46 protein-coding genes and 1 riboswitch are annotated in these 48076 nt (G+C 74.0%); of the genes, 24 read left to right on the forward strand and 22 right to left on the reverse strand.

Going from position 1 to position 48076, the window contains the following annotated elements; genetic code table 11:
* Positions 1-180: 180 nt before the first annotated feature.
* The 5 genes from F9B16_RS20430 to F9B16_RS20445 all read right to left on the reverse strand — a co-directional run bounded on the left by F9B16_RS20430 (position 181) and on the right by F9B16_RS20445 (position 4052).
* Positions 181-882 (reverse strand): TetR/AcrR family transcriptional regulator, encoded by a 702-nt coding sequence (locus F9B16_RS20430; RefSeq protein ID WP_151541703.1) that lies wholly within the window; start codon positions 880-882, stop codon positions 181-183.
* Between the two features lie 155 nt (positions 883-1037).
* The gene (locus F9B16_RS20435; protein ID WP_151541704.1) at positions 1038-2387 is read right to left on the reverse strand and encodes a dicarboxylate/amino acid:cation symporter; all 1350 of its coding nucleotides are present in this window, start codon (positions 2385-2387) and stop codon (positions 1038-1040) included.
* Between the two features lie 67 nt (positions 2388-2454).
* The gene (locus F9B16_RS54145; RefSeq protein WP_360747061.1) at positions 2455-2541 is read right to left on the reverse strand and encodes a putative leader peptide; all 87 of its coding nucleotides are present in this window, start codon (positions 2539-2541) and stop codon (positions 2455-2457) included.
* Positions 2542-2599: 58 nt separating this feature from the next.
* Positions 2600-2806, reverse strand: coding sequence for a hypothetical protein (locus F9B16_RS20440; RefSeq protein ID WP_151541705.1), 207 nt, complete (start codon positions 2804-2806; stop codon positions 2600-2602).
* Positions 2799-4052, reverse strand: coding sequence for a PspC domain-containing protein (locus F9B16_RS20445; protein WP_192808891.1), 1254 nt, complete (start codon positions 4050-4052; stop codon positions 2799-2801). The genes F9B16_RS20440 and F9B16_RS20445 overlap by 8 nt, the downstream gene beginning before the upstream one ends.
* Before the next feature lie 202 nt (positions 4053-4254).
* Here F9B16_RS20445 and F9B16_RS20450 point away from each other — a divergent pair, with 202 nt between their 5' ends.
* Positions 4255-5433: an ATP-binding protein gene (locus F9B16_RS20450; protein ID WP_404800510.1), complete on the forward strand. Its 1179-nt coding sequence runs from the start codon at positions 4255-4257 to the stop codon at positions 5431-5433.
* Between the two features lie 55 nt (positions 5434-5488).
* Positions 5489-6118 carry a LuxR C-terminal-related transcriptional regulator gene (locus F9B16_RS20455; protein WP_225991805.1) on the forward strand — a complete coding sequence of 210 codons (630 nt, stop codon included), beginning with the start codon at positions 5489-5491 and terminating at the stop codon, positions 6116-6118.
* Positions 6119-6243: 125 nt separating this feature from the next.
* On the opposite strand, the gene F9B16_RS20460 is transcribed toward F9B16_RS20455, so the two are convergent.
* Both F9B16_RS20460 and F9B16_RS20465 read right to left on the reverse strand, forming a co-directional pair.
* On the reverse strand, positions 6244-6678 hold the full coding sequence (locus tag F9B16_RS20460; protein ID WP_151541708.1) for an acyl-CoA thioesterase: 435 nt from the start codon (positions 6676-6678) through the stop codon (positions 6244-6246).
* Entirely contained in the window at positions 6675-6998 is a 324-nt protein-coding gene (locus F9B16_RS20465) for a hypothetical protein (RefSeq protein WP_151541709.1), read from the reverse strand. Before F9B16_RS20465 ends, F9B16_RS20460 begins: the two co-directional genes overlap by 4 nt.
* Positions 6999-7151: 153 nt before the next feature.
* Between F9B16_RS20465 and F9B16_RS20470 the strand changes: the two genes are divergently transcribed.
* The gene (locus F9B16_RS20470) at positions 7152-7919 is read left to right on the forward strand and encodes a DUF4190 domain-containing protein (protein WP_151541710.1); all 768 of its coding nucleotides are present in this window, start codon (positions 7152-7154) and stop codon (positions 7917-7919) included.
* Between the two features lie 79 nt (positions 7920-7998).
* On the opposite strand, the gene F9B16_RS20475 is transcribed toward F9B16_RS20470, so the two are convergent.
* The 5 genes from F9B16_RS20475 to F9B16_RS20495 all read right to left on the reverse strand — a co-directional run bounded on the left by F9B16_RS20475 (position 7999) and on the right by F9B16_RS20495 (position 12651).
* Positions 7999-9171 carry an FAD-dependent monooxygenase gene (locus F9B16_RS20475; protein ID WP_151541711.1) on the reverse strand — a complete coding sequence of 391 codons (1173 nt, stop codon included), beginning with the start codon at positions 9169-9171 and terminating at the stop codon, positions 7999-8001.
* A gap of 107 nt (positions 9172-9278) precedes the next feature.
* A complete protein-coding gene (locus tag F9B16_RS20480) occupies positions 9279-10178 on the reverse strand; it encodes a serine hydrolase (protein WP_151541712.1) in 900 nt (299 codons plus the stop codon).
* A gap of 182 nt (positions 10179-10360) precedes the next feature.
* Positions 10361-10750: an SRPBCC family protein gene (locus tag F9B16_RS20485; protein ID WP_151541713.1), complete on the reverse strand. Its 390-nt coding sequence runs from the start codon at positions 10748-10750 to the stop codon at positions 10361-10363.
* Positions 10751-10865: 115 nt separating this feature from the next.
* The gene (locus F9B16_RS20490; protein ID WP_225991806.1) at positions 10866-11549 is read right to left on the reverse strand and encodes a PIG-L deacetylase family protein; all 684 of its coding nucleotides are present in this window, start codon (positions 11547-11549) and stop codon (positions 10866-10868) included.
* A 136-nt stretch (positions 11550-11685) separates the two neighbouring features.
* Positions 11686-12651: a nucleoside hydrolase gene (locus F9B16_RS20495; protein ID WP_225991800.1), complete on the reverse strand. Its 966-nt coding sequence runs from the start codon at positions 12649-12651 to the stop codon at positions 11686-11688.
* 106 nt (positions 12652-12757) lie between these two features.
* Here F9B16_RS20495 and dhaK point away from each other — a divergent pair, with 106 nt between their 5' ends.
* Genes dhaK through dhaM form a run of 3 tightly spaced genes read left to right on the forward strand, consistent with a single transcriptional unit; the run spans position 12758 to position 14798 of the window.
* Positions 12758-13753 (forward strand): dihydroxyacetone kinase subunit DhaK, encoded by a 996-nt coding sequence (gene dhaK / locus F9B16_RS20500; protein WP_151541715.1) that lies wholly within the window; start codon positions 12758-12760, stop codon positions 13751-13753.
* Positions 13750-14412, forward strand: coding sequence for a dihydroxyacetone kinase subunit DhaL (gene dhaL / locus F9B16_RS20505; protein ID WP_225991801.1), 663 nt, complete (start codon positions 13750-13752; stop codon positions 14410-14412). The genes dhaK and dhaL overlap by 4 nt, the downstream gene beginning before the upstream one ends.
* A 2-nt stretch (positions 14413-14414) precedes the next feature.
* Positions 14415-14798 (forward strand): dihydroxyacetone kinase phosphoryl donor subunit DhaM, encoded by a 384-nt coding sequence (dhaM, locus tag F9B16_RS20510; RefSeq protein ID WP_151541716.1) that lies wholly within the window; start codon positions 14415-14417, stop codon positions 14796-14798.
* On the opposite strand, the gene F9B16_RS20515 is transcribed toward dhaM, so the two are convergent.
* Positions 14799-15122 carry a protealysin inhibitor emfourin gene (locus F9B16_RS20515; protein ID WP_151541717.1) on the reverse strand — a complete coding sequence of 108 codons (324 nt, stop codon included), beginning with the start codon at positions 15120-15122 and terminating at the stop codon, positions 14799-14801.
* Between the two features lie 34 nt (positions 15123-15156).
* Positions 15157-16623, reverse strand: a complete 1467-nt coding sequence (locus F9B16_RS20520) for a gluzincin family metallopeptidase (protein ID WP_151541718.1) — start codon at positions 16621-16623, stop codon at positions 15157-15159.
* A gap of 289 nt (positions 16624-16912) precedes the next feature.
* Between F9B16_RS20520 and pcrA the strand changes: the two genes are divergently transcribed.
* A complete protein-coding gene (pcrA, locus tag F9B16_RS20525) occupies positions 16913-19174 on the forward strand; it encodes a DNA helicase PcrA (protein WP_192808892.1) in 2262 nt (753 codons plus the stop codon).
* On the opposite strand, the gene F9B16_RS20530 is transcribed toward pcrA, so the two are convergent.
* The gene (locus tag F9B16_RS20530; RefSeq protein ID WP_151541743.1) at positions 19131-20150 is read right to left on the reverse strand and encodes an Lrp/AsnC family transcriptional regulator; all 1020 of its coding nucleotides are present in this window, start codon (positions 20148-20150) and stop codon (positions 19131-19133) included. The genes pcrA and F9B16_RS20530 overlap by 44 nt on opposite strands.
* 116 nt (positions 20151-20266) lie before the next feature.
* On the opposite strand from F9B16_RS20530, the gene F9B16_RS20535 reads away from it, so the two are divergent.
* Entirely contained in the window at positions 20267-21643 is a 1377-nt protein-coding gene (locus F9B16_RS20535; protein WP_151541719.1) for an MFS transporter, read from the forward strand.
* On the opposite strand, the gene F9B16_RS20540 is transcribed toward F9B16_RS20535, so the two are convergent.
* Complete coding sequence (locus F9B16_RS20540; protein WP_151541720.1) at positions 21630-22070, reverse strand: hypothetical protein; 441 nt, start codon at positions 22068-22070, stop codon at positions 21630-21632. The genes F9B16_RS20535 and F9B16_RS20540 overlap by 14 nt on opposite strands.
* Before the next feature lie 174 nt (positions 22071-22244).
* On the opposite strand from F9B16_RS20540, the gene F9B16_RS20545 reads away from it, so the two are divergent.
* From F9B16_RS20545 to F9B16_RS20555, 3 genes are all read left to right on the forward strand, one after another.
* The gene (locus tag F9B16_RS20545; protein WP_151541721.1) at positions 22245-23441 is read left to right on the forward strand and encodes an amidohydrolase family protein; all 1197 of its coding nucleotides are present in this window, start codon (positions 22245-22247) and stop codon (positions 23439-23441) included.
* Between the two features lie 123 nt (positions 23442-23564).
* On the forward strand, positions 23565-24107 hold the full coding sequence (locus F9B16_RS20550) for a GNAT family N-acetyltransferase (RefSeq protein WP_151541722.1): 543 nt from the start codon (positions 23565-23567) through the stop codon (positions 24105-24107).
* Positions 24108-24174: 67 nt separating this feature from the next.
* The gene (locus tag F9B16_RS20555; protein ID WP_151541723.1) at positions 24175-24942 is read left to right on the forward strand and encodes a sulfite exporter TauE/SafE family protein; all 768 of its coding nucleotides are present in this window, start codon (positions 24175-24177) and stop codon (positions 24940-24942) included.
* A 13-nt stretch (positions 24943-24955) separates the two neighbouring features.
* Here F9B16_RS20555 and F9B16_RS20560 read toward each other — a convergent pair whose 3' ends face one another.
* Positions 24956-26446 (reverse strand): glycoside hydrolase family 15 protein, encoded by a 1491-nt coding sequence (locus tag F9B16_RS20560; RefSeq protein ID WP_225991802.1) that lies wholly within the window; start codon positions 26444-26446, stop codon positions 24956-24958.
* 267 nt (positions 26447-26713) lie between these two features.
* On the opposite strand from F9B16_RS20560, the gene sucC reads away from it, so the two are divergent.
* The 3 genes from sucC (at position 26714) to F9B16_RS20575 (ending at position 30764) form a co-directional block, all read left to right on the forward strand.
* The gene (sucC, locus tag F9B16_RS20565) at positions 26714-27892 is read left to right on the forward strand and encodes an ADP-forming succinate--CoA ligase subunit beta (RefSeq protein ID WP_151541724.1); all 1179 of its coding nucleotides are present in this window, start codon (positions 26714-26716) and stop codon (positions 27890-27892) included.
* Positions 27893-27894: 2 nt separating this feature from the next.
* A complete protein-coding gene (gene sucD, locus F9B16_RS20570) occupies positions 27895-28782 on the forward strand; it encodes a succinate--CoA ligase subunit alpha (protein ID WP_151541725.1) in 888 nt (295 codons plus the stop codon).
* 257 nt (positions 28783-29039) lie between these two features.
* Positions 29040-30764: a cell division protein PerM gene (locus F9B16_RS20575; RefSeq protein ID WP_225991803.1), complete on the forward strand. Its 1725-nt coding sequence runs from the start codon at positions 29040-29042 to the stop codon at positions 30762-30764.
* A 22-nt stretch (positions 30765-30786) separates the two neighbouring features.
* Here F9B16_RS20575 and F9B16_RS20580 read toward each other — a convergent pair whose 3' ends face one another.
* On the reverse strand, positions 30787-31272 hold the full coding sequence (locus F9B16_RS20580) for a DUF4190 domain-containing protein (RefSeq protein WP_151541726.1): 486 nt from the start codon (positions 31270-31272) through the stop codon (positions 30787-30789).
* Positions 31273-31378: 106 nt separating this feature from the next.
* On the opposite strand from F9B16_RS20580, the gene purN reads away from it, so the two are divergent.
* From purN to F9B16_RS50995, 3 genes are all read left to right on the forward strand, one after another.
* Complete coding sequence (gene purN, locus F9B16_RS20585) at positions 31379-32083, forward strand: phosphoribosylglycinamide formyltransferase (protein ID WP_151541746.1); 705 nt, start codon at positions 31379-31381, stop codon at positions 32081-32083.
* Positions 32080-33645 (forward strand): bifunctional phosphoribosylaminoimidazolecarboxamide formyltransferase/IMP cyclohydrolase, encoded by a 1566-nt coding sequence (gene purH / locus F9B16_RS20590; protein WP_225991804.1) that lies wholly within the window; start codon positions 32080-32082, stop codon positions 33643-33645. The genes purN and purH overlap by 4 nt, the downstream gene beginning before the upstream one ends.
* Positions 33646-33879: 234 nt before the next feature.
* On the forward strand, positions 33880-34056 hold the full coding sequence (locus tag F9B16_RS50995) for a hypothetical protein (RefSeq protein ID WP_192808894.1): 177 nt from the start codon (positions 33880-33882) through the stop codon (positions 34054-34056).
* A 30-nt stretch (positions 34057-34086) separates the two neighbouring features.
* Here the strand turns inward: F9B16_RS50995 and F9B16_RS20595 are convergent, their stop codons facing one another.
* Complete coding sequence (locus F9B16_RS20595) at positions 34087-34680, reverse strand: GNAT family N-acetyltransferase (protein WP_151541728.1); 594 nt, start codon at positions 34678-34680, stop codon at positions 34087-34089.
* A 94-nt stretch (positions 34681-34774) separates the two neighbouring features.
* A riboswitch (ZMP/ZTP riboswitch) is annotated at positions 34775-34860 on the forward strand.
* Between the two features lie 46 nt (positions 34861-34906).
* On the opposite strand from F9B16_RS20595, the gene F9B16_RS20600 reads away from it, so the two are divergent.
* Positions 34907-35755: a bifunctional methylenetetrahydrofolate dehydrogenase/methenyltetrahydrofolate cyclohydrolase gene (locus F9B16_RS20600; protein ID WP_151541729.1), complete on the forward strand. Its 849-nt coding sequence runs from the start codon at positions 34907-34909 to the stop codon at positions 35753-35755.
* A 298-nt stretch (positions 35756-36053) separates the two neighbouring features.
* On the opposite strand, the gene F9B16_RS20605 is transcribed toward F9B16_RS20600, so the two are convergent.
* Positions 36054-36794 (reverse strand): FHA domain-containing protein, encoded by a 741-nt coding sequence (locus F9B16_RS20605; RefSeq protein ID WP_151541730.1) that lies wholly within the window; start codon positions 36792-36794, stop codon positions 36054-36056.
* A gap of 282 nt (positions 36795-37076) precedes the next feature.
* Here F9B16_RS20605 and F9B16_RS20610 point away from each other — a divergent pair, with 282 nt between their 5' ends.
* From F9B16_RS20610 to F9B16_RS20630, 5 genes are all read left to right on the forward strand, one after another.
* Positions 37077-37505, forward strand: coding sequence for a DUF3017 domain-containing protein (locus F9B16_RS20610; RefSeq protein ID WP_151541731.1), 429 nt, complete (start codon positions 37077-37079; stop codon positions 37503-37505).
* Between the two features lie 139 nt (positions 37506-37644).
* Entirely contained in the window at positions 37645-38862 is a 1218-nt protein-coding gene (locus F9B16_RS20615) for an NADP-dependent isocitrate dehydrogenase (RefSeq protein WP_151541732.1), read from the forward strand.
* 376 nt (positions 38863-39238) lie between these two features.
* Complete coding sequence (locus F9B16_RS20620) at positions 39239-40228, forward strand: malate dehydrogenase (RefSeq protein ID WP_151541733.1); 990 nt, start codon at positions 39239-39241, stop codon at positions 40226-40228.
* A 134-nt stretch (positions 40229-40362) separates the two neighbouring features.
* Positions 40363-42132: an HSP90 family protein gene (locus tag F9B16_RS20625; protein ID WP_151541734.1), complete on the forward strand. Its 1770-nt coding sequence runs from the start codon at positions 40363-40365 to the stop codon at positions 42130-42132.
* On the forward strand, positions 42129-44849 hold the full coding sequence (locus tag F9B16_RS20630; protein ID WP_151541735.1) for a hypothetical protein: 2721 nt from the start codon (positions 42129-42131) through the stop codon (positions 44847-44849). Before F9B16_RS20625 ends, F9B16_RS20630 begins: the two co-directional genes overlap by 4 nt.
* A gap of 7 nt (positions 44850-44856) precedes the next feature.
* Here the strand turns inward: F9B16_RS20630 and galK are convergent, their stop codons facing one another.
* Together galK and galE are read right to left on the reverse strand one after the other, a co-directional pair.
* Positions 44857-46002, reverse strand: a complete 1146-nt coding sequence (gene galK, locus F9B16_RS20635) for a galactokinase (protein WP_151541736.1) — start codon at positions 46000-46002, stop codon at positions 44857-44859.
* A complete protein-coding gene (gene galE / locus F9B16_RS20640) occupies positions 45999-46952 on the reverse strand; it encodes a UDP-glucose 4-epimerase GalE (RefSeq protein WP_151541737.1) in 954 nt (317 codons plus the stop codon). The genes galK and galE overlap by 4 nt, the downstream gene beginning before the upstream one ends.
* A gap of 186 nt (positions 46953-47138) precedes the next feature.
* Between galE and F9B16_RS20645 the strand changes: the two genes are divergently transcribed.
* The coding region (locus tag F9B16_RS20645) for a hemolysin family protein (protein ID WP_151541738.1) at positions 47139-48076 on the forward strand (938 nt) is incomplete at its 3' end.

The following is a 48076-nucleotide window of genomic DNA, read 5'->3' on the forward strand; positions in this document are numbered from 1 at the left end:
ATGCCCGGGCGCGTCGGCCCATGCCCGGGCGCGTCGGCCCATGCCCGGGCGCGTCGGCCCATGCCCGGGCGCGTCGGCCCATGCCCGGGCGCGTCGGCCCATGCCCGGGCGCGTCGGCCCATGCCCGCGCGCGTCGGCCCATGCCCGCGCGCCTGCTGGGCTGCGCGGGGAGCGGCCGGGTCAGGGGTCGCCGGTCAGGTACGGGGAGGCCGCCTCGCGGCCGATCAGCGGGAGCAGCACGAAATAGGTCAGGGCCGGCAGCAGCGACGGCAGCTCCTCCGCCTCGCCCGTCTCCATCTGCACGTGGATCGCGCTGTAGATCCCGCCGACGATCGCGTCGATCACCGCGACCGGGACCGGCGGCAGCGACGGGTCCTCGAAGAACCCGCGGAACCGGGCGAGGTTGTCGATCCGCGCCTGCCGCACCTGCGGCCCCGCGGCGTTCACCTCCACCAGCGACGCCCGCGCGAACCGCGGCTCCGCCGCGAGGATCGCGAGCATCCGGCGCAGCGCCGCCCGGATCCCGTCCGGCCACGACGGCGCCGCCTCGTACGCCTCCGCCATCCGCCGCAGCAGGATGTCCATGCCGCGCTGGTAGGCGGCCAGGAAGCAGTCGTCCAGATCGGTGAAGTGCGTGTAGAACGTCTTCTTCGTGACGCCCGCGCCCTCGGTCACCCGCCCGATCGTCGTGTGCGCGAACCCGCGCTCCGACACCACCTGCACGAACGCGTCGATGAGCCGCTCGCGCTGGATGCCCGCGACCGTCTCGGGCGACAGCCCGTGCCGCCCCGGCTTGATCGCGCGGCCGGGATCCAGGGCGGACCGCGAGCCCGGCAGCACGTCCGTGCCGCCGGCCTCCGGGACACCGGGCTGCCCTGCCATCACACCTCGATCCCCGATCACCTGCCGTTGGGATCACATTACTTCGCGTCCCCGCCGGACGGGGATGTCCGGGCGGTGCGGCACGGGTCACACGAACGACGCCCGCGCCGAACAGGGCGCGGGCGTCGTCCTCGTGGAGATCGGCTTGGCGGGGATCAGGCCGGAACGGGCTCCGGCGCCCGGTCGCGGGCCGGCGCCTCGCCGGTGCCGCCGCTCTCGCCGGCCTCGTCCGGGGTGGACGGGCTCGACGTCAGCTCCTTCGGCGGCCCGTTGAACACCGCCTCGTCCAGCAGCCCCTCCGACCGCGCGACCAGCACCGGGACGGTCAGCTGGCCGGTGACGTTCAGCGCCGTCCGGGCCATGTCGATGACCTTGTCGATCGCGATCAGGTAGCCGACGGCCTGCAGCGGCAGCCCCACCGTGGTGAGGGTCAGCGTGAGCGCGACCAGCGCCGGGCCGGGCGTGCCGCCGGTGCCGAGCTGCCCGATCACCGCGGCGAGCGCGATGAGCGCGTAGTCGGCGATGCCGAGGTGCACGCCGGTGTACTGGGCGACGAACACCGCCGCGACCGCCGGGTAGATCGCGCCGCAGCCGTCGAACTTGATCGTCGCGCCGAGCGGCTGCGCGAAGCTCGCGTACTCGCGCTGGACGCCGTTGCGCTCGATCGACACCCGCTGCGCGATCGGCAGCGTCGCCAGCGAGGACGACGACACGAACCCGAACTGGATCGCGGGCCAGGAGTTGCGCAGGAACTTCAGCGGGCTCACCCGGCCGAACGCGCGCAGCAGCACCGGGTACCCGACCAGCAGCATGATCGCGACGGCCAGGTAGATCGCGCCGGTGAACTTCGCCAGCGGCGCGAGCGAGCTCGGCCCGTAGGTCGCGACGACCGACCCGATCAGGAAGAACGACCCGATCGGGGTGAGCCGCACGACCCACCAGACGACCTTCTGCATGACGACGTACAGGTCGTCGATGAGGCTCGTCAGCCGCTCGCCGCGCGGCCCGATCGCGACCAGCGCCGCGCCGAACAGCACCGCGAACGTGACGACGCCGAGCACGTTGCCGTCCGCCATCGCCTTGACGATGTTGGACGGGAACAGGTTGTGGAGCACCTGCGTCCAGGTGACGGGGTCGGTCGCCGCGGACTCGCTGGCGAGCTTCCCGAGCCCCTGGCCCGGCTTGATCAGCAGCGCGACGGTCAGCCCGATCGCGGTCGCGATCGCCGAGGTCACCACGAACCAGCCGAGGGTCTTCGCGGTGAGCCGGGCGACGCTGCCGACGTTGCGGAGCCGGCCGACGCTCACCACGATCGCGGCGAACACCAGCGGCACGACGACGACCTTCAGCAGGCTGACGTAGACGTCGCCGAACGGGTCGAGCCAGTCGGCGGCGGTCTTCTCCCCGCCGCCGAAGTTGTTGATCAGGGCGCCGGCGGCGACGCCGAGCACCAGCGACAGCACGATCTGCTGCCAGAACTGCCATTTCCAGACACGGAGGTTCATCGAGGGGTTCTCCAGGGCAGCCGGGAACCGGCTGTGAAAAGGGGACGGGCTGTGGGCGCGAGAGGCTTCAGCGGCTACACAGCACGCTGGCGAGGCGGCACAGGTCCACGTGCAGCCGTGCCACGAGCAGGACGCTCTTCCCGGAGAACTTCACGAATCCTTCGAACAGCGGCCCCCGGACCGGATGTTCCCAGGTCCGGGGGTGACTCCTGTCACCTCAGCCGTCTGCGCCTCGACCGGGTCAGCACCCGGACGGTCCCGACGACGCCGAGCCCGATGAGCACCACCGGGACCATCACCGCGACCTCGACGGCGTGGCCGCCGGACAGCCCGTCGGCGAGGAAGATCCCCGCGAGCAGGAGGAAGAAGATCCCGGTCACCGGCCCCGCCGGGTCGAACCTGTACGGCCGCTCAGACACGGTGCACGTCCACGTCCCCGACCTTGCCGCGGATGCGCAGGTCGATCTCGGGCGGGTTCTTCACGGCCGCTCCCTCGGGCTCCAGCACGCGGATCACCTTGGCGTTCGGGCCGCTGGTCGTGCGGTGCTCGATGCGCAGGTCGCCGAGCGCGATCCGGGCGTCGAGCCGGACGCGGACGCCCTGCGGCACCTTGACCTCCATCCCGCCGAGGCCGACCCGCGCGTCGACCGAGACGTGCTGGCCGGTCGCGAGCGGCAGGGCGGTCAGGTCCAGGGTGCCCTGCCCGACGCCGATCCGGTACTCCTGGTGCGTGCTGGTCGCGTTCATCGGCCGCCACTCCATGTCGCCGTACTTCAGGTTCTCCGGCAGGTGCGCCGCGACCGAGGTGGCCAGCAGCGACAGGGCGAGCAGGGTTCCCACGGCGGCGAGGCCGCGCGTCCGGAACCAGCCGCCGACGATCAGGCCCAGCCCGACGACCGCGAGCGCGGGCGCCATGACGATCAGGGCCGACTCGGGCGCCGGGTAGCCGCGGGCGACGGGGATCAGCGCGGCGCCGGTGGCCATGGCCGCCAGCAGCGTGATCGTCGCCGCGGGCGACTTCGGGCGCTCGCGCCGCCGCTCCGGCGGGGGCGCGTCCTCCCACGGCTCCACGGGCGGTTCCGCGGATGGTTCCGCGGTACGGGCCCGGCCGTAGGTGGCGAGGTCGATCATTCCTTCGGGGAGGCCGCCGCCCGTCCAGGCCGGCGCCTCCTTCTCCAGCGAGACGCTCTTGCCTGCCGTCCATTCGGGGGACGGGCCCGGCGGGTGACCGGCGAACCGTTCGGGGATGGCCCGGGCCGCGCCGACGAGGTCGACGCCCCGCGCGTGGGCGACCAGCATGACCAGCCCGAACACGACCAGCACCGCGATCGAGTCCGTCGAGACGCCGCCGAACAGGCTGAGCGCGACGCCGACGCACAGCAGCGCGCCGAGCGCCGACAGCACCGCAGGCGCGTCGAACCACCGCCGGAACAGCCGTTCCGCGGCCGACGACTCGCCGGGGCTCGCCGGCATCAGCAGCGCGGCGACGATGTAGAGGAAGACGCCCTGCCCGTGCGCGAGGACCAGCAGCCCGAACCCCACGCGGAAGACGACGGGGTCGATGCCCGTGTACCGCCCGAGCCCGGTGCACACCCCGGCGATCACGCGCCGTTCCGGATCCCGCGCCAGCCGCCGGCGCTCGCCGGCGTTCCGCTCCTCAGCCATGTCCACCATCGTGGCCGCCCGGCACGCGGCGCGGTATCGGGGACGACCCTGACCGGACCCCGAGATCCCCCCGCCCCTCTGATCCCGGACCCTGAGGGAATTCGGGGTGCGGCCCTGATGCGGGCGGGCCCGGGGGCGTGTGACGATCGGTGACGTGGGAGTACGTGGCGAAGGCCCGCGGGACGCGGGGGCGGCGGGCGGGGTGACGGCCGCGCCGTCGGCCGTGCCCGAGGCGGCGCGGCTCGAACGGGTGCCGGACGGGCGGCTCGTCGCGGGCGTGGCGCGCGGGCTCGCCGCGCACCTGGGCGTCGACGTGCTGATCGTCCGGTCGGCGTTCGTCCTGCTGACGGTGGCGAGCGGGCTCGGGCTCGCCGCGTACGGCGCGTTCTGGATCCTGGTGCCCGCGCGGGAGGGCGCGGCCGGGCGGCGGGGCCGCGACTGGGGGCAGCTCGCCGTCTACGCGGTGGTCACGCTGGGGCTGGCCGCGCTGCCGTGGGGGGCGGCGGGCAAGGCCGGCGGGCTGATGCAGTGGGCGATCTGGCCGTTCGTGCTCGGCGGCGTCGGCGCCGCGATCCTGTGGCAGCAGGCCGACCGGGACCAGCGGCAGCGGTGGGTGCTGCCGCTGCGGCAGCGCTGGCTGCGCAGCCTGCTCGGGCTGCTGCTGGTCGTCGGCGGGATCGGCGGGTTCGTCGCGCAGCGGGTGGACGTGGGGCAGGCCCGGTCGGTCGTCATCGCGATGCTGATCATCCTGACCGGGGTGACGCTGATCGTGACGCCGTGGGTGGTGCGGCTCTGGCAGGACCTCGACACCGAGCGCGCCGAGCGCGTCCGGTCGCAGGAGCGGGCGGAGCTGGCGGCGCACATCCACGACTCGGTGCTGCACACGCTGACGCTGATCCAGCGGAACGCGCACGACGCGCGGGAGGTGCAGCGGCTCGCCCGGTCGCAGGAGCGGACGCTGCGGACGTGGCTCTACCAGCCGCGCTCGGACCCGGACCAGACGTTCGCCGCGGCGATCAAGGCGGTGGCGGGCGAGGTCGAGGACGACCACGGCGTGCCGATCGAGGTGGTGTGCGTCGGGGACACCGAGCTGGACGACCGGCTGGGCGCGGCGCTGCAGGCGGCGCGGGAGGCGATGGTGAACGCCGCGAAGTACGCGGAGTCGCCGTCGGTGTCGGTGTACGCGGAGGTGGAGGGGGAGAAGGTCGCGATCTTCGTGCGGGACCGGGGGAAGGGATTCGACCTGGATCAGGTCCCGGAGGACCGGATGGGCGTCCGGGGGTCCATCATCGGACGCATGGAGCGCAACGGCGGCAAGGCCACCGTCCGCACGGCCCCGGGGGAGGGCACCGAGGTGCGGCTGGAAATGGAGAAGGCATGAGCGGACCGCGGGGTGCGGGGGCCTTCCTCCCGCGAAGGAGCAGGGTGTGAGCGAGCTGAAGCGGGTCGTGCTGGTGGACGACCACCAGATGTTCCGGACCGGGGTGAAGGCGGAGCTCGGCGGCGGCGTCGAGATCGTCGGGGAGGCCGGCGACGTCGACGAGGCGGTCTCGGTGATCCGCGCGACGACTCCGGACGTGGTGCTGCTGGACGTACACCTGCCCGGCGGCGGCGGGATCGAGGTGCTGCGGCGGCTGGCCGGGGTGGTGCCGTCGCGGTTCCTGGCGCTGTCGGTGTCGGACGCGGCGGAGGACGTGATCGGGGTGGTGCGGGGCGGCGCGCGCGGCTACGTCACCAAGACGATCTCGGGGCCGGAGCTGACGGACGCGATCGGCCGGGTCGCGGAGGGCGACGCGGTGTTCTCGCCGCGCCTGGCGGGGTTCGTGCTGGACGCGTTCGCGGCGACGGACGTCCCGGCGGTGGACCCGGAGCTCGACCAGATCACGCAGCGGGAGCGGGACGTGCTGCGGCTGATCGCCCGCGGCTACGCCTACAAGGAGATCGCGAAGGAGCTGTTCATCTCGGTGAAGACGGTGGAGACGCACGTCAGCAGCGTGCTGCGCAAGCTCCAGCTGTCGAACCGGCACGAGCTGTCGCGCTGGGCGGCCGCCCGCCGCCTGGTGTAGCGCACGGCCTTCCGCCGGGCGGCCTTGCGGCGGGCGGCTTCCCGCCGGGGTGCCTCTCGGCGGGTGCCTCTGGGCGGGTGCCTCTGGGCGGGTGCCTCTCGGCGGGCGGCCTCTCGGCGGGGGCCTCAGTCCAGGCCGAGGAGTTCCGGCCTGCTCGCCCTCGCGCGCCAGGCTTCGCGGGGGTCGGCGACGAGGCGCCGCGCCTCGAGGTCGAGCAGGCCGCTTACGTGCGCGACTTCGGCGGCGACGGTGCCGTCCGCGCGGCGGAACGCGTGGCGGACGCGGTAGGTCTTGCCGCCGCCCCACTCCCATTCGCACGTCACGTCGACCTGGTCGCCGCCGCGCAGCTCGTGGTGGTACTTGATCACGGTCTCCAGGTTGACGGGCCCGAGGCCGCCGCGGACGAGGTCTTCGACGGACACCCCGGCGGCCTGCACGCAGGCGTAGCGCGCGTGGTCGGCGTACTGGACGTAGAACCCGCCGTTGAGGTGCAGTTGCGGGTCGATCTCGTAGACGCGGACGTCCATCCGGACGCTGAACGGTTCGGCGGTGACGGTCATTCGGGGTCCTCCTGTCCGGCCCGCCAGCTCAGCGAGAGCTCGGTGAGGTAGCGGCGGCCGTCGTCGCGGATCTCCAGCCAGTCGCCGCGGACCCAGCCGCCGGCGGCCTGCGGGGAGAAGCCGTGCTTGCGGAACAGCGCGCTGGCCTCGGCCCTGGTGAGGCCCTGCCGGCCCCACTCGGTGATGAGCGCGAGGTGGCGGCTCTCCTCCGGCGGTCCGGCGGGGTCGGCGGCGACGGCGTCGGCCAGGGCCGCGAACCCGGCGCTGATCTGGCGCAGCGCCGCGGCGATCCGCTCGGCGCGCGGGTCCGGTGGCTCCATGGTCATAGCTTAGCAATCGGTACCGATCGCTTTGCGATGGGAGGGCCGCTCACTCCGTGCTACGTCGCCGTAATGGGTGTGAGCAAAATGTAATGTCCGGAATGTCGGGCATCATGATCAAGTGGTGCGCGGGATGTGACAGGGTCGCCTCCCATGAGTTACCCACCTCCCGGGCCCGCGCAGCCGGGCCCCGACCCCGCGGCCCCCTACCCGCCGCCGCCCATGCCGTCCGGACCCGCCTACGGCTCCGGGCCGCCGCGGGACGACAAGACCAACGGCATGGCCATCGCCGCGTTCGTCACCGGACTGCTCGGCTGCTGCGGCATCGTCGGCGCCGTCCTCGGCTTCGTCTCGCTGCGCCAGATCGCCGACCGCGGCGGCAAGGGCCGCGGCCTCGCCATCGCCGGCATCGTGCTGTCCGCGCTGTGGATCGTCGGCGGGACGATCGGCTACCTCGTCATCCCCGGCTCGGACTCCTCGTCCTCCGCCACCGGCCCGGACGGCACGCCGAAGCCGAAGACGACCAGGCCGGAGAAGATCGACGCGTACACCATGAAGGTCGGCGACTGCATCAACGACCCGGTCTCGTCCGGCGCCCCGGCGGACGAGTCCGCCCCGCCGGTCGAGGTGGAGAGCGTCAAGAAGGTGCCCTGCACCGGCCCGCACGACGGCGAGGTGCTGGCCGTCTTCAAGCTGACGCAGACCGTGATGCCCACCGACCAGGAGATGAGCCGGCTCGCCTCCACCGGCTGCAAGCTGCGCATCCAGCGCAGGCTCGACCGCGACCCGGCCGCCGCGCACCTCGGCCGGTCGTTCTACTACCCGACCGCCGACTCGTGGCGGGACGGAGACCGCGCCGTGACCTGCCTGGCGGTGAACGCCGCCGAGGGCAAGAAGCTCACCCGCCCCATCCGCGGCTGATCTCCGGCGTCTCCGCTGGGCGGCCGGCCCGCCGCTCAGCCCGACCCCGGACCCCGTGCGATCGGCCCGACCGGAGCCCTCAGTAGTCGCGCAGCTTGTAGGACTCCGTGACGGCCGAGATGCCGTCCAGTTGCTCCTCGCCCGCCTCCGCCACGCCCATCTCGGCGGCGATCCGGTCGCGGTTCCGCTCGATGTTCCCGAGCGCGAGATCCTGGTTCGCCGTGACGAAGTCGCGCAGCTCCGCCTCGTAGGCGGCGAACGCGGCGCGGTGGTCGCCGCCGGCGGCCTTCAGCTCGCCCGCCAGGACGTACGCGCCGACCATCGCCATGCTGGTGCCCTGGCCGGACGCGGGGGAACCGCAGTACCCGGCGTCGCCGAGCAGCGCCACCCGTCCCGCCGACCAGGCGTCCATGCGGATCTGCGCCATCGCGTCGAAGTGGAAGTCCGGCGCGCCGCGCATCGTCTCCAGCAGCCGCGGGATCTCCCCGCCCGCGCCCGCGAAGCGGCTCGCGAGCAGCCGCTTCTGGTCCTTGACGTCGCGCGGGTCGTAGGCGACAGGGACGGGCGAGTCGAACCCCATGTAGACGCGGAGCTCGGCGTTGCCGCGGACGCTCATCGCCATCGCGCCCCACGCGTTCCCCGGCACCGGGAAGATCGTCTGCCAGCGGTCGAGGCCCAGCAGGTTCGGGGCCGTCCACACGCCGAGGTGGCTGCCGAGGTGGCGCAGGTAGGCCTCCTCGGGGCCGAACGCCAGCCGCCGCACGTTGGAGTGCAGCCCGTCGGCGCCGACGACCAGGTCGAACGTCCGGGTCGCGCCGCCGTGGAAGATCACCCGGACGCCGTCGCCGCGCTGCTCCAGCCCGGCGATCGCGTCGTCGAAGAGGTACTCGATCCGGTCCCCGCCCGCCCCGGCGATCAGCTCGGCGAGGTCGTCGCGGAGGATCTCGACATCGGGGCTCGCGAGGTCGCCGCCGCTGGCGGTGCGCTCGGTCGTGCGGAAGATCTCCTCGCCGTCCTGGCCGACGACCGACATGCCGCGCAGGTCGGTGCTCAGCCCGCGGACCGCGTCCAGGATCCCCATCCGGTCCGCGACGTCCAGCGCCGGCCCCCGCACGTCGATCGCCTGCCCGCCGGGACGCATCCCGGGCGCCCGCTCCACGACCGTCACCGCGAACCCGTACCGGTCGAGCCAGTACGCGAGGGCCGGGCCGGCGATGCTCGCACCGGAGATCAGGACGTTGCTGCTGCGCATGAGCCGCTCCTTCGGAAGTTCGTGCCGCCTTCCCGAAGGCTCACCGCACGCGCTGACAGAACGCTGACGCTCCGCTCACCGGCCTGACGTCCCGCTGAGAGCCGGGGTCAGCCCGCCTCGCGCCCGGCCTCGCGCAGGGCCGAGACCACCATGGACGAGACGTGCTCGACCGTCGCCACGCCCGCCGCCATCGTCGGGCTGTCGCCGCTGAACACCGCGACGACGAAGTCGTGGCCGCCGCCGGTGATCCGGCCGATGCTGTTGACCGCCCAGCCGTTGCCCTCGTACCGCAGCGGCACCCACCCGTTCTTGAGCGCGACCTTCTCGCCGGGACGCGCCGCCGCGCTGATCCCCCACGCCTGCGACGGCGTCACCGAGCCCATCAGCCCGAGGACGTACCGGCGGTTCGCCGCGGTGAGCGGGCCGCCGTCCGAGGCGAGCATCCGCACCAGCCGCACCTGGTCGGACGGGCTCGTCCACGACGACCCCCACGACACCGGATACGGCACGGTGTGCCCGAGGCCGAACGCCGCGTTGGCGTTCTGGAGCCCCGCGTCGCGGCCGATGTCCGCGTACAGCGCGTCCGCCGCGTCGTTGTCGCTCTTGCGGATCATCCGCCCGGCCAGCACCCGCTCCCCGTCCGACAGGCCGACGCCCTGCCGCTGGTGCTGCAGCAGCAGCGCCGCCAGGATGTCGACCTTGATGACGCTGGCGGTGACGAACCGGGACGTCTCGTTCACCCCGAACGCCGTGCCGCCGCGCAGGTCCGCCGCCATCACGCCCGCGTGCCCCGGCCGGTCCCGCAGGTAGGCCAGGACGTTGCCGCGCAGCCGGAGCGGATCGAACATCGGTGCCTTCGCGACCGTCACCACCCGTCCGCCGGAGGAGCCGTGCTCCGCCCGGTGGACGCCGCCGGGCGGGTGCCCGTGCGTCATCGTCCAGGTGATGCCCGTTCCGGCGGCCACGGCACCGATGGCGATGCCGAGCACGGTGACGCTGCGCCGCATGCGATCCCCCGATTCGCGCGACGGCGGCCCGTCCCCCGGGGGCCGCCATGATCACCACGGCTCCTACCCGCCGGAACGGGAAGATCACCTGCGCCCGGGACGGCCCCGCCAGCGCCGCGCCAGCGCCGCGCCTGCGCCCCGACCGCGCCGCGTCCGCGGCCTCGTCGGCGCCCGGCCCGCGGTCAGAACTCGACGGGCAGCCGGGCCGGGCAGCCCGGCTCGCAGCGCTCGGCGTGCCACGCGACGCGGCGCGCGAACGAGCCGAACCGGCGGCGCAGCATCGCCCGCTTCAGCGGCGCGGTGCCCGGGATCCGCCCGTCGAACGCCCCGCGCCAGCGGATCAGCGTGTTCACCCCGTGCGGCTCCAGCGTGATGTCGACGCGGTAGCCGCGCGGCAGCCCGGCGATGGCGACGTAGCCGCAGTGGCGCGGCGGGTCGTAGGCGACGACCTCGTGCCGGGCGCGGGCCCAGAAGGAGGCCCACTCGTCCCAGGAGTCCGCCACGAAGAGATGCTTGAAGATCACTTCTGGGGCGGCGTAGGTGGTGGCGGTGGCCTCGATCTCATGCGGCATGACATCCCCCCTGAGTCAGGACACAGCGGGTGTATGCCCGATTCAGGGAAGATAACGGCTGGTAACCCAATGAATTTGGAGCGTGACTGATCCGAGATTCGGCGCGGTCCGCCGGTCAGGCCGTGTCGACGACCTGGAAGCCCTCGGCCAGCCGCCCGTCCCCGAACCCGGCCGCCTTGGCGTTGGCCGACAGCCAGCCGCGCAGCATGTTCGGCAGCTCGTCGCCCATGTGGGAGGTCTGGCTCGCATGCGCGCGGAGCGCGTTCACCTTCCGGTCGAACTGGTCGGTGATGTCGACGTAGTGGTTCACCACCGGGCCGCCGCTCAGCCACACCTCGCGGGCCGTCCACGCCTCCAGGCCCTCATCGGCCAGCAGCTCCGGGAACGCGTAGGGGTTGCGCGCGTCCGGGTAGACCGCGTCCAGCGCCGCGCCGCCGACCGCGCGGTGGTCCGGGTGGCTCGGGTAGATGCGCTCGTAGTTGCGCTCCGGGCTCGGCATCAGCACCCGGTCGGGCCGCACCTGCCGGATCACGCGGGCGATGTCGCGGCGCAGCTCCAGCGTCGCCTCGACCCGCCCGTCCGGGTAGCCGAGGAACCGGACGTCGGTGACGCCGACGCACTTGGCCGCCGCGCGCTGCTCCTCGCGGCGCAGCGACGCCATCTCCTCCCGGGTGACGCCGTCGTCGAAACCGCCCGCGTCGCCGTCGGTGACCATCAGGTACACGACCTCGATGCCCTGGTCCGTCCAGCCCGCCACCGACCCGGCGCAGCCGAAGTCGACGTCGTCCGGATGCGCCATCACGGCGAGGATCCGCTGCAGCCCGCTGTCGTCCAGAACATTGGTCACGGCTTCAACCATAAAGTCTCCGAACGGATACGGGCACACCCAAGATCAGGGTTTCCGCGAACCCGCAGGCCGCCGCGGCGGCGGCCGGTCAGAGCGACAGCACGGCCGCGAGGAGGCGCTCCTGGAAGGCCCGCACGTCGCTGCCGACCGCCACCTTCACCGGCCGGCGGGTGTCGTCGGCGGGCAGGGACCGCGCGTCCCAGACGGTCGTGCCGCGCGTCAGCTCGCCGCGCAGCTCCACCCGCACCGGCCGCTGCACGTACTCGCCGAGACCGGGGTCGACCGCCAGCATCGCGGCGAGCGCGTCGTGGATGACGGCGCCCCGGCGCCGCAGCGTCGGCGTGTAGGCGTCGGCGTAGAACTCCAGGATCCGGGCGGCGAACCGCGCGACGGGGGAGTCGTGCGCCGCCAGCCGGTCGAGCCAGTCGTCGTGGACGGCGGTCGGGTGGGTCGCGTCCAGCGGCACCAGGACGACCGGCCAGTCCGCCGCGAACACCAGGTCGGCGGCCTCCGGGTCGTGCCAGATGTTCGCCTCGGCGTGCGTGGTGATGTTGCCGGGGTGGCCGAACGCGCCGCCCATCACGACCACCTCGCGGACCAGCGCCGGCAGCTCCTCGTCCAGCAGCAGCGCCGCGCCGAGGTTGGTCAGCGGGCCCGTCGCGAGCAGCGTCAGCTCGCCGGGCCGCTCCCGCGCCAGCCGGACGATCTGCGCGGCGGCCGGTTCGGCGACCGGGCGGCCCGCCGGGTCCGGCGGGTTCGTGTCGCCGAGGCCGTCGCGGCCGTGCCAGTCGAGCGCGTAGTGGACGTCTTGCGCCATCGGGCGGGCGGCGCCGACCGCGACCGGCACCCCCTTCTCGCCCGCCTCCATCCCGGCCGCCTCCAGCACGCGCAGCGTGTTGAGGGCCCCGGTCAGCGGGTCGATGTTGCCGTGCACCGTGCCGACCCCGGCGAGCTCGGCCTCGCCCGCGCGGACGAGGGAGGCGAGGTAGAGCAGGGTCAGCGCGTCGTCGATGCCGGTGTCGCAGTCGAACAGCAGAACGGGAGCTTTCGTCACCCGTGCAACCTATGCCGGGAGGGCCGCCGGCGGCATCCCGATAACCGGCACGTGAAGATCGTGATTGGGCCTGGGACGGGGCGCCGTGCCGGGGTAGAGCTGAGACATGCGCAAACTCATCAACGATCCGGAGAACGTGGTCGCCGACGCGCTGCGCGGCCTCGCCGCCGCGCATCCGTCGCTGCGGGTCGATCCCGAGAACGGCACGGTCGTGCGGGCGGACGCGCCGCGCGCCGGCCGGGTCGCCCTGGTGTCGGGGGGCGGCTCCGGGCACGAGCCGCTGCACGCCGGGTTCGTCGGCCACGGGATGCTCGACGCGGCCTGCTGCGGCCAGGTGTTCACCTCGCCCGTCCCGGACCAGATCATCGCCGCGACGATGGCGGTGAACGGCGGCGCGGGCGTGCTGCACATCGTGAAGAACTACACCGGCGACGTGCTGAACTTCCGGATGGCCGCGGAGCTGGCCGAGGACGAGGACATCGAGGTCGCGTCGGTGATCGTCAACGACGACGTCGCCGTGGAGGACAGCCTCTACACCGCCGGGCGGCGCGGCACCGGCGCCACCCTGTTCGCAGAGAAGATCGCGGGGGCGCTCGCGGAGGAGGGCGCCGACCTCGCGTCCGTCGCCGCCGTCGCCCGCGAGGTCAACGAGCGGAGCCGCTCGTTCGGCGTCGCGCTGTCGCCGTGCACGGTGCCCGCCGCCGGGGAGCCGACGTTCCAGCTCGAGGAGGGCGAGATGGAGCTCGGCATCGGCATCCACGGCGAGCCCGGCCGCGAACGCGTCCCGCTGGCGGACGCCGACGCGATCGTGGACGCGTCCCTCAGCGCGATCGACGCGGACATGCCGGTGTCGGGATCCGAGCTGCTCGTGCTGGTGAACGGGATGGGCGGCACCCCGCTGATGGAGCAGTACATCGCCTACGCGGCGACGGCCCGCTGGCTGGAGGGGCACGGCGCCACGGTCGCCCGCCCGCTGGTCGGCCCGTACGTCACGAGCCTGGAGATGGCCGGCAGCATGATCAGCGTGTGCCGGCTGACGCCCGACCTGACCCGCCTCTGGGACGCGCCCGTCGAGACGCCCGCGCTGCGGTGGGGCCGGTGACCGGGCAGGCGAGCGCGGGGCTGGACGCGCGGGGCGCGGCGGCGTGGATCCGCCGCGCCGCCGAGCTGGTGTCCGCCGAGGCCGAGCGGCTGACCAGGCTGGACGCGGCGATCGGCGACGGCGACCACGGCCACAACCTGCACCGCGGGTTCACCGCGGCCGTCGCCGCCCTCCCCGGCGACGCGGAGCTCGGCGAGACGCGGCCCGGCAAGGTGCTGATCGCCGCCGGGCGGGCCATCGTGTCCAAGACGGGCGGCGCGTCCGGCCCCCTCTACGGCACGGCGCTGCGCCGCGCCGGCAAGGCGCTCGGCGACGCGTCCGAGGCGGACGCCGCCGCGGTCGGCGCCGCGCTGAAGGCCGCGCTGGAGGGCGTCCAGGAGCTCGGCCAGGCGAACGAGGGGGACAAGACCATGGTCGACGCGCTGGCCCCGGCCGCCGCCGCCTACGCGGCCGCGCTCGACGGCGGCGCCGATCTCGCCGGCTCCACGCGCGCCGCGGCCGACGCCGCGGACGCGGGCGCCGCCGCGACCGTCCCGATGCAGGCGCGCAAGGGCCGCGCCAGCTACCTCGGCCCGCGCAGCACCGGCCACCTGGATCCCGGCGCCTCGTCCACCGCGCTCGTCCTGCGCGCGCTCGCCGACGTCACCGGACGGGAGTGACCGTGGTCGGGATCGTGATCATCTCGCACAGCCGGACGCTCGCCGAGGGCGTCGCGGAGGTGGCCCGCGCCATGGGCGTGGGGAAGGCCGTCGTCGAACCCGCCGGCGGCGACTCCGAGGGCGGCCTCGGCACAAGCATCGACCTGGTCGAGGACGCCGTGGCGCGGGCCGACGGCGGTGACGGCGTGCTGCTGCTCGCCGACATCGGCAGCTCCGTCCTGACCGCCAAGATGCTCATCGAGGACGCCGAGGGCGAGCGGATCCTGCTCGCCGACGCGCCGCTGGTCGAGGGCGCGGTCGCCGCCGCGTCCATGGCCGCCACGGGCGCCGACCTCCCCGCCGTGCACGCCGCCGCCGAGTCCGCCCGGGAGCACCGCAAGACCTGATCAGCCGGGATCGCCGGGTTCCGCGCCGCCGATTCCCGGGTCGTCGAGCAGGACGCCGATGGGGGACGGCTCGGACGGGTCGCCGCGCACCTCGTACACGCGGGGCGCCTCGGCGCCGCCGTCCGGGTCGTCCACCGTCACCCGGTACCCGGGCAGGTCCGCCCCGATCTCCCCGGTGTCCCCGCGGGCGTGCGCGGCGGCCAGCGCGTCGACCGCCCGCCGCACCCGCTCCGCCCGGCCGGCGGGGAGGCCGGACGTGTCGTAGCGCGCGACCACCACCGCGCGGCCGGTGAAGCCGCCCGTGCTCTCGACCGTCACGCGCATCGCCGTCCGGCCTCCCTCTCCCTGGTCCGGTCCCCTACTTGCTGAACGCGCGGCGCAGCTCGTCCAGTTCGTCGCGGAGGATGTCGTCGTCGTCCAGCGAGCCGCGCCTCGCCAGCTTCTCCGGCGCGACGACCTGGTACTCCGGCATCTGCATCGTGCCGCAGCACAGCGACCGGTCCTGCTCGGCCCGCAGGCTCGCCGAGTGCTCGTCGTGCGGCCCGACCTCCGTGACGTCCTGCCCGTCGCCGGTGTAGTCGGCGTCGGTCATCCGCATCTCGCCGCTCATCAGGTCGCGCAGCGGGGTCGCCGCCGTCGTGATCTCGCGGACCGCGAACCGGTTCCGGATGAACGTCCGGTAGATCGCCGGGTCGCCGCGGCCGGCCGAGATCTGCAGCATCTTGTTCGCGACGTCCACGTACAGCGCGCCCGTCGCCGGGGCCGCCACGATCGCGTCGAACAGCAGCTTGCAGAGCCCCTGCGCGACCTCCATGAGCAGGACGGTGAGGTCCTTGGTGCGGCGCTGCCGGGCCGTCTCGAACAGGTACACGTCGGCGAGGACGTCGTAGATCGCGCCGGTGAACACCTGCGAGATCGCGTGTACCTCGTTGCCGACCTGGCTGAGCTTGAGGTCGTTGTCGGCGTTGCGGAGCCCGGCGGGCATGCCGAGCGCCTTGCCGAACTCCTCCGCGAGCTCCGGCAGGAACGACCGGTCGTGCAGGTTCGCCTTGGTCAGGGAGACGAACGCCTCGGCCTGGTCCGGCTGCGCCAGCGCCAGGAAGATCGCGGTGAGGTCGCCGAACGACTCGTGCAGGCCGCCGGTCTGCGGCGGGTTCCCCGCCGACAGCCAGCCGGGCTTCAGCCCGTCCAGCACCGAGTGGCCGGTCTCGTGCGACACGATGTCGAGCGACCGGCACGTGTAGAGGACGCTCGACGGCGGCTGGCCCTGCGGCGTGAAGAACAGGAACTTCAGCGCCTTGGCCGTCCGGCTGTAGAACGCGTTGGCGCCCTCCCCGGCGTGCGGGAACACCGTGATGGGGTCGGTGTTGCCGCCCACGTTCCACGCGAACGGGATGGGGTTGCCGCCGTTGTGCCGCTCGTACATCGCGATCGTCTCGCGGACGACCGCGAAGGTGTGCGCGCAGTCGAACTGCGGCGAGTTGGGCGCGAACACGAAGTCGCCACTGGCGTTGCGGGCGACCGGTGTCGTGCCGGCCAGGTCCGTCCTGGCGCGGGCGTCGGCCGGGCCGTTCAGCACGACCGAGGGGACGAACGTGAGCCGGACGCCGAGGTCGGCGACCGACGGGTCCTGCTTGTAGACGAGAAAGCGGTGCCCGGTCGCGACCGGTACCGGGATCGGCACCGGACGCGGCGCCGGGACGGGGGCGGCGGCCGCCCCCTCGACGCGGAATCGCGGCGCCATCCGGCCCGTGAGGGCCTCGGGGACCTCCACGCCCCGGCGTCCGCTCTGCTGGATCTGGCGTTCCTCCTGGTGGATCGTCATCGATGCCACCTTCCGTCACCGTGCGCGAGCCCCCGATGGCCCTACGCGGCCGCGGGCGGTCGTGCGGCACCCCCGGCGGTCATCTGGCGGGAGTGCCGGCGGTGCCTCGTCGTTCGGGACCGCCCGCGCGGCCTACGCTCCGCCCGTCACAAGGTCGAGTCAACCCGGAAAGGCGACCGGTGAGGCCGGTGTCCTCATCCGGACTGGTGATCTCCGGGAGGCGCGGGCGACCCGCGCGCCGCGGCGCCGCCGCCGAAAACGTCGGCGCGGCGCCGTACACTCGCACGTGATGTCGAAGACCGAAGCTCACCCCTTGCTCGACGGCCTGAACGAGCAGCAGCGCGCCGCCGTCGTGCACTCCGGCGGCCCCCTGCTGATCGTCGCGGGCGCCGGGTCGGGGAAGACCCGCGTGCTCACCCACCGCATCGCCCACCTGCTGGGCGAGCGCGGCGCGCACCCCGGCCAGATCCTCGCGATCACCTTCACCAACAAGGCCGCCGCCGAGATGAAGGAGCGCGTCGACGCCCTCGTCGGGCCGCGGTCGCGGGCCATGTGGGTGATGACGTTCCACTCCGCCTGCGTGCGGATCCTGCGCCGGGAGGCCAAGCGGCTCGGCTTCCCCACGAGCTTCTCGATCTACGACCAGGCCGACGCGCAGCGGCTGATGGCGCTCGTCTGCCGCGAGCTGGACCTCGACCCCAAGCGGTACCCGCCGAAGTCGTTCAGCGCCCAGGTGTCGAACCTGAAGAACGAGCTGATCGACTACGAGACGTTCAAGAACCGCGCGTCCACGCACATGGAGCAGACGCTCGCCGAGGCGTACGAGATGTACCAGGCGCGGCTGCAGCAGGCCGGCGCGATGGACTTCGACGACCTGATCATGATGACGGTCAACCTGCTGCAGGTGTTCCCGGAGGCCGCCGAGCACTACCGGCGCCGGTTCCGGCACGTCCTCGTCGATGAGTACCAGGACACCAACCACGCGCAGTACGAGCTGGTCCGCGAGCTGACCGCGCCGGTCGAGGGCGTCGGCGCCGCGGAGCTGTGCGTCGTCGGCGACGCCGACCAGTCGATCTACGCGTTCCGCGGCGCGACGATCCGCAACATCCTGGAGTTCGAGCGCGACTACCCCGACGCGACCACGATCCTGCTGGAGCAGAACTACCGCTCCACGCAGACGATCCTGTCGGCGGCGAACGCGGTCATCGAGCGCAACGCCGACCGCAAGCCGAAGCGGCTCTGGTCCGACCAGGGCGAGGGCCACAAGATCACCGGCTATGTGGCCGACAACGAGCACGACGAGGCGGCGTTCGTCGCGCACGAGGTCGACCGGCTCACCGACGCGGGCGACGCCCGCCCCGGCGACGTTGCGGTCTTCTACCGCACCAACGCGCAGTCGCGTGTGTTCGAGGAAGTGTTCATCCGCGTCGGCCTGCCCTACAAGGTCGTCGGCGGCGTCCGCTTCTACGAGCGCAAGGAGATCCGCGACCTGCTCGCCTACCTGCGCGTCCTCGCCAACCCCGAGGACACCGTCTCGCTGCGCCGCATCCTGAACGTGCCGAAGCGCGGCATCGGCGACCGCGCGGAGGCGTGCGTCGAGGCGTACGCGTCGCGCGAGCGGATCTCGTTCTGGCAGGCGCTGCGCGTCCCGGAGGACGTGCCCGGCATGGCGACGCGGTCGATCAACTCCGTCCGCGAGTTCGTCCTGCTGCTGGACGAGCTGCGCGCCGCCGCCGAGTCGTCGACGCCGGCGGACCTGGTCGTCCAGATCCTCGACAGGTCCGGTTACCTCGCCGAGCTGCAGGCCTCCAAGGACCCGCAGGACGAGACCCGCGTGGAGAACCTCCGCGAGCTGGAGGCGGTCGCCCGCGAGTTCGAGGAGCGCCTCGACGGCGAGTCCGCCGAGGGCCGGCTGCCCGACTTCCTGGAGCAGGTGGCGCTGGTCGCCGACGCCGACTCGATCCCCGGCGGCGCGAAGGGCGGGCCGGTCCCGCCGGGCGAGCAGCCCGAGGAGACCGACCAGGGCGTCGTCACGCTGATGACCCTGCACACCGCGAAGGGCCTGGAGTTCCCGGTCGTGTTCCTCACCGGCATGGAGGACGGGGTCTTCCCGCACCTGCGCGCCATGAGCAACCCCAAGGAGCTCGAAGAGGAACGCCGGCTCGCGTACGTCGGCATCACGCGCGCGCGGCAGCGGCTCTACCTGTCCCGGGCGACGATGCGCAGCTCGTGGGGCGCGCCGCAGGTCAACCCGCCGTCCCGGTTCCTCGGCGAGGTCCCCGGCACCCTGATCGACTGGGAGCGGGAGGCGTCGTCCGCGTCGTCGTCGGCGATGTCGCGGATGGCGGCCCGGCCGGGCGTGAAGTCGCCGGGCAACCGGGAGGTCCCGGCCCTGTCGCCGGGAGACAAGGTCACCCACGACTCGTTCGGGCTCGGCACGGTCGTGTCGGTGGACGGTGCCGGCGACAAGGCCGCCGCCAGCGTCGACTTCGGCGGCGAGTACGGCGTCAAGCGCCTCGTCCTGCGGTTCGCGCCGGTGGAGAAGCTCTGACCGCACCGGCGCGCTTGAGGGTGCGCAGGACGGGCGCGGTCTCCAGCGTGCGGATGCCGTCCAGGGCGCCGAGCTCGCGGGTGAGGTAGCGGTGCAGGTCGGCGGGGCCGTCGCAGAGCGCCTGCGCGAGCAGGTTCGTGGGGCCGGTGGTCGCGGCGACGACGGCGAGCTCGTCGTGCCCGGCGATGGTGGTGGCGACGTCGTCGAGCCGGCCCGGGGCGACCGACATCCAGATCAGCGTCTGCGTGGTGCCGCCGAGCAGGGCGGAGTCGACCTCGACGTCGAAGAACAGCGTGCCGCGGGCGCGCAGGCCGGCGAGGCGGCGCGCGGCCGTCGCCTGTGACCAGCCGGTCGCGGCCGCGAGGTCGGTGTAGCCGGCGCGGCCGTCGTGCCGCAGGACGTCGAGGAGCGCGTGGTCCGCGCCGGTCAGCGGGCGCGGGTCGGCCGGGTCGGCCGGGTCGGTCGCGGGCGGTCTCAGCCGTTCCTGCTGCTCGGGGGAGAGCGCGCGGGTAATGCCGCGCCAGGCGGTCGGGCCGCCGAGGTAGGTGTGCAGCAGGCAGTGCGCCGAGACCGCGGTGATGCCCGCGCGGCGCGGGACGTCGTGCAGCAGCATGGCGTGCGGGGCGTCGGTGTCTCCCTTGTCTCCGGGGGAATCCGGGACGTGCACGATCGCGAAGATCTCCGTCCCGCCGGACGTCAGCTTCACCCAGGACGTGTCGGGCCGCGCGGCGAGCGAGTGCGCGAGCGTCCGCGTCGCCGCGGGCGTGCAGGTCAGCCGGACCGTCCAGTGCGTCCCGGGGCCGGTGTCGCGGTCCAGGACGCCGACTACGCGCAGGCCCGCCTCGGTGCGGAGCCGCCGGTAGCGGCGCGCCACGGTCTGCGTGGAGACACCGCAGACGTCCGCGATGCGGCTGAACGGGGCGCGCCCGTCGATGTGCAGCGCGTGGATGACGGCGCGGTCCAGCTCGTCCAGCATCACGATCCCTCATCTCCGGCGCTCGGATGGAAGATATCCGCTATTTCAGCGCCGTGGTTGGAACGCGGTGCGGCGCCGCTCCGAGGCTGGGGCACGGAACCGAAAGGAGACGTGCCATGCGGGTGCAGGAGGAGACGCGGACCCGGGCGGTCCACCGGTGGCGGTGGGCGGCCCTGGCCACGCTGCTGGCGGCGGAGGCGATGAACCTGCTCGACGCGACGATCGTGCAGGTCGCGGCGCCGGCGATCGGGCGGGACCTCGGCGGCGGCGAGTCCGGGATCCAGTGGTTCAGCGCCGCCTACACGCTGCCGTTCGCGGTGCTGCTGATCACCGGCGGGCGCCTCGGCGACATCGCCGGCCGGCGGCGGGTGTTCGCGCTCGGGGTCGCCGGGTTCGCGGCCGCGTCGGCGTGCTGCGCGCTGGCGCCGTCGGCGGGCGCGCTGATCGCGGCGCGGGCCGTGCAGGGCGCCGCCGCGGCGCTGATCGTCCCGCAGACGATCGGGCTGATCCGCGCGATGTTCGACGGGCCCGAGACGGCGAAGGCGTTCGGGAGCATCGGGCCGGTGATGGGGCTGTCGGCGGTCTGCGGGCCGGTGCTCGGCGCCGTCCTCGCCCACGCGGTGTCGTGGCGGGCGGCGTTCCTGGTGAACCTGCCCCTCGCCGCCGGGGTGCTCGCGACCGTGCCGCTGCTGCGCGAGGACCGGGCGGAGCGGCGGCCCCGCCTGGACGCCGCCGGCACGGCCCTCGCCACCGCCGGCGCGGCGCTGGTCGTGTATCCGCTGATCCAGGGCGATTCGGCGGGGTGGCCGGGGTGGACGTGGGCGATGCTCGCCGGCGGCGCCGCGGTGCTGGGAGTGTTCGCGCTGCACCAGCGTCGGGCCGCGGCCCCGCTCGTCGAGCCGAGCCTGTTCGCGGACCGCGGCTTCCCCGCCGCGCTGGCGACCTCGACGGTGTTCTTCGCGGTGATGAACGGGCTCATGGTCGTCGTCGTCCTGCAAGTCCAGATCGGGCTCGGACGGGACGTGCTGAACGCCGGGTTCACGCTGCTGCCCTGGTCGGCCGCGATGGCCGCGGCGTCCTGGCTCGCCGGGACCCGGCTCGTCCCGCGCTTCGGCCCGCGGCTGATGCCCGCCGGGCTCGCGGTCATGCTGGCCGGGGTCTGCGCGGCGATCCCCGTCTACCGCGCCTACCCGCACGCCTACCCGTGGCCGCTGCTCGGCGCGCTCGTCCTGGTGGGGGCGGGGAACGGGCTGTTCACGGTCCCGTTCTTCACGGCGGCGCTGGCACGCGTCCGGCCGCACGAGACGGGGTCGGCGGCGGGGCTGCTCAACGCCGTCCAGCAGTTCGGCGGGACGCTCGGCATCGCCGTCCTCGGCACCGCGTTCTTCCACGCGCTGCCGCACGGGTCCGCGGCCGCGGCCCAGATCGCGTTCGGGGCCGCGGCCGTCCTCCTCGTGCTGGCGCTGGGGACCGCGGCTCTCATGCGTCGATGACGGTCGCGCAGGTCTTCACGTAGATCAGGCGGCTGACGCCGGCCGTCGCCGCCATCGCCGCCACGAGGCCCACCCAGTTCAGTCCGGGTGCGGTCACCTTCTCGAACATGATGGAGAACGGGAGCACCGCGATGGCGAGGGCGACGGTGACGCCGAGCCACTGGACGCCGTGGCCGCCGTAGCTGTGCTCCCGCGTCCACACCCGGCCCTGGGGCGTCCACGAGCTGTTCTTGCGGAAGCCGACGAGGAACACCACCGCCGCGGCGACGATCTCGCCGGCCAGGACGCCCGCGGCGGGCGGTCCGAAGACGTCCTCGATCTCCAGCCAGGCGCCGGTCGCGATGCCGAGCGAGCCGCCGACGACCAGGGCGAGGAGGGGCAGCACCGAACCGACCCATCCGTGGCCGGTGGTCTTCGCGCGTCCCATGGCGTCCTCCTCCTGGTCTGATCAAGCCGGACGTCCGATCATGCCTACGGACCGTAACGATCAGGTCACGGCGGCAGTGGCCGCCGCCCTCATCCGGCCACGTTCCTGCGGGACCTATCCGCATTCGGGCTGGTCGGGCGATGATGGCGGCAGATACGGGAACGGGGGCATCCGATGCCGGTCGTACGGGCGGGACGCGCATTCGACGGGGTACGGCCGTTGCACGGCGGGGCCGCCGTCTTCGTCGAGAACGGCCGCATCCGCGGTGTGGAACCCGCCACGGCACCCGTCCCGGACGGCTGGGAGGTGGCCGACTTCCCTGACGGAACCGTCCTGCCCGGCCTGATCGACATGCACGTCCACCTGTGCGGTGACAGCCGGAACGGGGCGCTGGACCGGCTCGCCGGCTACACCGGCGCCGAACTGGACGCCGTCATCGACCAGGCCCTGCGCGACCAGGCGGCGGCCGGGGTGACGACGGTGCGGGACCTCGGCGACCGGCGCTGGACCGTGCTGGAGCGCCGGGACCGCGGACCGGAGCGGGGCGTCCCGGAGATCGTCGCCGCCGGGCCGCCGATCACCTCCCCGCAGGGCCACTGCTGGTCCATGGGCGGCGAGGCGTCCGGGCCGGACGGGCTGCGCGCCGCGGTGCGGGAGCGGGCCGACCGCGGCGCGGACGTCGTCAAGGTCATGGGCAGCGGCGGCGTCATGACGGCGGGCACGGAGGTCGCGCACTGCCAGTTCGGCGACGACGACCTGCGCCTGATCGTCGAGGAGGCGCACCGCGCCGGGCTGCCCGTCACGGTCCACGCGCACGGCCTCGCCGCGATCGAGCAGGCCGTGCGGGCCGGGACGGACGGGATCGAGCACTGCACGTGCCTCACCGAGTCCGGCGTCCGGATCCCGGAGGAGTTGCTCGACGCCCTGGCCAGGCAGGAGATCACGGTCTGCCCGACGCTGGGGAAGGCCGCCGGGGTGGAACCGGCCGGCCCGGTCCTGGCGACGCTGAAGCGGTTCGGCATGACGCTGGAGGACCGCGAGGGGCACGCCGCCGCGATGCACCGCGCGGGCGTGCGGCTGGTGTCGGGAGCCGACTGCGGGATCAGCGCCGGGAAGCCGCACGGCATCCTGGCGTCGTCGGTCGCGTGCCTGGTCGCGGGCGGGGTGCCCGCCGCCGATGCGCTCGCGTCGGCGACGTCCCGCGCGGCGGAGGAGTGCGGCCTCGGCGACCGCAAGGGGCTGCTGCGCGCCGGCCACGACGCCGACCTGGTGGTCGTCGACGGCGATCCGCTCGCCGACATCGGGGCCCTGACCCGCGTCGCCGCCGTCATGATCCGCGGCGCGTGGGCCGCCGCCGAGGGCCGCCGCTGAGGGCCCGCACCGAGGGGCGGCGCTGAGCCGCGTCCGGGTCGCGGACGATCACCTGTCGCCGTCGACGGCTGCATGGGTGTTATATGACGAACGTCCGGTCACTGCTCTCGGGGGAGGCCCTCCATGTTCGCTGTCACGCTGGCCGAAGGCGCCGAGCTCCGCCCGCTGGAGCCGTGGCAGGCCGCCGAGTTCGCCGCGCACGCCGAGCGTGTGCGGGGCGACGTCATCGACTACATCCCGTGGGCGCACACCGTCGTCGACGAGGCGACCGCGCGGGAGTTCCTGCAGGGCTACGCCGAGAAGCAGGCCCGCGACGAGGGCCGCGTCTACGGGATCTGGGTGGACGGCGTGCTGGAGGGCGGGACCGTCTTCCGGACGTTCGACGCGCCGCGCGGCGTGTGCGAGGCCGGCGTCTGGCTCGGCGCGGGCGCCCGGGGCCGCGGCCTGGTCACCACGGCGGTCCGGCACATGATCGACTGGGCGTTCGGGGTGCGCGGGATGGCCCGGGTCGAGTGGATCTGCGACCCGCGCAACACCGCCAGCGCGGCGGTGGCGAAGCGGCTCGGGATGACCTGCGAGGGCGTGCTCAGGGGCGCGTACGTGCTGGACGGCGAGCGCCGCGACGAGCAGATCTGGGCGGTCCTCGCGGGGGAGTGGGCGGCCTGACGCGGCGGCGGGACACCCCGGGGCGTTATGGTCATACACTGAACACCCCTTACCCCCGGGAGCTCCCGTGCACGCCGAGCAGGTGCTCGTCATGCTGGCCGCCGCCACCTCGGCCGGCTGGGTCGACGCGGTGGTGGGCGGCGGCGGGCTGATCCAGCTGCCCGCGCTGCTGCTCGTCAACCCCGGCCAGCCCGTCGCGACCGCGCTCGCCACCAACAAGCTCGGCTCGATCGCGGGCACCACCTCCGCCGCCATCGCCTACGCCCGCAAGGCCAAGCCGGACGTCCGGATCGCCGGCCCGGCCGCCGCCCTCGCGGTGTGCTGCGCCGCCGGCGGCGCGCTGTGCGCCGCGGCGATCTCGTCCGACGTGCTCAAGCCGGTGATCATGGTGGTGCTGCTCGCCGTCGCCGCGCTCGTGGTGCTGAAGCCGGACCTCGGCCGCGCCCCCCGGCTCGTGCTGCGGACCCGGCGCCGGATCGCCCTCGCGATCGTCGTGCCCGGCGTCGCGATCGCCTTCTACGACGGGCTCGTCGGCCCCGGGACCGGGACGTTCCTGGTCATCGCGTTCACGACGCTGCTCGGCCTGGACTTCGTCGATGCCTCCGCCACCTCGAAGATCATCAACGCGGGCACCAACCTCGGCGCGCTCGTGGTGTTCGCGGCGCAGGGCCACGTGCTGTGGGCGATCGGGCTCGGCATGGCCGTCTGCAACGCCGTCGGCGCGCAGCTCGGCGCCCGGATGGCGATCAGCCGCGGCACCGGGTTCGTCCGGATCGTCCTGCTGTGCGTCGTCGCCGCGCTCGTGCTCAAGATGGGCTACGAGCAGTTCGCCTGACCCACCGGACCCGTCAGGACGCGGGCGGGACCGGCAGCGGCGTCCGCAGCGCCGACAGCGTCAGCAGGACCAGCGAGTCCGTCCAGCCCAGCGGCGCCACGCCCGCCTGGCGGCCCGTCGGCCCCACCTTCTCCGGCAGCGCGCCCAGCGACGTCCGGTGCGCCGACAGCCAGCCCAGCCGCGCGATCGCCTCGCCCGTCCGCCCGCCCGCCGCGGCCGACAGCCCGAACAGCGCGGTCTCCGGCGTCCACGCGACGTCCGGCGCCCCCGACCAGCTCTCGCCCGGCAGCACGCCCCCGTTCGGCAGCGCCTGCCCGCGCTCGGCGGACGCGATCGCCCCGTTCACGGCCTGGTCCGCCGGCGCGAACGGGGGCGCGATGAACGTCACGGACGTGTCCATCAGCCCGTCCTGCACGGGCGAGCGCGGATACCCGTAGGGCGCGAACTGCCGGTCCAGCGCGTCCGACACCCGGTGCGCCGCCGCACGCCACCGCGCCGCCTCGGCGCCCTGGCCGTAGCCCTGCGCGAGGTCCGCCGCCGACCGCAGGCCCGCCAGCACCGGCCCGACCACCCCGAGCGTCGGGCGCCGCGGATCCTGCTCGCGGCCGTGATCGCGTTCCCAGTAGTCGGACGACGGGGGCGGCAGGCCCTCCGTGTCCAGCGACTCCGCCAGATGGTCGGCGGCGCGCTGCACCATCGGCCACAGGCCCGGCAGGTCGTCGGCGCCCGGGTTCTCCGTCCGGTACAGCCAGCTCGCCCACAGCACCCAGCCCAGCGAGTCGAGCTGCGGCGCCCGGCCGTCCGTCACGGCCGTGCCGTCGGCGTTGTAGCGCGCGGCCCACAGGCCGTTGCCGGTCTGGACCCGTCCGAGGAACCGCAGGATACGGCGCGCTTCCGACGGATGGCCCGTCACGCTGAACGCGGCGGCGGCGAAGGCCGAGTCGCGCGGCCACGAGTACCGCCACGCCCCATACCAGGACGCCAGCGACGCGCCGTTCGGCGGCGTCAGCAGCCGCAGGTCCAGCAGCGCGCGCGCCGCCATGTCACGGAAACCCGAGTCCGCCGGGCCCTCCGGGACGGTGCCGGACGCCAGCCACGTGCTGTCGGACCGCACCGCCTGCGCCACCCGCGGGTCGTCCGCCGCGACCGTGATCGGCGCGTCCCCGCCGGACGGGACCAGCAGCACCCGCCCGTCCGCGAGCCGCACCGCCGAGCTGTCCGGCAGGTAGGAGGCGCCGTCGGCGTCCTCCGGGTCCAGCGGGACGCCCGCGAACGGCCATCCGCCGCCGCCCACCAGGCCCGGGCTCACCCAGCCGGGCGCCGACGGCTCCGGCACGTTCGCCCCGGCCACGGCGACGAGCGCGGCGACGACGAGGAACGCGGCGGCGCGGCGCCGCAGGCGCCGGGTGCGCCGCGCGGGCGACGTCCCGCCGCCCCCGGCGGGGACGCCTCCGTGGGGCGCGGGCACGGCGCCGGCGCGCACGTCCCCCCGCTGCTGCCCCATGGGCGTCGTCTCCCCCCTGGCCTCACCCAAGTACATCAAACTACGCCAATCGCCTCATCGTCGTGAGGAGCGTACGCGCCCGCCGCCGCACCCTCCGCACCTGCGGTTTCCGGACTCGGGGCGACAAATGGACCCGGCGGCGGCAGCACGGACCGGGGTTGACTAGGCTGCATCGACGGAGCGGACCGCGGAGTGCCGGCCGCACGGACACCCGTGTACCCCCACTCGCGTGGTCATCTGGCTGTCGATCCGTTTAAGGACGCCCTCGTGGACCTGTTCGAACATCAGGCGAAGGAACTCTTCGCCGAGTACGGGGTACCGGTGCCCACCGGCAAGGTCGCCTCGACTCCCCAGGAAGCGCGCGCCATCGCGGAGGAGCTGTTCTCCGCGGGCAGCAAGAAGGTCGTGGTCAAGGCCCAGGTCAAGACCGGCGGCCGCGGCAAGGCCGGCGGCGTGAAGCTGGCCGACACGGCCGACGAGGCCGAGGCCCTCGCCGGGCAGATCCTCGGCATGGACATCAAGGGCCACACGGTCCACCGGGTCCTGGTCGAGGAGGGCTCGGCGATCGCGCAGGAGTTCTACTTCTCGTTCCTGCTCGACCGCGCGAACCGCACCTTCCTGTCCATCTGCTCCGTCGAGGGCGGCGTCGAGATCGAGGAGGTCCCGCACGACCGCCTCGCGATGGTGCCGATCTCCCCGCTGACCGGCGTCGACCGGACCAAGGCCCGCGAGATCGCCGAGCAGGGCCGGCTGCCCGAGGAGGCGCTCGACGGCGCCGCGCAGCTGATCGAGCGGCTGTGGGCGGTGTTCACCGACGAGGACGCCACGCTGGTCGAGGTCAACCCGATGATCCTCACCGCCGACGGCCAGGTGAAGGCCCTCGACGGCAAGGTCTCCCTCGACGACAACGCCGGGTTCCGCCAGGAGCACGACAAGCTCGAGGACAAGGCCGCGGCCGACCCGCTGGAGGCGGCGGCGAAGGCCAAGGACCTCAACTACGTCAAGCTCGACGGCTCCGTCGGCATCATCGGCAACGGCGCCGGCCTGGTCATGTCCACGCTGGACGTCGTCGCCTACGCCGGCGAGGAGTTCGGCGGCCAGAAGCCCGCCAACTTCCTCGACATCGGCGGCGGCGCGTCCGCCGAGGTGATGGCGAACGGCCTGGAGATCGTGCTGTCCGACGCCGACGTCAAGTCGGTGTTCGTCAACGTCTTCGGCGGCATCACCGCCTGCGACGCCGTCGCCAACGGCATCGTCTCCGCCTACAAGCTGCTGGCCGACCGCGGCGAGGCCGTCGACCGGCCGCTCGTGGTCCGCCTCGACGGCAACAACGCCGAGCTCGGGCGCAAGATCCTGACCGACGCCGGGCTGACCGGCGTCCAGCAGGTCGACACCATGGACGACGCGGCCAAGCGTGCCGCCGAACTCGCCGCGGCAGGTGCATGACAATGGCCATCTGGCTCACCGACAACAGCAAGATCATCGTGCAGGGCATCACCGGCTCCGAGGGCTCCAAGCACGGCCGCCGCATGCTGGCCGCCGGGGCGAAGGTCGTCGGCGGCGTGAACGCCCGCAAGGCCGGCACGACCGTCGACTTCGACGGCACCGAGCTGCCCGTCTTCGGCACCGTCAAGGAGGCGATGCAGGAGACCGGCGCGGACGTGTCCGTCGTGTTCGTCCCGCCGAAGTTCACCAAGGACGCCGTCGTCGAGGCGATCGACGCCGAGATCCCGCTCTGCGTCGTCATCACCGAGGGCATCCCGGTGCACGACACCGCCTACTTCTGGGCGTACGCCGAGTCCAAGGGCAACAAGACCCGCATCATCGGGCCGAACTGTCCCGGCATCGCCTCGCCGGGCAAGTCCAACGCGGGCATCATCCCGGCCGACATCACCACGCCGGGCCGCATCGGCCTGGTGTCGAAGTCGGGCACGCTGACGTACCAGATGATGTACGAGCTGCGCGACATCGGCTTCTCCACCTGCGTCGGCATCGGCGGCGACCCGATCATCGGGACCACCCACATCGACGCGCTCCAGGCGTTCCAGGACGACCCGGAGACCGACGCCATCGTGATGATCGGTGAGATCGGGGGCGACGCCGAGGAGCGCGCCGCCGCCTACATCGAGAAGAACGTCACGAAGCCGGTCGTCGGCTACGTCGCCGGGTTCACCGCCCCCGAGGGCAAGACGATGGGCCACGCCGGCGCGATCGTGTCCGGCTCCGCCGGCACCGCGCAGGCGAAGAAGGAGGCCCTGGAGAAGGTCGGCGTCCGGGTCGGCAAGACCCCGAGCGAGACCGCCGTCCTCATGCGGGAGATCATGAAGAACCTCTGATCGCCTGATCAGGCACCGAAAGACGCCCGAGCCGCCTGTGGCGGCCCGGGCGTCTTTCGTCCTCGCGGGGGACGGCGTCGGGGCCGACAAAGGCGACACGCCGGGCTGAGGGCCGGGGGCGCGCGGGGGCGGGGTGCCAGCATGGGCGGGTGAGCGACGTGAGGCCGGGACAGCGCGTGACCCCCGAGGCGGCGAGGGACCCACGGGCGCGGCGCCGCGAGGACGCCCCGCGCCCTGCGAAGGCACGGGGCGGGCCCGTGGCGCCCCCGCCGGGGAACGGCCGCCCGCTGTACGTGACGGGCCTCGTGGCGGCGCTGTGGTGCGTCGGGATCGGGCTCACCGTCCTGACGACCGTGACGCTGCTCGGCTGGGTCGCGGCGCCGAAGACCGCGCTCGGGCACGGGCTGTCCGGGGTGTTCCGGACGGCCGTGAACTTCTGGCTCGTCTCCCACCACGCCGGGTTCTCCTACGGGCACGGCCGGGTCGGGCTGCTGCCGCTGGGCGTGCTGGTGCTGCCCGGGGCGCTGCTGTACCGGGGCGGCGCCTGGATGATCCGCGGGCTCGGGCTGCCGCTGCGGCCGCGGGTCGCCGTGGTGCGGGTGGCGGCGGCGCTGGCCGTCCCGTACGCGCTGCTGGCGATGCTGATGGCGCTCGCGGTGTCGGCGCCGGAGGTACACCCGTCGGCGTGGCAGGCGCTGCTCGGCTGCCTGCTCGTCGCGGTCATCGCGGGCGGGCTCGGCGCCGCGCGGGCCGTGGTCGCCGCGCAGGTCGCGGCGGAGGCGCGCGGGCGGCGCGTCCGGTCCGGGCTCGGTGCGCTGCTGCGGCTGCTGCCGGACCGGCCGCGGTCGCTGGTGATCGGTGTCGCCGGGTCCGTCGCGGTGCTGGCGGCGGCGGGCGCCGTCCTGGTCGGCGGGTCCCTGGCGCTGCACACCTCCGAGTCCGACCGGGTGTACGACCTGCTCGCGCCCGGGATCGTCGGCGGCGTCCTGCTGCTGCTCGTGGAGCTGGCGTTTCTGCCGAACGCGGTGATCTGGGGGATCGCGTACGCGGTCGGGCCTGGGTTCGCGGTCGGCGCCGGGACGAGCGTGTCGCCCACCGGCGTGTTCCTGGACACGGTCCCGGCGTTCCCGCCGCTCGCGGCGCTGCCCGAGGCGGGTCCCGCGCCCGCGGTGTCGCTGCTGGCGCTCGCGGCGCCGTTCGTCGCGGGCGCGGTCGGCGGCGTCCTGACGATCCGGACGATGCCGAGCGCGACGTCGGAGGGCGCGCCGCTGTGGGGCTTCGTGTCCGGGACCCTGACCGGCGCCGTCGTCGCGCTGCTGGCGGCGCTGTCGGGCGGCCCGCTCGGCGGCGGGCGGATGGCGACCGTCGGCCCGTCGGCGTGGCAGGTGGGGCTGCTGGCGGCGCTGGAGGTCGGGATCTCCGCGGCGATCGCGGCGTGGGCCGCGAACTGGCGGATCATGCGGCGGCCGGAGGGGGCCGACGAGACGCCCGCCCGCGCCCGCAAGCGCAAGAAGCGCAAGAAGGCCCAGGCGCGGCGGGCGGCGGCGCGTCTTCCGGAGACCCGGCTGCCGGAGACGGCGGTGCCGCCGCCCGCGCCCGTCCTCGACGAGCCCCGGGCGGCTTCCGAGGAGCCGCCCGCGCCGCGTCCCTCGCCGTACGCGCCCGACCCGCTGGAGTTCGAGGAGGCCGAGCCGGTCCTGGCGCCGCGCAGGCCGCGCGGCCGCGGCCGCGTCCCGGACCCGCTGCCCGAACTGATCGCCGACGAGCCCGCCCCGGCCGGGCCCGAACCCGAGCCCGAACCGGCGCCGAGGGAGCCCGAACCGGCCGAGCGGGACGGCAAGGTCGTCCTCGAAGGCCACATCGTCGAGGACCCCGAGCCGGAGCCCGACCCCGAGCCCGTCCCGCCGCCGCGCGAGGACCCCGAGCGCACCGAGAACCGCGGCGGCGCGATCTACGTCCTGCGCGAGGAGCCCCGCGACTGAGCCGCGGCGCGCCGCGCGCGGGTCAGAAGTAGTCCCCGTACTTGTTCATGCTGCCCGCGGGGGCATGGAGCTTCTTCTCGATCTTCGGGTAGTACTCGTGCTTGCAGGCCGTCTTGTCGATGCCCGTGTTCGCCGCGCCGAGGCAGTCCTGGTAGCCGCTCAGCTCCGGCCACAGGTACGCCGTGGACGCCACCGCCAGCACGGCCAGCCCCAGCCCCACCGAACCGAGCACGATGCCCGGCACGGCGCCGGGGGCGATCACCCGCGCCGCGCGCGCCTGCCGCCGCGCCCGGATCCCGATCACCAGGGCGGCGACTCCCACCACCAGCCCCAGCGGGTAGAAGAACAACGAGGTCACCAGGGCGGCGACGCCGAGCCACATGGCCCGCCGTCCGGCCTGCTCCGCCGACTGACGCCCCGGCGGACGGCCCGAGGGCCCCGGCGGCGGCCCCGCCGGATCCCGCCCCTGCTCGACGGGGTGGGCCGGGCGTCCCGGCTGCTCGCTCACGTCCGCTTCCTCCCAACCGTGGATTCAACCGCGCCGAACAGGGCCGATAGGCTGCATGCCGAATGCCGACAACCCCACCGTCCACCCCACCGTCCACAAGGGAGTCATGGTGTCCGCCCGGCTCGTCGTCCTCGTCTCCGGCGCGGGGACCAACCTACAAGCGCTGCTCGACGCCTGCGCAGATCCAGCCTACGGGGCGAAAGTGGTGGCCGTGGGCGCCGACCGCGAAGGGATCGGCGGGACCGAGCGCGCCGAGCGCGCCGGGCTGCCCGCGTTCACCCTCCGCATCCCCGACTTCCCCACCCGCGCCGAGTGGGACGAGGCCCTCGCCGCCGCCATCGCCGAATACGAACCCGACCTGGTGGTGTCCGCCGGGTTCATGAAGATCCTCGGCCCGGCGGTGCTGGCCCGGTTCGGCGGCCGCATCGTCAACACCCATCCCGCGCTGCTGCCCTCGTTCCCCGGCGCGCACGCCGTACGGGACGCCCTGGCGTACGGGGTCAAGGTCACGGGCTGTACGGTTCACTTCGTCGACGAAGGAGTGGACACCGGACCCGTCATCGCCCAGGAGACCGTTCCCGTGGGCTGGCATGACGACGAGGACTCCCTGCACGAGCGCATCAAGCAGGTGGAGCGCCGGCTCCTGGTCGACGTCGTCGGGCGGCTGGCCCGCGACGGCTGGACCACGCGGGGGCGGCGGGTCTCGATGAAATGCAGAACCTGCGGCGACGGCACGTCCGGCGGCGCCGCGCCGGACGGCGGAACGTCCGGCAGTCCAGGTCAGACGGAACGAGGGGAGCTCGGCCGGTGAGTCGGGTGGCGATCAAGCGCGCACTGATCAGCGTGTACGACAAGACCGGGCTGGAGGAGCTGGCCCGGGGCCTGCACGAGGCCGGGGTGGAGATCGTCTCCACCGGGTCCACGGCGGGCCGGATCTCCGCCGCCGGGGTGCCGGTGATGAAGGTGGAGAAGCTCACCGGGTTCCCCGAGTGCCTGGACGGCCGCGTCAAGACCCTGCACCCGAAGGTGCACGCCGGCCTGCTCGCCGACCGGCGCAAGGACGACCACCTGCAGCAGCTCGACGACCTGCACGTCGAGCCGTTCGACCTGGCCGTGGTGAACCTGTACCCGTTCGCCGCGACCGTCGCGTCCGGCGCCGGGCCCGACGAGTGCGTCGAGCAGATCGACATCGGCGGCCCGACGATGGTCCGCGCCGCCGCGAAGAACCACGCGTCCGTCGCCGTCGTCGTCGACCCGTCCGCGTACGGGGACGTCCTCGACGCGGTGAAGGCGGGCGGTTTCACGCTGGAGCAGCGCCGCCGCCTCGCCGCCCTCGCCTTCAAGCACACCGCGTCGTACGACGTCGCCGTGGCGTCCTGGTTCGCGAGCGAGTACGCGCCCGACGAGCAGGCCGCCGAGACGCAGTGGCCCGACTTCATCGGCGCCACGTGGGAGCGGTCGAACGCGCTGCGGTACGGCGAGAACCCGCACCAGCGCGCCGCCCTCTACCGGGTGCCGGGCGAGACGGGCCTCGCGGGCGCCGAGCAGATCTACGGCAAGGAGATGTCCTACAACAACTACGTGGACACCGACGCCGCCCGCCGCGCCGCCTACGACTTCACCGACCCCTGCGTCGCGATCATCAAGCACGCCAACCCGTGCGGCATCGCGGTCGGCGCCGACATCGCCGAGGCGCACCGGCTCGCCCTCGAATGCGACCCCGCGTCCGCCTACGGCGGCGTGATCGCCGCGAACCGGCCGGTCACCGCCGCGATGGCGGAGCAGATCACCGGCAGCTTCGCCGAAGTCGTCGTCGCCCCGTCCTTCGAGGACGAGGCCGTCACCGTGCTGAAGAACCGGTTCAAGAACACTCGGCTGCTGATCTGCCCGGACGCCCCCGGCGGCGCCACCGAGTCCCGCCGGATCGACGGCGGGCTGCTCGTGCAGACCGTCGACCGGGTCGACGCGCCCGGCGACGACCCGTCCGGCTGGGACCTCGCCTGCGGCGACGCCGCCGACGAGGACACCCTCCGCGACCTCGCGTTCGCCTGGCGGGCCGTCCGCGCCGTCAAGTCCAACGCGATCCTGCTGGCGTCCGGCGGCGCCACCGTCGGCGTCGGCATGGGCCAGGTCAACCGGGTCGACTCGGCCCGCCTCGCGGTCGCCCGCGCGGGCGAGGAGCGGGCGCGCGGCTCGGTCGCCGCGTCCGACGCGTTCTTCCCGTTCCCGGACGGCCTCGAAGTGCTGATCGAGGCCGGCGTCAAGGCCGTCGTCCAGCCGGGCGGCTCGATCCGCGACGAGCTGGCGATCGAGACCGCGAAGAAGGCCGGCATCACCATGTACTTCACCGGCACGCGGCACTTCTTCCACTGATCGGAACGGTCCGGGCCCGGCGCGACGTCCACCGTCGCGCCGGGGGCCGGGGGTGGGACCCGGACCCCCCGGGGCCATGCATCCCACCCGCCGGCCCCCCCCGGCCCGGGCGCCCCCCCCCCCCCCCCCCCGGGCCCGGACTTTGCACCCTTCATCCGCAGGTAGCCTCTGGCTGGCCGCGCCCCCCTGGAACGTCCCGACCCCCGGCGCGATCGCCCGCCGAGGGAGGCGCACATGGACTCGCTGACGACCTTCCTGGTCGCCCATGTCGGCCAGGCCGACGCGCTGCTGATGGAGTCGCGGCAGGTCATCGGGCTCGTCGCGGCGGTGCTCGCCGCGATGCTCGCCGGGCAGCTCGGCTGGCACGGCACCGACCGGCTCCTCGCCCGCCGCGAGCGCGCCGACGACTAGCCCGGCCCGACCCCCATCACCGGGCAGGGGCTAGCGCAGCTTCGCGCGCAGCGCCTTGGACGCCTCCGGCCAGTCGTCGTCGGTCATCGCGTAGGCGGCGGTGTCGCGGATCGACCCGTCCGCGAGGACGCGGTGCTTGCGGTGGATCCCCTCGAACGACGCGCCGAGCCGCTCGATCGCCGCACGCGACCGCTCGTTGCGGATGTGGGTGTGCCATCCCACGCGGATCGCCCCCAGGTCGTCGAAGGCCCGCTGGAGCAGCAGCAGCTTCGACTCGGTGTTGAACCCGGTCCGCTGCCAGCGCGCGCCCAGCCAGGTGTGCCCGATGCACAGCCCCCGGTCATGCGGCGCGATCTCGTAGTACGACGTGCTCCCCGCGACCTCTCCCGTCGCCACGTCGACCTGCGCCCACGGCAGCCGGAGACCGCGCTCGCACCCGTCCCGCGCCTTCTCCACCCAGCCGCGCATGGCGTCCACGCTCGCCGGCTGGTGCTCGCTCTTCCACGTCCAGATCGACGGCTCCTTCGACGCCTCGAACAGCCCGTCGACATGGTCGAGGGAAAGGGGCTCAAGACGCACATAACGCCCGGTCAGCACCGGGCGGTCAAACCACTCGTCGCTCATGGCGTCCACGCTAGGGCGGGCCGCTGAGCGCCCGGCAGGGCCACTTCACGGCGATTTCCGCGAGCCACTCGCCGCCCCCGGGGCGGCTACCATGGGGTTTCGACGCGACTGGCGCGGTCAAGGTGGATCACCACCGGGGAGCGAACGACAGTCCGGACACCGCGCGCCTGGGTGGACGGGACCTCGAGCCGGGCTCGGTCCCTGGCGAGACACCGCGGAGGCATGCATGACCGCACAGATTCTGGACGGCAAGGCGCTGGCCGCCGAGATCCGCTCCGACCTCAAGCGCCGCGTCGAGGCGCTCCGCGACCGCGGCGTGTCCGTGGGGCTCGGCACCGTGCTGGTCGGCGACGACCCCGGCAGCCACTCCTACGTCAACATGAAGCACCGCGACTGCGCCGAGGTCGGGATCGAGAGCATCCGCCGCGACCTGCCCGAGACCGCGTCCCAGGCGGACGTCGAGCAGGCCGTCGCCGAGCTCAACGCCGACCCCGCCTGCACCGGCTACATCGTCCAGCTCCCGCTCCCCAAGGGCCTGGACGAGCAGCGCGTCCTGGAGCTGATCGACCCCGCCAAGGACGCCGACGGCCTGCACCCGACCAACCTCGGACGGCTCGTCCTGATGCAGCCCGGCCCGCTGCCCTGCACCCCGAAGGGCATCATCGAGCTGCTCCGCCACTACGACGTCCCGCTCAAGGGCGCCGAGGTCACCGTCGTCGGCCGCGGCATCACCGTCGGCCGGTCCCTCGGCCTGCTGCTCACGCGCCGTAGCGAGAACGCCACCGTCACCCTCTGCCACACCGCCACCCGCGACCTCGCCGCGCACACACGGAACGCCGACATCGTGGTCGCCGCCGCCGGCGTCCCCGGCCTGATCACCGCCGGGATGGTCAAGCCCGGCGCCGCCGTCCTGGACGTCGGCGTCTCCCGCGTCGACGGCAAGCTGACCGGCGACGTCGCCGCCGACGTCCGCGACGTCGCCGGCTGGGTCGCGCCGAACCCCGGCGGCGTCGGCCCCATGACCCGCGCGATGCTGCTGCAGAACGTCGTCGAGGCCGCCGAGCAGTCCGCCTGACCGGCGCCTGGAACGGAGCGCCGGCGGAGCGGAAGGCGTCGGCCAGGCGTGCTCTTGCCGGGGGTGTGGGGGGTCGTCCCCCCACCTCGATACTGACCCGGCCCCCGGACATGCGTGAGGGCCGCCACCGACACCCTTGGTGGCGGCCCCTCCGCACTACTCGGAGAGCCCGGTCCGGCCGCCGCCCGGACGGAGCCGCGCCGTCACTTGCGCGACCCCGCTCGGGCGGGCCTGGCGATCGCCCTCATTGCGCTGCCGGTAAGGGCGACCGCACGTCCGGCCCGGCCGGTCCGGCATCTCAGCTGGCCCGGCGGCTCGCCGCGGTGTGCGCGGCGCGGGCCGGGCCCGCCGGATGGCCGGGGCCGTGTCCAGGCGACCCCGGCCTGCGCGCCTCCGCCGGGCTCCGCATGCCCGGTGGACGCCCGTCGATCGGGGCCCGGCCCTGCTGCGGCACGTGCACCGGCGGCAGCGGCCGGACGAGGCCCATCGCGATGACCTCGTTGGCCAGCCGGGTGCGCCGGTTGGCGCCCTCCGGGATCCGGAACTTCTGGTAGAGCCGCAGCAGGTGCTGCTTCACCGCGGCCTCGGTCACCACCAGCTCTCCCGCGATGTCGCGCGCCGTGGCGGGGGCCACGAACGCCTCGTCGGACAGGGCGGGACGGCACAGCGCGGTCAGCACGTCGACCTCGCGGCGGGTGAGCTCGGGGGCGACGGCACGCCGCAGCTCGACGTCCGGGTCGACCTCCTCACGGGGGATGCCCCCCATCCGGCAGCGCGCCGTGCCGAAGCTCACGACGTCACCGTCCTCCAGCACACGGCGGGCGATCGGCCGGCCGTTGACACGGGTCCCGTTGCGGGACAGGCCCATGTCGACGACGTAGACGTACGGGCCGCGCCGCACGATCTCGGCGTGCAAACGGGACACACTCGGGTCGTCGAGGCGGATGTCGACTCCTCTCCCTCTCCCGACCGTCGTTACGTCGGGGCGCAGCGGCACCACCAGCCCGCTGTCCTCGATCCGCATGAACGGCCCCTCCACGGCAGTCCTCCCAGCTAGTTAGCGACCCCTGTCTGCCGGGTTACCCGGCCGGACCCCCGCCACACCCTCCTACTGGCGAGTAGCACCGATGGCGCAAGGCATTCGGGGCTCTTCGCCACCAGCCGGACCGGGTGCGTTTCCGTCGCCGGCGCACAAGTCCGGCCGCCGATCCGGAGGAACGATCACCGGACCCCTCACCCGCCGCCGAACCGGCCGCCCCGCCGCGCCGCGATGTCGCGCCGCGATGTCGTGCCACCCGCCGATCGGCATTACCGTGGACCCATGAGCACGCAGGTGCACCGGCGCCGGCGCAGGGCGCCGCGCGGCAAGAGCGCCGCCCCGCAGTGGCTCGCGCGGCTGCCGTACCTCATCGTGCTCAGCGGCGTCGGCGGCGGCCTCGCGCTCTGCGCCCTCAACTACTTCCGCAAGGGCTCCGGCCTGATGGCGGCCGCGCTGCTGTTCGGCGCGCTCGCCCGGCTGCTGCTGCCGGAGTCCCAGCTCGGCCTGCTCGCCGTCCGCAGCCGCCAGATCGACTGCTGGACGCTCGTCATCCTCGGCGAGATGGTCGCGTTCGTCGCGCTCAGCATCCCCCCGATGAACAAGACCGGGCTCATCGGCGCCGGCGCGTTCGGGGTGCTGATCGCCCTGGTCATGGCGGTCCGCGGGGTGCGGCTGCTGCTCGTCCGGCGCCGGGACGGTTCGCCCGGCTAACGATGTTTCCGCAGGTCGGCGGGGGTGCGGCCGGTCTCGCCAGGAGCCCAGGTCTAGACCGCGTCCGGGCCTCGGCTAGCCTTGCCAGTTGAGCCTTACAAGGACTGCTGGCCAGGTGTAGGAAAGGGACAGCAACAGCATGCCCAAGATCAAAGTAGCGGGCCCGGTCGTCGAACTCGACGGCGACGAAATGACGCGGATCATCTGGAAATTCATCAAGGACCAGCTGATCCTGCCCTATCTCGACGTGGACCTGAAGTACTACGACCTGGGAATCGAGCACCGTGACGCCACGGACGACCAGGTCACCATCGACGCCGCGAACGCCATCGCCGAGCACGGCGTCGGCGTCAAGTGCGCCACCATCACCCCCGACGAGGCGCGCGTCGAAGAGTTCGGCCTGAAGAAGATGTGGCGTTCCCCCAATGGAACGATCCGCAACATCCTCGGCGGCGTGATCTTCCGCGAGCCCATCGTGGTGTCGAACATCCCCCGCCTGGTCCCGGGCTGGACCAAGCCGATCATCATCGGCCGCCACGCCCACGGCGACCAGTACAAGGCGACCGACTTCGTGGTCCCCGGCCCCGGCAAGGTGACGATCACCTACACGCCCGACGACGAGGGCGAGCCGATGGAGTTCGAGATCGCCTCCTTCCCGGGCGGCGGCGTCGCCATGGGCATGTACAACTTCGACGACTCGATCCGCGACTTCGCCCGGACGAGCATGCGGTACGCGCTGAGCCGCGAGATGCCGCTGTACATGTCGACGAAGAACACGATCCTCAAGGCCTACGACGGCCGGTTCAAGGACCTCTTCCAGGAGATCTACGAGACCGAGTTCAAGGCCGAGTTCGAGGCCAAGGGCCTCACCTACGAGCACCGGCTCATCGACGACATGGTCGCCGCCGCGCTCAAGTGGGAGGGCGGCTTCGTCTGGGCCGCCAAGAACTACGACGGCGACGTGCAGTCCGACACCCTCGCGCAGGGCTTCGGCTCGCTCGGCCTGATGACCTCCGTCCTCATGACGCCCGACGGCAGGACCGTCGAGGCCGAGGCCGCGCACGGCACGGTGACCCGGCACTACCGGCAGCACCAGCAGGGCAAGCCGACGTCGACCAACCCGATCGCGTCGATCTTCGCCTGGACCCGCGGCCTCGAGCACCGCGGCAAGCTCGACGGCCAGCCCGAGGTCATCGACTTCGCGCGCAAGCTGGAGGCCGTCTGCGTCGAGACCGTCGAGTCCGGCCAGATGACCAAGGACTTGGCGTTGTTGGTGGGCGGGGACACCCCCTGGCTGACCACGCAGGGCTTCCTGGAGGCGCTCGACACCAACCTCCAGAAGAAGATCAACGCCTGACCAGCATGATCTGACTGTTAGCATTCATTTGAATGCTCCCCGCGCATGCGGGGATGGTCCCGACCTTGCGCTGCTCGTCGGGGACGACACACCGTGCTCCCCGCGCACGCGGGGTTGAGGAGTCGGCCCCGCTTCGGCGGGGGTGAGGCCGTCCCGGGTTCGTCCCGGGGCGGCCTTTTGCGTTCGCGGGGTGTGAACCATGCCGGGGCGGGCACCTGGCGCATGACGGGCGGGCGGCGCGCGATAGCCTGACGTCGGAAATATCTCGACGGCGAGAGAACCCGTGCGGCGGGACCGGTTCCCCGGGCGCTCTTCGGCGGTCGGGTTCGAAGGATGGCCGCCTGAGCCCCGTCAGGTCACAGCAGGAGAAGGACGCATGACGCGCACCCCAGTCAATGTCACCGTTACCGGCGCCGCGGGCCAGATCGGCTACGCGCTGCTGTTCCGCATCGCCTCCGGGCACCTGCTCGGCGCGGACGTACCCGTCCGCCTGCGGCTGCTGGAGATCCCGCAGGCGGTGAAGGCCGCCGAGGGCACCGCGATGGAGCTGGACGACTGCGCGTTCCCGCTGCTGAGCGGCATCGACATCTTCGACGACGCCACCAAGGCGTTCGAGGGGACGAACGTGGCGCTGCTCGTCGGCGCCCGCCCGCGCACGAAGGGCATGGAGCGCGGCGACCTGCTGGAGGCCAACGGCGGCATCTTCAAGCCGCAGGGCGAGGCGATCAACGCCGGCGCCGCCGACGACGTCAAGGTGCTGGTGGTCGGCAACCCGGCCAACACCAACGCGCTGATCGCGCAGTCGCACGCGCCGGACGTCCCGGCCGAGCGGTTCACCGCGATGACCCGCCTGGACCACAACCGGGCGCTCGCGCAGCTGTCGAAGAAGGCGGGCGTGTCCGTCGCCGACATCAGGAAGATGACGATCTGGGGCAACCACTCCGCCACCCAGTACCCGGACGTGTTCCACGCCGAGATCGGCGGCAAGAACGCGGCCGAGACCGTGAACGACCAGGCGTGGCTGGAGAACGACTTCATCCCGACCGTCGCCAAGCGCGGCGCCGCGATCATCGAGGCGCGGGGCGCGTCGTCGGCGGCGTCGGCGGCGTCCGCGGCGATCGACCACGTCCACACCTGGGTGAACGGCACCGCCGACGGCGACTGGACGTCGATGGCGGTCGTGTCGGACGGCTCCTACGGCGTGCCGGAGGGCCTGATCTCCTCGTTCCCGGTCACCACCAAGGACGGGAAGTGGGAGATCGTCCAGGGCCTGGAGATCGACGACTTCTCCCGGGCGCGGATCGACGCGTCGGTGAACGAGCTGGCGGAGGAGCGCGACGCGGTCCGCAAGCTCGGCCTGATCTGACCGGCCGTACCCGTACGCACCGGCGAGCCCCGGACCTTCGCGGTCCGGGGCTCGTTCGCGTCGAAATTCCCGCGAACGTGTCGGCACCGGTCGTTAGGGTGTGATCGCTTCGAAGGCGACGGGGAGGGACGCGGGTGGCGGATCAGGCTTTCCAGGTGGATCTGCGCGGGGTGGTGGATCTGCTCAGCCGCCATCTGTACGCGAGCCCGCGGGTGTACCTGCGGGAGCTGCTGCAGAACGCGGTGGACGCGATCACGGCGCGCGGCGGGGGCGGCGGCCGGGTGGTGATCGAGACCGGCGGCGGGGCGCTGCGGGTACACGACGACGGCGTCGGCCTGACGGCGGACGAGGTGCACACGCTGCTGGCCACGATCGGCCGGTCGTCGAAGCGGGACGAGCTGGGGTTCGCGCGGCACGACTTCCTCGGCCAGTTCGGGATCGGGCTGCTGTCGGGGTTCCTGGTGGCGGACGAGATCGAGGTGGTGTCGCGGTCGGCGCGGGGCGGCGACGCGGTCCGCTGGACGGGCCGGTCGGAGGGCGGCTACCGGGTCGAGCCGGGCGAGCGCGACGAGCCGGGCACGACGGTGACGCTGCGGCCGCGTCCGGGGTCGGCGGAGCTGCTGAGCGCGCCGGTGGTGGCGGAGCTGGCCCGCACGTACGGGTCGCTGCTCCCGATCGAGCTGGTCGTGGACGGGGTCGCGGTCACGGGCGACGGCCCGCCGTGGCGGGCGTCCTACCCCGGTCCGGCGGCGCGGCGGCGCGCGCTGGAGCGGTACTGCGAGGAGCTGTACGGGTTCACGCCGTTCGACGTGGTGGACCTGGAGGTGGCGGAGGCGGGGCTGTCCGGTGTCGCGTTCGTCCTGCCGGAGCCGGTGTCGCCGACGGCCCGCGCCGCGCATCGCGTCTACCTGAAGCGGATGCTGCTGGCGGAGAGCGTGCAGGGGCTGCTGCCGGAATGGGCGTTCTTCGTCCGGTGCGTGGTGGACGCGGGGGAGCTGCGGCCGACGGCGAGCCGGGAGGCGCTGTTCGAGGACGAGCTGCTGGAGTCGGCGCGGGAGGGCCTCGGGGAGGTGCTGCGGCAGTGGCTGGTGCGGCTGGCGGAGACCGATCCGCCGAAGCTGCGCGCGTTCCTGCGGCTGCACCAGCTCGGCGTGAAGGCGATGGCGCTGCACGACGACGCCATGCTGCGGATCGTCGACCGGTGGATGGAGTACGAGACCTCGGCGGGCCCGATGACGCTGCACGAGTTCCGGCGGCGGCATCCGGACGGCCGGTTCACCGGGAGCGTGGAGGAGTTCCGGCGGCTGTCGGCGGTGGCGGGCGCGCAGGGCGTCGGCCTCGTCAACGGCGGCTACGTACACGACACGGAGATCATCGAGCGGCTGCCGGACCTCGACCCGGACGTCCGGCTGACCAGGCTGGACGCGGCGGAGCTGACCACGACGTTCGGCGTGCTGGATCCGGCGGCGGAGCTCGCGCTGCGGCCGTTCCTGGCGACGGCGCAGCGGGCCGTGGAGCGGCTCGGCTGCGAGGTGGTCGTCCGGGACTTCGATCCGGCGTCGCTGCCGGCGCTGTACCTGACGAGCCGGGACGCGCAGTTCCGGGAGGAGCTGTCGCGGGCGCGGGAGGAGGCCGGCGAGCTCTGGGCGGACGTGCTCGGCGCGGTCGGTGCGACGACCGGGGTGGAGCGGCCCCAGCTGGTGCTGAACTACCGCAATCCGCTGACGCGGCGCGTCACGGCGCTCGGCGCGGACGGGCCGGTGGAGCCGGCGGTGCAGGCGCTGTACGGGCAGGCGCTGCTGCTCGGGCACCATCCGCTGCGTCCCGCGGACACGGCGGTGCTGAACCGTTCGTTCATCGGCCTGCTGGAGTGGGCCGTCCACCCCCCGGAGGCGGGCCAGTGAGTATCGACGACGTGTACGCGCTGATGACGCGCGCGCAGGAGCTTCCGTACGGGGAGGCCCGGACCGTCCTGGTGGAGGACGCGCTGCGCCGCGCGGAGGAGGCCGGCGACGAGGTGCTCTCGTTCCGGGTGCGGGTCCGGCTCACGGACGCGTACCAGTTCGGCGGCGAACCGGCGAAGGCGTTCGCGACCTTCGGGCGGACGCTGGCCGAGCACGACCGCGACCCCGGCCGGTTCGACGAGCCGCTGGTCCTGCTGTGGCAGATGAAGGCGGTGGTGAGCTCCCTCACGAAGTTCCCGGAGATCCCCCTCGACCGGACGCGCGCGGTGCTGGACGACATGGAGCGCCGCTACCGGGCGGGCGGCCACAGCCTCCAGGCGGTGTACCGGCGGCGGCACATCGTGGCGCGGCATCTCGGCGATCCGTCGGCGGACGAATGGTTCGCGAAGTGGCGGGCGGCGCAGCGGGATCAGCTGTCGGACTGCGAGGGCTGCGACCCGACCGGGATGGTGGCGCATCTCGCGGACGCGGGCCGGTACGAGGAGGCGGCGGAGATCGCGGCGCCGGTGCTGGCGTCCGAGCTGTCGTGCAAGGAGCAGCCGCAGGGCATCCAGACGGCGATGCTGCCGGTGTACCTGCGGACGGGCCGTCCGGAGGCGGCGGCCGACGCGCACCGCCGCGCGTACCGGGCGCACCGGCGGCAGATCGCCGACCTCGGGGACATCGCCGATCATCTGGAGTTCTGCGCGCTGACCGGGAACGACGCGCGCGGCCTGGAGATCGTGCAGCGGCATCTCGGGTGGCTGGACCGGGCGCCGCACGCGCACGCGGAGATGATGTTCGCCGCCGCGGCGGCCGCGGTGCTGGGCCGGGTCGCGGCGTCCGGGCGGGACGGGGTGACGGTCCGCCGCCCCGCGTCGGGCGGGCGTCCGGCGGCGGACGTGCCGGTCGCGGAGCTGCGCGCCGAGCTGGAGGGCCGCGCGACGGACCTCGCGGCGCGGTTCGACGCCCGCAACGGCACGTCCCACCAGGGCGGCAAGGTGCGGGCGCTGCTGGCGGCCGAGCCGGTCTTCGGGTTCGTCCCGCTGGCCGCCCACCACCGCCGCCCGTCCCCGGCCCCCGCGCCCGAGCCCGCTCCGCAGGACGACGGCATCGCGTCCATCGACGACCTCGACGACCTCGACGCGCTGCTCGCGATCGCCGACGAGCGCCGGACCAGCCGCGACATCCCGCGCACGCTCGCCGCGTGGCGGCGCTTCGACGCGCTCGCCGAGACCGCCGCGCCGACGCCGTTGCAGAGCGCCCGGCGGCTGGACGGCCGGGGCGTCGAGCTGGCGATGGACGGTGACCGAGAGGGCGCGGTCGCGGCGTGGGAGGAGGCGTCGCGGCTGTTCGCGGAGCTGGGCGAGGAGGCGGAGCGGCACCGGGTGATGAGCCGGCTCGGGGCGCTGCGGTTCGAGCTGGGCGACGAGCGGGGCCTGGCGGAGATGGTCGCGGCGGCCGATCATTTCACCGCGCACCCGGGCGAGGAAGGTGCCGCGACGGCGGCGCTGTTCCGGCTGGCGGAGGCCCACCTGGACCGCGGCCGGCCCGCCGACGGGCTCGCCGCGCTGGACCGGGTCGTCCCGGACGACGCCCCCGACCGAGCCGGCGAGCTGTGGTTCCTGCGGGGCCGCGCGCTGCTGGAGACCGGCGACGAGAACGGCGCGGTCGCGGCGCTGCGCCGCTCGGTCGCGGAGGCCCGCGCGTCGGACGACCCCGGCACGGTCGCGACGCCCGCGCTGCTGCTCGCCCAGATCCTCGTCCGGCGGCCCCCTGCGGAGGACGGCACCGGTCCGGCGACGGAGGACGGCTCCGGCCCTGCGGAGGACGGCACCGGCCCGGCGGGGGAGGCGTTCGCGCTGCTCGACGAGGTGATCGGCCTGCTGCGCGAGCCGTCGCCGATGCGGGCGATCGCGCACACCGAGCGGGGGCTGGCGCTGCTGTCGGCGGGGCGCGCGGCGGACGCGGTCGCCGATCTCGCCGAGGGGGTCGCGGCATGGACGGCGGAGGGCATGCAGGAGCAGGCCGTCCGCCTGCGCGTGGACCTCGCGGCGGGCTACCTGGAGGCCGGGCGGCACCTGGAGGCGGCGGAGGCCGCCGAGGAGGCGCTACCCGGGCTCGACGAGGGCGACGCGCGCCGCTGCCGGCTGATCCTCGCCCACGCGCAGAAGGGCATGGGGGAGGAGGACGGGGCGGACACGTTCGCGTCCCTCGCCGAGACCGCCGTGAAGGACGGTGAGCCGGGCGCCGCCGCGCATTTCCTGGAGGAGGCGGCCGAGATCCTCACGAACCTGGACAAGGACGCCCTGGCCGCCGAGCGTTTCGGGGAGGCCGCCGACATGCACGGTGGCGCGGGCGACCCGCAGGGCGCCGTCCGGGCGCGCCGCCGCGCCGCGATGTGCCACCTGTGGAGCGGGGAGCCAGAGCAGGCCGTCACGACGGTGGAGGCGGCCCGCGCCGCCCTCGACGCCCTGCCGGACGGCCCGCCGCGCACCTGGGAGACCGCGCTCGTGTCCTACGACCAGGCGCGCATCCTCGCGCAGACGGGGCGTCCGGCGGACGCGGAGCCGCACGCGTCCGCCGCGGTGGACGGCTTCCGGTCCCTGGGCGAGACCGGCCCCGCCGACCAGGCCGCCGCCCTCCTCGCCGACATCAGGTCGGCGCCCCAGGAATGACGCCGGCCTAGGCCAGGCGGCGGGCGCCGGCGGACGGGACGGCGTCGAGGAACTCCGGCGCCGTCCAGCCGCGCTTGGCGTAGGCCGCGGCGATCGCGTCCCGCACCCGGCCGGCGCGGTCGGCCGCGGTCAGCACGATCACCGACCCGCCGAACCCGCCGCCGATCATGCGGCCGCCGCGGGCGCCCGCGCGCAGCGCCGCGTCGACGGCGGTGTCGGCCTCCGGCCAGGAGATCTCGAACTGGTCGCGCAGCGACAGGTGCGAGGCGTTCAGCATCGCGCCGAGCTCGCCGGCGGCCCCGGCGCGCAGCAGCCCGACGGACGCCTCGACGCGGTGGTTCTCGGTGACGACGTGCTGGACGCGGCGCCGCAGCACCGGGTCGCCGAGGCGGCCGAGCGCGCCCGCGAGGTCCTTGACGTCGCGGAGCGCGTCGACGCCGAGCAGCGCCGCGGCCTCCTCGCATTCGGCGCGCCGCCGCCCGTAGTCGCCGCCGGTGAGGGCGTGGGAGGCGCGGGTGTCGACGGCGAGGAGCGTCAGCCCGGCCTGCGACGGGTCGAACGGGACCTGCGCGGACAGGCCGCTGCGGCAGTCGAGCATCAGCGCGTGGCCGGGTGTGGCGAGCAGCGACGCGGACTGGTCCATCAGCCCGCACGGCATGCCGACCTGCTCGTTCTCGGCGCGCTGCGCGAGCCGGGCCAGCTCCGGCCGGTCGATCTCCACGCCGTACAGGTCGCAGAGGGCCAGCGCGGTCGCGCACTCCAGCGCGGCCGACGACGACAGGCCCGCGCCCTGCGGCAGGTCCGAGTCGATCAGCAGCGACGCGCCGCCGGTGCCGCGCTCGCGCAGCACCCGCGCCATGCCGACCGGGTAGGCGGCCCAGGACCGCTCGGACGGCCAGCCCTCGGAGACGACCGTCCCGCCCTCGACCGGGGCGGTGACGGTGCCGTCCGCCTGGAGGGAGCGGACCTCGACCACCCCGTCGTCGCGGCGCGCGGCGGCGACCGACACGCCCCGCGACAGCGCGAACGGCAGGACGAGGCCGTCGTTGTAGTCGGTGTGCTCGCCGATCAGGTTGATCCGCCCGGGCGCGTGCCAGACCCCTTCGGCGGCGCGCCCGAACGCCTCGCCGAAGGCGGTGCGCAGGCCGGTCATCGCGAGCGCAGGAAGGTCCAGGCGTCCGACACCATGGCGCGCAGGTCCCGCTCCGGCTTCCAGCCGAGCTGCGACTGGATCTTGTCCGAGGACGCGATCAGCACCGCCGGGTCGCCGGGGCGGCGCGGGTGGACCTCGGCCGGGATGTCGCGGCCGGTGACCTCGCGGCACACCTCGATGACCTCGCGGACGGAGTTGCCGGTGCCGCTGCCGAGGTTGAAGATCTGGTGGGTGCCGGGCTCGCACGCGTCCAGCGCGAGCAGGTGGGCGCGGCCGAGGTCGGCGACGTGGATGTAGTCGCGGACGCAGGTGCCGTCGGCGGTCGGGTAGTCCTCGCCGAACATCTTCACCGCCTCGCCCTGCCCGAGCGCGACCTTCAGCACGTTCGGGATCAGGTGGGTCTCGACGGTGTGCCGCTCGCCCTGCGTGCCGTAGGCGCCGGCGACGTTGAAGTAGCGCAGCGAGACGCCGCCGATGCCGTGCAGCCGCGCGTACTCGGCGAGCGTGGTGTCGATCGCCAGCTTGGACGCGCCGTACGGGTTGGTGGGCCGGGTCGGGTCGGTCTCCAGGATCGGCGTCGACTCCGGCTCGCCGTAGCAGGCGGCCGTGGAGGAGAACACGATCCGCGGGACCCCGGCGGTCCGCATCGCCTCCAGCAGCGCCAGCGACTCGCCGAGGTTCTTGTCCCAGTACAGGCCCGGCTTCTCGACGGACTCGCCGACCAGCGACTTCGCCGCGAAGTGCAGCACGGCGTCGAACCCGGCGCCGCCCAGCACCTCGGCGGCGGCGCCGCGCAGCGTGCCGCGCACCAGCCGCGCCCCGGCGGGGACGGCGTCCTCGTGCCCCGTGGACAGGTCGTCCAGGACGACGACCTCGTGGCCCGCCTCCAGCAGCAGTGCGGAGACGACGCTGCCGATGTAGCCGGCGCCTCCGGTGACGAGCAGCTTCACGTACGGACCTCCCGGGAAGACAACAGGACGGCGGGGTGCCGTCCAGGCTATCCGCAACCCCGGCCGCCGAGATCCCGAACCGCCGGCCCGGCCGTCCGGGCCGCCGCCACGGCCGTCCAGGCCGCGGCGGCCATCCGGAGGGCGGGCGGCGGCTATCCGGGGCGCAGAACGGGGAAGGCTGATCCCATGGACCGGACGCCAGGCGGCGAACAGGCGGCCGCTCCGGCGGCGTTCCGGCCGCCGGGACGGCTCGCACGGCCGTTGGTGTGGCTGCTGTCCACCTCGACGGACCTGGTCGTGCGGCTGGCGGGCGGCGACCCGAACGCGCTGCGCGAGGAGCTGACCGCGGAGCGCATGCGCGCCCTCGTGGCGGAGAACACGCAGATCGCCGCCGACGAGCGCGCGCTGATCGAGGAGGTGTTCGCGGCGGGGGAGCGGCCGCTGCGCGAGGTGCTGGTGCCCCGCACCGAGGTCGTGTTCCTGGACGCCTCGCTGCCGCTGGCGGTGGCGGCGCGGGCCGCGGCGGGCAGCCCGCACTCCCGGTTCCCGGTCTGCCGCGGCTCCCACGACGAGGTGATCGGGTTCGTCCACATCCGGGACCTGCTCGTCCCCGAGGACCGGGACGGGGCCGCGCCCGTGGGGGAGCTGGTGCGGCCGGTGAAGTTCCTGCCGTCCTCGCAGCGGGTCCTGCCGGTCCTGTCGGAGATGCGGCGGGAGGGCTGCCACCTGGCGATCGTCATGGACGAGTACGGCGGCGTCGCCGGGATCGTCACCCTCGAGGACCTGATGGAGGAGCTGATCGGCGACATCCGCGACGAATATGATGTCCAGGACGCGCAGGCGCGGCGCCTGCACGGCGGCGTGGTCGAGGTCGACGGCCTGCTCAACCTGGACGACTTCGCCGCCGAGACCGGCCTCCGGCTGCCCGCCGGACCGTACGAGACGGTCGCCGGGCACATCATGGCGGTGCTCGGCCGCGTGCCCGCCGAGGGCGACTCGGTGCCGGCCGCGGACCGGGAGCTGCGGGTGGCCCGGATGGAGGGCCGGCGGGTGGCCCGCGTGCGCGTCACGCCGCGGGCGGCGCCCCAGGCGGCACAGCAGCCGGTCCGGCCGGCGGCGCGGTG

The organism is Actinomadura montaniterrae (assembly GCF_008923365.1).
Taxonomy (GTDB): Bacteria; Actinomycetota; Actinomycetes; order Streptosporangiales; family Streptosporangiaceae; genus Spirillospora; species Spirillospora montaniterrae.

Excerpts from the sequence above, each read along its gene's own strand:
- F9B16_RS20430 (WP_151541703.1), bottom strand. The coding sequence starts at position 882 with ATGGCAGGGCAGCCCGGTGTCCCGGAGGCCGGCGGCACGGACGTGCTG.
- F9B16_RS20435 (WP_151541704.1), bottom strand. The coding sequence starts at position 2,387 with ATGAACCTCCGTGTCTGGAAATGGCAGTTCTGGCAGCAGATCGTGCTG.
- F9B16_RS20445 (WP_192808891.1), bottom strand. The coding sequence starts at position 4,052 with ATGGCTGAGGAGCGGAACGCCGGCGAGCGCCGGCGGCTGGCGCGGGAT.
- F9B16_RS20460 (WP_151541708.1), bottom strand. The coding sequence starts at position 6,678 with ATGACCGTCACCGCCGAACCGTTCAGCGTCCGGATGGACGTCCGCGTC.
- F9B16_RS20465 (WP_151541709.1), bottom strand. The coding sequence starts at position 6,998 with ATGGAGCCACCGGACCCGCGCGCCGAGCGGATCGCCGCGGCGCTGCGC.
- F9B16_RS20470 (WP_151541710.1), top strand. The coding sequence starts at position 7,152 with ATGAGTTACCCACCTCCCGGGCCCGCGCAGCCGGGCCCCGACCCCGCG.
- F9B16_RS20475 (WP_151541711.1), bottom strand. The coding sequence starts at position 9,171 with ATGCGCAGCAGCAACGTCCTGATCTCCGGTGCGAGCATCGCCGGCCCG.
- F9B16_RS20480 (WP_151541712.1), bottom strand. The coding sequence starts at position 10,178 with ATGCGGCGCAGCGTCACCGTGCTCGGCATCGCCATCGGTGCCGTGGCC.
- F9B16_RS20485 (WP_151541713.1), bottom strand. The coding sequence starts at position 10,750 with ATGCCGCATGAGATCGAGGCCACCGCCACCACCTACGCCGCCCCAGAA.
- F9B16_RS20490 (WP_225991806.1), bottom strand. The coding sequence starts at position 11,549 with ATGGCGCATCCGGACGACGTCGACTTCGGCTGCGCCGGGTCGGTGGCG.
- dhaK (WP_151541715.1), top strand. The coding sequence starts at position 12,758 with ATGCGCAAACTCATCAACGATCCGGAGAACGTGGTCGCCGACGCGCTG.
- F9B16_RS20515 (WP_151541717.1), bottom strand. The coding sequence starts at position 15,122 with ATGCGCGTGACGGTCGAGAGCACGGGCGGCTTCACCGGCCGCGCGGTG.
- F9B16_RS20520 (WP_151541718.1), bottom strand. The coding sequence starts at position 16,623 with ATGACGATCCACCAGGAGGAACGCCAGATCCAGCAGAGCGGACGCCGG.
- pcrA (WP_192808892.1), top strand. The coding sequence starts at position 16,913 with ATGTCGAAGACCGAAGCTCACCCCTTGCTCGACGGCCTGAACGAGCAG.
- F9B16_RS20530 (WP_151541743.1), bottom strand. The coding sequence starts at position 20,150 with ATGCTGGACGAGCTGGACCGCGCCGTCATCCACGCGCTGCACATCGAC.
- F9B16_RS20535 (WP_151541719.1), top strand. The coding sequence starts at position 20,267 with ATGCGGGTGCAGGAGGAGACGCGGACCCGGGCGGTCCACCGGTGGCGG.
- F9B16_RS20540 (WP_151541720.1), bottom strand. The coding sequence starts at position 22,070 with ATGGGACGCGCGAAGACCACCGGCCACGGATGGGTCGGTTCGGTGCTG.
- F9B16_RS20545 (WP_151541721.1), top strand. The coding sequence starts at position 22,245 with ATGCCGGTCGTACGGGCGGGACGCGCATTCGACGGGGTACGGCCGTTG.
- F9B16_RS20550 (WP_151541722.1), top strand. The coding sequence starts at position 23,565 with ATGTTCGCTGTCACGCTGGCCGAAGGCGCCGAGCTCCGCCCGCTGGAG.
- F9B16_RS20560 (WP_225991802.1), bottom strand. The coding sequence starts at position 26,446 with ATGGGGCAGCAGCGGGGGGACGTGCGCGCCGGCGCCGTGCCCGCGCCC.
- sucD (WP_151541725.1), top strand. The coding sequence starts at position 27,895 with ATGGCCATCTGGCTCACCGACAACAGCAAGATCATCGTGCAGGGCATC.
- purN (WP_151541746.1), top strand. The coding sequence starts at position 31,379 with ATGGTGTCCGCCCGGCTCGTCGTCCTCGTCTCCGGCGCGGGGACCAAC.
- F9B16_RS50995 (WP_192808894.1), top strand. The coding sequence starts at position 33,880 with ATGGACTCGCTGACGACCTTCCTGGTCGCCCATGTCGGCCAGGCCGAC.
- F9B16_RS20595 (WP_151541728.1), bottom strand. The coding sequence starts at position 34,680 with ATGAGCGACGAGTGGTTTGACCGCCCGGTGCTGACCGGGCGTTATGTG.
- F9B16_RS20600 (WP_151541729.1), top strand. The coding sequence starts at position 34,907 with ATGACCGCACAGATTCTGGACGGCAAGGCGCTGGCCGCCGAGATCCGC.
- F9B16_RS20610 (WP_151541731.1), top strand. The coding sequence starts at position 37,077 with ATGAGCACGCAGGTGCACCGGCGCCGGCGCAGGGCGCCGCGCGGCAAG.
- F9B16_RS20615 (WP_151541732.1), top strand. The coding sequence starts at position 37,645 with ATGCCCAAGATCAAAGTAGCGGGCCCGGTCGTCGAACTCGACGGCGAC.
- F9B16_RS20620 (WP_151541733.1), top strand. The coding sequence starts at position 39,239 with ATGACGCGCACCCCAGTCAATGTCACCGTTACCGGCGCCGCGGGCCAG.
- galK (WP_151541736.1), bottom strand. The coding sequence starts at position 46,002 with ATGACCGGCCTGCGCACCGCCTTCGGCGAGGCGTTCGGGCGCGCCGCC.